Source organism: Vicinamibacterales bacterium, from assembly GCA_036496585.1.
In the GTDB taxonomy this organism is placed as follows: domain Bacteria; phylum Acidobacteriota; class Vicinamibacteria; order Vicinamibacterales; family 2-12-FULL-66-21; genus JAICSD01.
This window is the reverse complement of record DASXLB010000021.1, coordinates 1-57671: the sequence shown is the minus strand read 5'-3', so window position 1 is coordinate 57671 and position 57671 is coordinate 1. Positions and strand designations below refer to the sequence as shown.

The 57671-nt window shown below is 67.5% G+C and carries 49 protein-coding genes (1 of these 49 running past the window's edge); 38 read left to right on the top strand and 11 right to left on the bottom strand.

All coding sequences use genetic code 11. The features are described 5' to 3' along the window. A protein-coding gene (gene msrP, locus VGI12_06585) for a protein-methionine-sulfoxide reductase catalytic subunit MsrP (protein ID HEY2432324.1) crosses the window boundary here: on the bottom strand, positions 1-114 show its 5' portion. 870 nt of this gene lie to the left of the window's left edge; only the first 114 of its 984 coding nucleotides appear in the window; its start codon is at positions 112-114; its stop codon lies off the left edge, out of view. Between msrP and VGI12_06580 the strand changes: the two genes are divergently transcribed. After that, complete coding sequence (locus VGI12_06580) at positions 115-858, top strand: HAMP domain-containing sensor histidine kinase (GenBank protein ID HEY2432323.1); 744 nt, start codon at positions 115-117, stop codon at positions 856-858. It begins immediately after the preceding gene. 43 nt (positions 859-901) lie between these two features. Further along, a complete protein-coding gene (locus tag VGI12_06575) occupies positions 902-1705 on the top strand; it encodes a methyltransferase domain-containing protein (GenBank protein ID HEY2432322.1) in 804 nt (267 codons plus the stop codon). On the opposite strand, the gene VGI12_06570 is transcribed toward VGI12_06575, so the two are convergent. Beyond that, complete coding sequence (locus VGI12_06570) at positions 1686-3143, bottom strand: right-handed parallel beta-helix repeat-containing protein (GenBank protein HEY2432321.1); 1458 nt, start codon at positions 3141-3143, stop codon at positions 1686-1688. The genes VGI12_06575 and VGI12_06570 overlap by 20 nt on opposite strands. Before the next feature lie 589 nt (positions 3144-3732). Here VGI12_06570 and VGI12_06565 point away from each other — a divergent pair. The 15 genes from VGI12_06565 to VGI12_06495 all read left to right on the top strand — a co-directional run bounded on the left by VGI12_06565 (position 3733) and on the right by VGI12_06495 (position 20919). Further along, positions 3733-5292 carry a sigma-54 dependent transcriptional regulator gene (locus VGI12_06565; GenBank protein ID HEY2432320.1) on the top strand — a complete coding sequence of 520 codons (1560 nt, stop codon included), beginning with the start codon at positions 3733-3735 and terminating at the stop codon, positions 5290-5292. A 245-nt stretch (positions 5293-5537) separates the two neighbouring features. Continuing rightward, positions 5538-6686, top strand: coding sequence for a sigma-54 dependent transcriptional regulator (locus tag VGI12_06560; protein ID HEY2432319.1), 1149 nt, complete (start codon positions 5538-5540; stop codon positions 6684-6686). Between the two features lies 1 nt (position 6687). Continuing rightward, positions 6688-7110, top strand: coding sequence for a hypothetical protein (locus tag VGI12_06555; GenBank protein ID HEY2432318.1), 423 nt, complete (start codon positions 6688-6690; stop codon positions 7108-7110). A 17-nt stretch (positions 7111-7127) separates the two neighbouring features. Further along, positions 7128-7748 carry a polysaccharide biosynthesis/export family protein gene (locus tag VGI12_06550; protein HEY2432317.1) on the top strand — a complete coding sequence of 207 codons (621 nt, stop codon included), beginning with the start codon at positions 7128-7130 and terminating at the stop codon, positions 7746-7748. Positions 7749-7758: 10 nt separating this feature from the next. Beyond that, the gene (locus tag VGI12_06545; GenBank protein ID HEY2432316.1) at positions 7759-9000 is read left to right on the top strand and encodes a hypothetical protein; all 1242 of its coding nucleotides are present in this window, start codon (positions 7759-7761) and stop codon (positions 8998-9000) included. Then, a complete protein-coding gene (locus tag VGI12_06540) occupies positions 9000-10460 on the top strand; it encodes a GNVR domain-containing protein (GenBank protein HEY2432315.1) in 1461 nt (486 codons plus the stop codon). The genes VGI12_06545 and VGI12_06540 overlap by 1 nt, the downstream gene beginning before the upstream one ends. A gap of 10 nt (positions 10461-10470) precedes the next feature. Continuing rightward, complete coding sequence (locus tag VGI12_06535; GenBank protein HEY2432314.1) at positions 10471-11334, top strand: CpsD/CapB family tyrosine-protein kinase; 864 nt, start codon at positions 10471-10473, stop codon at positions 11332-11334. Between the two features lie 21 nt (positions 11335-11355). Then, positions 11356-12732 carry a TIGR03013 family XrtA/PEP-CTERM system glycosyltransferase gene (locus tag VGI12_06530; protein HEY2432313.1) on the top strand — a complete coding sequence of 459 codons (1377 nt, stop codon included), beginning with the start codon at positions 11356-11358 and terminating at the stop codon, positions 12730-12732. Further along, positions 12729-14285: an oligosaccharide flippase family protein gene (locus VGI12_06525; GenBank protein ID HEY2432312.1), complete on the top strand. Its 1557-nt coding sequence runs from the start codon at positions 12729-12731 to the stop codon at positions 14283-14285. The genes VGI12_06530 and VGI12_06525 overlap by 4 nt, the downstream gene beginning before the upstream one ends. Before the next feature lie 5 nt (positions 14286-14290). Further along, positions 14291-15040: a phosphocholine cytidylyltransferase family protein gene (locus tag VGI12_06520; protein ID HEY2432311.1), complete on the top strand. Its 750-nt coding sequence runs from the start codon at positions 14291-14293 to the stop codon at positions 15038-15040. 26 nt (positions 15041-15066) lie between these two features. Beyond that, a complete protein-coding gene (locus VGI12_06515) occupies positions 15067-16125 on the top strand; it encodes a gluconeogenesis factor YvcK family protein (protein ID HEY2432310.1) in 1059 nt (352 codons plus the stop codon). Positions 16126-16128: 3 nt separating this feature from the next. Further along, the gene (locus tag VGI12_06510; GenBank protein ID HEY2432309.1) at positions 16129-17451 is read left to right on the top strand and encodes an XrtA/PEP-CTERM system-associated ATPase; all 1323 of its coding nucleotides are present in this window, start codon (positions 16129-16131) and stop codon (positions 17449-17451) included. A 10-nt stretch (positions 17452-17461) separates the two neighbouring features. Then, positions 17462-18826, top strand: coding sequence for a nucleotide sugar dehydrogenase (locus tag VGI12_06505; protein HEY2432308.1), 1365 nt, complete (start codon positions 17462-17464; stop codon positions 18824-18826). A gap of 24 nt (positions 18827-18850) precedes the next feature. After that, a complete protein-coding gene (locus tag VGI12_06500; GenBank protein ID HEY2432307.1) occupies positions 18851-19975 on the top strand; it encodes a glycosyltransferase family 2 protein in 1125 nt (374 codons plus the stop codon). After that, on the top strand, positions 19972-20919 hold the full coding sequence (locus VGI12_06495; protein HEY2432306.1) for a glycosyltransferase family 2 protein: 948 nt from the start codon (positions 19972-19974) through the stop codon (positions 20917-20919). The genes VGI12_06500 and VGI12_06495 overlap by 4 nt, the downstream gene beginning before the upstream one ends. On the opposite strand, the gene VGI12_06490 is transcribed toward VGI12_06495, so the two are convergent. The 4 genes from VGI12_06490 to VGI12_06475 are packed head-to-tail and all read right to left on the bottom strand — an operon-like array spanning position 20916 to position 25405. After that, a complete protein-coding gene (locus VGI12_06490) occupies positions 20916-23147 on the bottom strand; it encodes an HAD-IIIC family phosphatase (GenBank protein HEY2432305.1) in 2232 nt (743 codons plus the stop codon). The genes VGI12_06495 and VGI12_06490 overlap by 4 nt on opposite strands. Further along, positions 23144-24118, bottom strand: a complete 975-nt coding sequence (locus VGI12_06485; GenBank protein HEY2432304.1) for a hypothetical protein — start codon at positions 24116-24118, stop codon at positions 23144-23146. Before VGI12_06485 ends, VGI12_06490 begins: the two co-directional genes overlap by 4 nt. Next, complete coding sequence (locus VGI12_06480; protein ID HEY2432303.1) at positions 24111-25160, bottom strand: polysaccharide deacetylase family protein; 1050 nt, start codon at positions 25158-25160, stop codon at positions 24111-24113. The genes VGI12_06485 and VGI12_06480 overlap by 8 nt, the downstream gene beginning before the upstream one ends. A 5-nt stretch (positions 25161-25165) precedes the next feature. Further along, complete coding sequence (locus tag VGI12_06475; GenBank protein HEY2432302.1) at positions 25166-25405, bottom strand: hypothetical protein; 240 nt, start codon at positions 25403-25405, stop codon at positions 25166-25168. A 237-nt stretch (positions 25406-25642) separates the two neighbouring features. Here VGI12_06475 and VGI12_06470 point away from each other — a divergent pair, with 237 nt between their 5' ends. From VGI12_06470 to VGI12_06445, 6 genes are read left to right on the top strand one after another with little or no spacing between them, the layout of a single operon-like run. After that, positions 25643-27073, top strand: a complete 1431-nt coding sequence (locus tag VGI12_06470; GenBank protein HEY2432301.1) for an O-antigen ligase family protein — start codon at positions 25643-25645, stop codon at positions 27071-27073. Next, on the top strand, positions 27070-28239 hold the full coding sequence (locus tag VGI12_06465; GenBank protein HEY2432300.1) for a CDP-glycerol glycerophosphotransferase family protein: 1170 nt from the start codon (positions 27070-27072) through the stop codon (positions 28237-28239). The genes VGI12_06470 and VGI12_06465 overlap by 4 nt, the downstream gene beginning before the upstream one ends. Further along, positions 28227-29189 (top strand): glycosyltransferase, encoded by a 963-nt coding sequence (locus tag VGI12_06460; GenBank protein ID HEY2432299.1) that lies wholly within the window; start codon positions 28227-28229, stop codon positions 29187-29189. Before VGI12_06465 ends, VGI12_06460 begins: the two co-directional genes overlap by 13 nt. Positions 29190-29194: 5 nt before the next feature. Then, a complete protein-coding gene (locus tag VGI12_06455) occupies positions 29195-30148 on the top strand; it encodes a glycosyltransferase (GenBank protein ID HEY2432298.1) in 954 nt (317 codons plus the stop codon). Continuing rightward, complete coding sequence (locus VGI12_06450; GenBank protein ID HEY2432297.1) at positions 30145-31353, top strand: CDP-glycerol glycerophosphotransferase family protein; 1209 nt, start codon at positions 30145-30147, stop codon at positions 31351-31353. The genes VGI12_06455 and VGI12_06450 overlap by 4 nt, the downstream gene beginning before the upstream one ends. Further along, positions 31350-32375 (top strand): glycosyltransferase, encoded by a 1026-nt coding sequence (locus VGI12_06445; GenBank protein HEY2432296.1) that lies wholly within the window; start codon positions 31350-31352, stop codon positions 32373-32375. Before VGI12_06450 ends, VGI12_06445 begins: the two co-directional genes overlap by 4 nt. Here VGI12_06445 and VGI12_06440 read toward each other — a convergent pair. Continuing rightward, positions 32326-34140: an endonuclease/exonuclease/phosphatase family protein gene (locus VGI12_06440; GenBank protein HEY2432295.1), complete on the bottom strand. Its 1815-nt coding sequence runs from the start codon at positions 34138-34140 to the stop codon at positions 32326-32328. The two genes, VGI12_06445 and VGI12_06440, sit on opposite strands and share 50 nt — an antisense overlap. A 506-nt stretch (positions 34141-34646) precedes the next feature. Between VGI12_06440 and VGI12_06435 the strand changes: the two genes are divergently transcribed. The 15 genes from VGI12_06435 to VGI12_06365 all read left to right on the top strand — a co-directional run bounded on the left by VGI12_06435 (position 34647) and on the right by VGI12_06365 (position 52573). Further along, a complete protein-coding gene (locus VGI12_06435; protein ID HEY2432294.1) occupies positions 34647-35753 on the top strand; it encodes a glycosyltransferase family 4 protein in 1107 nt (368 codons plus the stop codon). A gap of 134 nt (positions 35754-35887) precedes the next feature. After that, complete coding sequence (locus VGI12_06430; protein ID HEY2432293.1) at positions 35888-37972, top strand: alginate lyase family protein; 2085 nt, start codon at positions 35888-35890, stop codon at positions 37970-37972. Then, a complete protein-coding gene (asnB, locus tag VGI12_06425; GenBank protein HEY2432292.1) occupies positions 37960-39858 on the top strand; it encodes an asparagine synthase (glutamine-hydrolyzing) in 1899 nt (632 codons plus the stop codon). The genes VGI12_06430 and asnB (VGI12_06425) overlap by 13 nt, the downstream gene beginning before the upstream one ends. A 79-nt stretch (positions 39859-39937) precedes the next feature. Further along, positions 39938-41050: a glycosyltransferase gene (locus VGI12_06420; GenBank protein HEY2432291.1), complete on the top strand. Its 1113-nt coding sequence runs from the start codon at positions 39938-39940 to the stop codon at positions 41048-41050. After that, entirely contained in the window at positions 41038-42948 is a 1911-nt protein-coding gene (gene asnB, locus VGI12_06415; GenBank protein ID HEY2432290.1) for an asparagine synthase (glutamine-hydrolyzing), read from the top strand. The genes VGI12_06420 and asnB (VGI12_06415) overlap by 13 nt, the downstream gene beginning before the upstream one ends. Then, positions 42949-44925, top strand: coding sequence for an asparagine synthase (glutamine-hydrolyzing) (gene asnB, locus VGI12_06410; protein HEY2432289.1), 1977 nt, complete (start codon positions 42949-42951; stop codon positions 44923-44925). Beyond that, positions 44922-46160, top strand: coding sequence for a glycosyltransferase (locus VGI12_06405; protein ID HEY2432288.1), 1239 nt, complete (start codon positions 44922-44924; stop codon positions 46158-46160). Before asnB (VGI12_06410) ends, VGI12_06405 begins: the two co-directional genes overlap by 4 nt. Positions 46161-46228: 68 nt before the next feature. Further along, on the top strand, positions 46229-47539 hold the full coding sequence (locus VGI12_06400; GenBank protein HEY2432287.1) for a UDP-glucose/GDP-mannose dehydrogenase family protein: 1311 nt from the start codon (positions 46229-46231) through the stop codon (positions 47537-47539). Between the two features lie 23 nt (positions 47540-47562). Next, positions 47563-48063 carry an SET domain-containing protein-lysine N-methyltransferase gene (locus VGI12_06395; protein HEY2432286.1) on the top strand — a complete coding sequence of 167 codons (501 nt, stop codon included), beginning with the start codon at positions 47563-47565 and terminating at the stop codon, positions 48061-48063. Further along, positions 48033-48689, top strand: a complete 657-nt coding sequence (locus VGI12_06390) for a YqiA/YcfP family alpha/beta fold hydrolase (protein HEY2432285.1) — start codon at positions 48033-48035, stop codon at positions 48687-48689. Before VGI12_06395 ends, VGI12_06390 begins: the two co-directional genes overlap by 31 nt. Before the next feature lie 35 nt (positions 48690-48724). Next, entirely contained in the window at positions 48725-49504 is a 780-nt protein-coding gene (locus VGI12_06385; protein ID HEY2432284.1) for a DUF4097 family beta strand repeat-containing protein, read from the top strand. A gap of 24 nt (positions 49505-49528) precedes the next feature. Next, positions 49529-50515, top strand: a complete 987-nt coding sequence (locus tag VGI12_06380) for a radical SAM protein (GenBank protein HEY2432283.1) — start codon at positions 49529-49531, stop codon at positions 50513-50515. Continuing rightward, positions 50515-51018: a YajQ family cyclic di-GMP-binding protein gene (locus tag VGI12_06375; protein HEY2432282.1), complete on the top strand. Its 504-nt coding sequence runs from the start codon at positions 50515-50517 to the stop codon at positions 51016-51018. The genes VGI12_06380 and VGI12_06375 overlap by 1 nt, the downstream gene beginning before the upstream one ends. A 37-nt stretch (positions 51019-51055) precedes the next feature. Beyond that, entirely contained in the window at positions 51056-51667 is a 612-nt protein-coding gene (locus VGI12_06370) for a hypothetical protein (protein HEY2432281.1), read from the top strand. Positions 51668-51682: 15 nt separating this feature from the next. Continuing rightward, positions 51683-52573, top strand: coding sequence for a metallophosphoesterase (locus tag VGI12_06365; GenBank protein ID HEY2432280.1), 891 nt, complete (start codon positions 51683-51685; stop codon positions 52571-52573). 110 nt (positions 52574-52683) lie between these two features. On the opposite strand, the gene VGI12_06360 is transcribed toward VGI12_06365, so the two are convergent. The 4 genes from VGI12_06360 to VGI12_06345 all read right to left on the bottom strand — a co-directional run. Continuing rightward, positions 52684-53544 carry a phospholipase D-like domain-containing protein gene (locus VGI12_06360; GenBank protein HEY2432279.1) on the bottom strand — a complete coding sequence of 287 codons (861 nt, stop codon included), beginning with the start codon at positions 53542-53544 and terminating at the stop codon, positions 52684-52686. Next, the gene (locus VGI12_06355; protein HEY2432278.1) at positions 53541-54167 is read right to left on the bottom strand and encodes an MgtC/SapB family protein; all 627 of its coding nucleotides are present in this window, start codon (positions 54165-54167) and stop codon (positions 53541-53543) included. Before VGI12_06355 ends, VGI12_06360 begins: the two co-directional genes overlap by 4 nt. Positions 54168-54313: 146 nt before the next feature. Continuing rightward, positions 54314-55243: a hypothetical protein gene (locus VGI12_06350; protein HEY2432277.1), complete on the bottom strand. Its 930-nt coding sequence runs from the start codon at positions 55241-55243 to the stop codon at positions 54314-54316. A gap of 83 nt (positions 55244-55326) precedes the next feature. After that, positions 55327-57671, bottom strand: a 2345-nt coding sequence (locus tag VGI12_06345; protein HEY2432276.1) for an OB-fold nucleic acid binding domain-containing protein, incomplete at its 5' end; no start/stop codon positions are given.

The following is a 57671-nucleotide window of genomic DNA, read 5'->3' as shown; positions in this document are numbered from 1 at the left end:
GGCGATTGCGCCCAGCACGCCGGCGCCGAGCTGAATGAACTCGCGACGGCGGAGAAACCAGCGCTCGTCCGTGACCTCGGACGACGCAATCGGCGGATCGCTGCGGATCAGCATATGGCTATTAGAACACCGAACCACCCGTCCCCCATTCCCGCCTACAATCGGGCCATGTCCGAGACGACCGACCCGCGCTGGCCGAAAATGCTTTCCCTGGCGGTCCACGAATTTCGGACGCCGATGACCGTCGTCCTCGGATACGTGCGGATGCTCCAGCAGGAACGGGCGGGCCCCCTCACCGAGCAGCAGCGCCGGCTGCTCGAGGAAGTCGAAAAATCATGCGGCCGGCTGACGGCGCTGGTGGCGGAAACGAGCGATCTGGCGCAGCTGGAGGCCGGAACGGCAGTCTTCAACCGCAGCTCGACCGACCTGCGGGACCCGCTGCGGCACGCGGCCGATGACCTTGCTCCCCTCCCCGATCGCGAGCTGCGCATCGACCTCCGGCTGCCCGATGCGCCAGCGCTGGTCCACGCCGACCCGGGTCGGCTCAAACACGCGCTCCAGTCGATTCTCGGGTCGCTGCGGCGTGAACTCGTCACCTCCGACACGCTCGTCGTCCGCCTGCGTCCGGCGACCATGGGTGCGCGTCCGCATCAGGAGATCCTCATCGGCGACGACCCGACCATCACCGCCCTCGAGACGGCAGGGTCGGACGCATTGCCCCAGTTCGACGAATTGCGCGGCGGTTCCGGCCTGGGCCTGCCGATAGCGAAGCTGATTCTTACGGCCTTCGATGGCCGGATCTGGGGCGCCCCGGACAACGCCAAGGCGGGCGCCAGACTTCTCCTCCCCGCCGCCTGAGCTCGGGCGCACCGTTTGCATTCTCCCAGAGGGGAGAGACGAGATGCACACGACTGTCGGCGAGCGATCCGGCGCCATGCAGGTCTGGGAGCGCGCCGAGATCGTGCGCAGCTCGGTGGAAGCGACACTGACACCCGATGACGCGCTGCGCGTGAACACCGAGACGTTCGAGCGCTACGCGCGCCCTCCCGGCGACACGGCGTACCCGCTCGAGTATGCCTATCATCAGCTTGGCGACGTCGAGGGTCGCCGGATTGTCGATTTCGGGTGCGGATCGGGCGCGAACACGGCGCTGCTGGCTGGCCGGGGCGCCCACGTGTGGGCGATCGACATCTCCGAGGACCTGCTGCGGCTGGGTCAGCGACGGCTTGCCGTCAGCGGTCGCGAAGCCGGCGCCACCTTTATAGCGGCATCGGCGCACGACCTCCCGTTTGCGGACGACTCCGTCGACCTCGTCTTCGGGATGGCGATCCTGCATCACCTCGATCTCGATCTCGTTTCGCGCGAGGTGCGACGCGTCCTCAAACCGGGCGGACGCGCGATCTTCAAGGAGCCCGTCCGCAATTCCGCCGTGCTCCGCCTGGTGCGCCGCCTCATCCCCTACCGCGCGCCAGACATCTCCCCCTACGAACGCCCGCTCACCGACGGAGAGCTGGCTCGGTTCGCCCGCGGCTTTCGCTCGTGGTCGACGCGAGCGTTCGTCCTGCCGCACGTGCAGGTCGGCTGCGTGCTGCCCGTCGTGAAGAATTCCTGGCGCCGCTTGTACGCCGGCGATCGCGCCCTGCTCGATCGCTTTCCGCGCCTGGCGCACTACGCCTCGGTCCGGGTCATTTCGCTGACGAAGTAAAGCGGCCGTGCTCGATCGCGTCGGCGAGCGCCCGCATGGCGGCGACGTCGACGCCGGCGCCCTTGGCGTTCGCCGGATCGAACGGTGCGTCAAAGCGGTTTCCCGTCGGGTAACGGCCGCCGGGGCCGCCGCTCAGCCAGTTGCCCGCCACCACCGGCGCATTGAAGAACCGCTCGAACGTCAGTGTTCCGGTCGAGGCATCAGCGCCGTTGATGCCGTACTGCCCGTGCGGGGCGGCGTTGTTCACGAACCGGAAGCCGTCAATCCTCGGAGCGCCATACGCGTAGACGAGCGTCGTTCCGTCGAACTGCCACGTATTGCCGGCGACGGTCACGTCCCGCGGGCCGTCGCCGATTAACATGCCCCAGCCGTTCCCCCCCATCTTCGTCGTGACACCGTCGAATAGGTTGCCTTCGATGCGAATGCCGTTCGTCTGGCGGCTCTGGTTCGGCGAGTCGTGGCCGCTGAGGTTGATGCCAGCCGCCACGTTGCGCACCACGTTGTGGGTGAAGTTGACCGATTCAACGACGCACCAGGGGCAGGCGCCGTCCTGGTTGCGCGGCGTGAACAGCACGGCGTAGCCCGGCTGCGCGGCTTGCCAATTGTTTTCGAGGAGATTCGCCTCGACGACCACTCGACGCGCGTTCTTGAGCTCGAGGATGTTCTTCACCTGCCACCGCGACCCGCGCCACTCGAGTGGGCGGCTGAACTGGTTGTGGCGGATGGTGACGTCGCTCGGCACCAGGTCACGGATGCCAGGATCGGCGCCGCCGAGCAGGAACACCTCGCCGCCGGCCTCGAGATAGTTGTTCTCGATGACGTAGGGACCGGGACCGTTCCAGCCCGCGATCGCCTGCGCGTCCGCTCCCACCGCCTTGATGTCGCTCACGTGGCAGTCCCGGATCGTCACGGAGGCGCCGTTCAGCGCGATCCCGCGCTTCTGCCCCTTCTGCGGATCGCCATGGACATAGAGATGATCCAGCGTGATGTCGGACGGCACCTGCGACAACTGCGACTGCGCCGAAGAACCGTCGCCGATCTGGATGATGTCGCCGGAGCCGTTCCGGGTGGCCGGGAATTCGAGAAACGCGAGGCGCCAATGCCGCGCAGCCGGCGCGGTCTGCAGCGCCGCGCTGCCGTTCGGCGACACGATCCGGGCGAAACTGGCGGCCGCCGCGGGTGTCACCCGCTGATCAGGCGGGAGGAGCTCCGCCGCGGAGAGGTCCGTGCGGACCATCACGGGCGCGTCTCCGTCGAAGACGGGTAGCACAAAATTCCCGGTGAAGGTGGCGCCACGCTCCAGCCGGATCTCGTCGCCGGCGCGCGCCGCGTTCAGGGCTGTCTGCAGATCCTCGCCAGCGCGAACGACATGGATCGACGATCGGGACGGGGCGGACGCGGCGAGCAACACGGCCGCCACGCAAAAGATTCGACGCATGAGCTCGACCTTGTGCAAAGCCGTGGCCGGCGCAAAGCCGCGGCCGGCGCCAAGCCTGGCCGGTCCTCATGAGCGGCGACCCCGTCGCCCGCACTCGAATGCATGAATTTCGAAGCGCCCGGCTGCGTTGCGGACCATACGCCGCAGGCACACCGGGCACGGCTTCGAAAACCTGATGTTCAGCTACGCGGCCCGGCGGACGGCCGCCGCAAGACCAATGAGCGCGGTTCCAACCAGGACCATGGCGGCCTCATCGCGCAGACCGGCAACAGACGCTCGGGCTCTCTCCGCCGGGATGGACGCCCGCGCGTCCGAATCTGCGTTTGCCACCGTCGCGGCCGCCAACGAGGGGCTCGCCACGACCACCGTCAGACCGAGCGCAAGAGAAACCAAATGCCTACGTACGACGTTTTCCCACACGGTCAATCAGTATTTCAAGCGACGTACCAGTTGGAAACAAGCGAAGTCGGCAATTCCTTGCCCATTTCGGCCGGCTAGTTACGCAAACCGGTTCTGTCGAGGTACGACTCTTGAATGGAGTGGGAAATCGATTGGACACTTGGAAGAAATTGCAGTCAAAGCATACACAATGAAAAAGCCATACGTCGCCATTGTCGATGATGATGCAGGGTTCGCGCAGTACCTGCGGACGTTTCTGTCACTCCGAGGCTATGAAGCGCGCTGCTATACACGCGGCGACGAGCTCCTGGCGTCGATGAAACAGAACGAGGCGCCAGACGTGGTGCTCCTCGACGTGATGATGCCGGGCTTGGACGGGATGGCGACGCTGCGTGCGCTCAAGGCCTCGCGTCCCGAGGCGCAGGTCATCATGCTCTCGGGCCGCAACCAGGCATCGACGATCGTCGAGGCCGTCCGGCTCGGCGCCGCCGACTACGTCGTCAAACCCGACGACCCGGAAGGGCTCGGCGAGATCGCGCTCGACGTGGCCATCAAGAACGCGATCGAGAAGAACCGCCTCGTATCGGAGCTCAGCGAGCTGCGGCAGCAGCTCTCCGATGACGAAGACCGCGCGGTGTGGGGCAACAGCGAGAAGATGCGCGCGATCGCGACGGTCATCGAGCAGGTGGCCGACAGCGACGTCGGCGTCCTCATCCGCGGGGAGAGTGGCGTCGGCAAGGAGCTGGTGTCGCGGGCCATCCATCAGCGGTCGACGCGCCGCAACCGTCCCTTCGTGAAGGTCAACTGCGCCGCACTCCCCGCCGAACTGCTCGAGAGCGAGCTGTTCGGCCACGAGCGCGGCGCGTTCACCGGCGCGGCGAACACCCGCATCGGCAAATTCGAGCAGGCCGACACCGGCACGCTGATGCTCGACGAAATCGGCGAGATGAAGCCGGCGCTGCAGGCGAAATTGCTGCATGTGCTCCAGGACGGCGAGTTCACCAAACTCGGCAGCAACAAGCGCATCCAGGTGGACGTCCGGATAGTGGCCGCGACCAACCGCGATCTCGAAAAGATGATGCTCAGCGGAGATTTCCGCGAGGACCTCTACTACCGGCTCAAGGTCATCGAGCTGTTCGTGCCGCCGCTCCGCGAGCGCCGCGATGAAACGCTGACCCTGATCGACTTCTTTATCGCCCGCTACGCGCGCAAGTACAACCGGCCGGCGCGGCCCCTGTCGGACGAGCTGCGGCAGATGTTTCTGCAGTACGACTGGCCCGGCAACATCCGCGAGCTCGAGAACATGATCAAGCGGGTGGTGATTCTGCAGGACGAGCAGCTGGTCGTTCGCGAGATCGAGCGCAACATGCAGCGCGCCATGGCGGCCGCCGCGCAGGCCCCGTTGGCCGCCGCGGTTGCGGCGGGGATGGGCATTCCCGTCGGCGTCGCGGCCGTGGGCGCAGGCGGTTACAACCCGCCGATGCCGCCGCTTCCATACACGCCGCCGCCCGCTCCGGCCGACACGGCGGAACCCGAAGACGCGGTGACCGGCGGCGCCGACAGCGGGACCGCCCCGACAGGATCGCTCGCCGCCGTGGCGAAAGCCGCGTCGATGAAGGCCGAGCGCGCCGCCATCGAGCAGACGCTGCGGCAGGTGCACTGGAACCGGCGCAAGGCCGCACAGATCCTCGGCGTGAGCTACAAGACGCTGCTCAACAAGATCAAGGAGTGCGGAATCTCGAGAGCATAAGTCGTTGAGTCGTGGGCAGTGGGCAGTGAGAAACTGCCGGCTGTTCCCGGCTCCCTCCTCATCGGCCCCTGCCTGCGGCCGACTGTTCACTCACTGCCAACTATTCCACACAGTACGCATCGCACTTCCACTCCTTCGACGGTAGCGTCCTTCTCACCTCGGCCCTTCCGCCTCACCGTCCCGCGATTTCGCCAATATTTCCAAAGTTTTGCTGTCGTGGCATTTCGCTTGCTGAACTGGTCCGCGTGCAGTGGCCCACTCAGCCGGATGTACGCGGGATGACCGAGAACCTCACGCCGCCGGCGCCGTCTGACGGGCCTGCAGTGCCGCTGCGACGCGTCACCGCGGTGCTGCTCGGCACCAGCGACCAGATGCGGGAAGTCCGCGAACTCATCGGTCGTGTCGCTGACACTGACGTCACCGTTCTCATCCGCGGCGAGAGCGGGACGGGCAAGGAGCTCGTCGCGCGCAACGTACATTCCGCGTCGCCACGCCGTGACCGCATGTTCGTGAAGGTGAACTGCGCGGCCCTCCCGGCGGAACTGCTCGAGTCCGAGCTGTTCGGGTTCGAACGCGGCGCCTTTACCGGCGCGCTGCAGCACAAGCCGGGCAAGTTCGAGTTCGCCAACCACGGCACGATGTTCCTCGACGAAGTCAGCGAAATGGGCGCGCCGCTGCAGTCCAAGCTCCTGCAGGTGCTGCAGGACGGGGAGTTCGCGCGGCTGGGCGGGCGCCAGGACGTGCAGGTCGACGTGCGGGTGGTTGCCGCGACCAACCGCGATCTCGAGCTCGCGGTCGCCGACGGGCAGTTCCGGGAAGACCTGTTCTTCCGCCTGAACGTCGTCTGTATCACGCTGCCGCCGCTCCGCCAGCGACGGGGCGAGATCCCGGCGCTGACCCAGTGCTTTCTCGGCCAGTATTCCGCGCACTACAACAAGCGCGCGCCGGCGCTCGCCACCGACACGCTGCGACTGTTCGCCGAGTATGACTGGCCGGGCAACGTCCGCGAGCTCGAGAACCTGGTGAAGCGGATGGTGATCCTCGGCACGGACGCGCCGATTCGCCGTGAGGTCGCCGACGCGATCGCGGGCCGGACGGTGGTATCGGGGCCGATCCCCCTCCTGCAGGCATCTCTGGCGACGGCCCTTCCGGCGATTGCCGCGCCGCCCGTGCCGGGACCCGCCGCTGCGGTGCCCGCCGCTCGACCGGCGCCACTCACTGGCTCCCTGAAAGACATCGCGCGATCCGCCGCGCGCGAAGCCGAGCGGGGCCTCATCTACCGCACCCTGCAGCACACGCGATGGAACCGCCGTGAGGCGGCCGAGATCCTCGGCATCAGCTACAAGGCGCTGCTCTACAAGATCAAAGAAGCGGAGCTCGACACAGCGTCCTGACATGGCCGTGCTGACATCCGACACATTCGAATTCGTACTCGCCAACGAGTTGAAGCGGGCGCTGCGCTCGCAGAACTTCGTGACCTTGGTGCTGCTCGAGCCGCGCGGCGAGCGCTCCGCCGAGGACCGCCGCAATATCGCCAGTCTCATCAACCCGGAGCTGCGCGAGACCGACCTGCTGGCGGTCGGCGACACCGCGGTGTCGATGGTGCTGCTCGACGCCGACATGCAGAACTCGATGCGCGTGATCGATCGCGTGCTGGTGCGGCTCGAGCACTACCAATTCGGGCAGCCGCTCGAGATCGAAGTCGGTGCGGCCTGCTGTCCCACCCACGGCGCCGACGTCGAGACCCTGCGTCGAGCGGCGGCGCAGGCACGAACCGCCGTCGCGCGGCGCACCCCGCGCGGCACCGCCCAGGCATAAACGGAAGGATGCGTCTTATGATTACGAAGCCGACCGCCACGTTCACCGCGCTCTCGCTCGCCGCCCTGCTGGGCACCGCCGCGGCGCAGACCGCGCAGACGCCGACGCCGATTGGCACGTCAGGCGCGACGGGCGCGGCGCCGACGACCCGCACCTCCCCGACGACGGCCGACTACCACCTGGTGACCGGCGACAAGCTGCGTATCGACGTCTACAAAGACCAGCAGCTCTCGCAATCGCTGCAGATCCGCCCCGACGGCAAGATCACGCTGCCGCTGGTCGGCGACGTCGCGGCCGCAGGGCACACCTCGCTCGAGTTACGGGACGCGATCGCCGCCTCCCTCAAGGAATACATCGCCAACCCGGTGGTGACCGTCATCGTGCTCGAGACGACGCCCCAGGTCGTCTACGTGCAGGGCGAGGTGACCAGGCCCGGCGTCTTCGCCCTTAACGGCCGTCTCTCCATCATCCAGGCGATCGCGCTGGCCGGCGGCTTCACTGACTTTGCCAACCGCAAGGACATCACCATCCTGCGCGGCACGGAGAAGCTGAAGTTCAACTACAAGGACGCGATCGACGACGACACCCGGCGCGAGCCGCTGGCGCTGCAGCCGGGCGATACCGTCATCGTCAAGTAGGCAGGACGCGATGCCGACCAACTGCCCTCTTCAGACGTTCGCCGCCGCCGCGCTGCTGGCGCTGGCGGCAGCCGCCCCGGCCGCGGCGCAACAGGAGCCGCTCGCGGAGCTGCCGTCCTGGCGCGTACCCGGCTGGTCGTTCACGCCGGGAGTGACGATCGGCGGGCAGTTTGACAGCAACGTCGCGATCGCGCAGGCCGAGCTGCCAGGCGGCAGCCCCGCGTCGGACACGCTTGCGACGCTGCAGCCCTCAGGTCAGCTCGAGTTCTACGACTCGCGAACCAGCTTCTCGACCGGATACGACGGCACCTTCCGGCACTACTTCGAGCTCACCGATCTCGACGGCACCGACCAGCGCGCCTATCTCGACCTGCGGCGGATGCTCAACCGGCGCGTGACGTTCGTGGCCAAAGAAAACTACATGCGCGTGCCGACGACCGACCTGCTGCCGTTGAACGGCGTGCCCTTCCAGCGCACCGGCTCCCGCTACAACGACGCCGCGGCCGGCATCGAGGCGCGTCTGACCCGCACGCTCGATTTCAGCGCCGGGTATGAAGGCACCTGGGTCGATTTCGTGCGCAAGGACACGCCGCTCACCGGCGGCACCGTCAACGGCATGCACGCCAGCCTGGCGAACCGGTTCAGCGGCCGGTCGTCCATCGGAGTCGAGGGCGGAGTTCGCGTCGCGCATCTCAGCGAAGGGACCGTCGGCTTCGAGACCGTGCCGGTGACCCTGCTGTTCGAGGACGTCGGCGCGCTCTACAACTATCGCCCTGGGCCGCAGACCGAGATCGAAGCGGCGCTGGGATTTTCCCATCTCGACGACCGTACCCGCGGCATCACCCGCAACGGTCCCTACGTCCGCGCAGGGATCACGCATCACGCCGAACGGGCCACGCTCGGGAGCTCGTACGAACGCAGCTACGTCCCGTCGCTGACCTTCGGCGGCACCAACCAGAGCGAAGAGCTGCGTGGCTACGTGCAGATGCCGCTGACCCGCAACCGCTTCTACGTGCAGGAGTCGGCGGCGTGGCGCCGCACCAATCCGTTCGTCGCCGGTGAACTGCCCCTCGATTCGCTCTGGTTCGACACGCTCGGCGGCTACGCGATCGGCCGATCGCTCCGCGTCGAGGGCTACTGGATTTTCACGCGTCAGGAGACCCGGCTCGCCGAGCACCTGACCACCGGCCTCATCACCCGTCACGTCATCGGCGCGCAGATCGTCATCTCTGAACCTATGAGGATTCGCTAATGGAGCAGCAGTCGTTTCATCCCCTCGACTACATGGCGGCGGTGAAGCGCCGCAAGTGGTGGTTCGTCGTGCCGCTGGCCGCCTGTGTGGCGCTCGGCGGCGCGATCCTGCTGGTGTGGCCGAAGACATATCTGTCGCGGGTCGCGCTCGGCGTGCAATCGCCCAGCGTCTCCGGCGATTTGCTACGCGGCGTCAGCTCGATGGATCCGGTCGACCGGCAGCGCGCCATCCAGCAACAGCTGCTCAGTCCGGAGGTGCTCGATCGCGTCATCGGCGAGGAGCAGATCGACCCGAAGCACAACCGCGAGCAGGTCGCCGCCCGGCTGCGTGACGACCTGGCGAAGAACATCGAGGTTCCCCCCACCATCGGGCTGAACGGCCGGCCGGATCCGACGCGCGGCATCGAGATGTTCTACCTCGGGGTCACCGACGCCTCGGCCGAGCGGGCGCAGCGGATCGCCAACCGCGTCGCCCAGGTGTTCGTCGACGAGAACCTCAAGGCGCAGAGGGCGCGCGCGGAGAACTCGGCCGACGTCCTGGCGCAGCAGGCCGGCGAATCGCAGGCGCGCCTCACCGACCTCGACAATCGGATGCGAACGAAGAAGCAGGGATTCATCGGCCGGCTGCCGGAGCAGATCCCGGCCAACGTCCAGATGGTCAACGGCGCGCGCCAGCAGTTCGAGTCGGTTTCGATCCAGATCCGCGCGCAGCAGGACGGGCTGACCCTGATCGACGGGCAGATCCAGGCGATGCAGCAGGGCGCCGGAGTCGAGGGGATGACCGCCTCCGCGCTCGCCGCGAGCCAGGCGGCGCAGAAGCACGTCGACGATCTGCAGGCGCAGCTCGCTTCCGACCGCGCGCTCGGCTATACCGACAAGCATCCTGACGTCACCCGCCTGCAGGAGGAGATCAAGGTCGCCAAGGCGGATGTCGCGGCCTCGAAGGTCGACCAGCCCTCCAACCGCGACGAGCTGCTGAAGTCCGACCCGCTCTATCGCCAGAAAGTGCAGGAGCGCGACATGGCGCGGATCCACCTGAAAGAGCTGCAGGACGCGGCGCGGAACGCGAGCGCCCAGATCAGCTCCTATCAGAGCCGGGTCGAGTCCGCGCCGATGGTCGAGCAGGAGCTGACCTCGCTGCAGCGTGACTACGATCTCGAGAAGGCCCGCTACGCTGATCTGAACACGCGGCTGCAGGCCGCCCGGCTTGCCGAAGACCTCGCGAAGAAGCAGGGAGGGGAGCGCTTCAGCATCCTCTACCCCGCCGACTATCCCAAACAGCCGATCGATCCGCAGCCGCTCAAGGTGATGGGCCTGGCGCTCGCGCTCGGTTTCGTGCTGGGCGCCGGCGCAGCGCTCGGACGCGAGTTCCTCGACCGCTCCGTCTACGACTCGCGCGCGCTGCAGAACGAATTCGAAGTACCGGTACTTGGCGAGATTCCGCGGATCACCGCCGCCTGAGGAGACGACTATGAGCCGCATACAGGAGATTCTCAAGAAAGCCGAGCGGGACGGCGCCGTCCACCGCACGCGCGCCCTCGGGGCCGACCTTCCCACGGCCGGCACGTCAGGAGCTGGCGCCGCCGCGCTGGCGATGCCGATGCACGCGATGTCCACCTCGGCGCCGGCGGTCGAACCCGTCGAGGCAACGCCGGTTGCGGTGCGCCTCGATCACCGCCTCGTCTCGGCCCTGGCGCCGCAGTCGCCCGCGGCCGAGCAGTACCGGTCGCTGCGGACGCGCATCAAGAACGCCGAGCACGGACGGACGCTGCGTTCGATCGTCGTCACCAGCCCCAATAAGGGGGACGGCAAGAGCCTCACCGCCGCCAACCTCGCGCTGGCGATGGCGCAGGACTTCCAGCAGCGAGTGCTGCTCGTCGACGGCGACCTGCGGCGGCCGGCCATCCATCACCTCTTCGGTATATCCGACTCGCCGGGCCTGGCCGATGTGCTGACCGGCGCAGCTTCGCTCGACGACGCCCTGGTTGCGGTGGCGGACCACCACCTGTCGGTGCTGCCCTCTGGGCCGACCTCGTCGCATCCGGCAGAGCTGCTTGGCTCGATCGCGATGCGGCGGACGCTGGATGCGCTTCGTACGCGTTACGACCGGATCATCATCGACATGCCGCCGGTGGCGCCGCTGGCCGACGTGTCGATCGCGCTGGGGATGGTCGACGGCTTGCTGATGATCGTTCGTGCCGGCGTGACGCCCAAGCCGGCCATCGAACGCGCCCTCGCCGGCCTCGATACCAACAAGGTGGTCGGCCTCGTGCTCAACGATGCCGGCGACGGCGCCTCGTCCTACCTCGGCGGCTATCACTACGTCGCCGGGTAGACGATCGCGGGGAGCGTAGATATGCAGCTGTTCAACCGATACGTCTCGACTCGCAGTTTGACGGTGTTCGCGGGCGAGCTGCTGCTCATCTTCGGATCGGTCGCGCTGGCGGCGCTCTTTCAGAACACGCCCGATCTGACGGCGAACCTCTGGAAGGTTGCGCTGGTGACGCTGATCTGCCAGCTCTGTCTTTACTACAACGATTTCTACGACCTGACGATCGTCCATTCCAACCGCGAGCTGATCGTGCGGCTCCTGCAGGCGGCCGGCGCCGCCTCGATCGTGCTCGCGGCCCTCTACTTCTTCCTGCCCGGTCTGATGATCGGCGACGGCATCTTCGTCTCGGCGCTGTTCGTCTTCCTGATCGCCATTCTGGGCTGGCGTCTGGCCTTCAACGGGGTGACCGGATCGCTGCGGCTCGACGAAGAGCGTGTGCTGTTCGTGGGCACCGGCGAGACCGCCCGCAAGGTGGCGCGGCAGATTCTCGATCAGCACGCTTTTGCTTACCGCGTAGTCGGCTTCATCGACGACGACGCCTCGCGGATCGGCGAACGCATCGTCAATCCGGCGATTATCGGGACGCCGGGCGACATCGATCGGCTCGTCGCCGAGCAGCACATCGATCGCATCGTGGTCGGTCTGTCGGATCGCCGCGGCAAGCTTCCGCTCGAGGAACTGCTGCGCGCCAAGATGGCCGGGGTGCGGGTCGAGGACGCGACCACCACCTACGAACGTGTCACCGGCAAGATCCTGCTCGACGACCTGCGCCCGTCGTGGCTGATTTTCTCGGACGGCTTCCGCGTCTCTCGCCTGACCCGTTTGATGAAGCGCAGCATCGACCTGACGCTCTCGCTCGGCATGGCCGTCCTGGCCCTGCCGCTGATGGCCGGCACCGCCCTGCTGGTGTGGCTCGACGATGGCCGACCGGTGTTCTACCGGCAGGAGCGCGTCGGCGAGAACGGCCGCCTCTTCGTGCTCTCGAAGTTCCGCTCGATGCGCAAGGACGCCGAACAGGGCGGCCAGCCGATCTGGGCTCGCGACGGCGACGACCGCGTCACGCGCGTCGGCGGCTTTCTCCGCAAGACCCGTCTCGACGAGCTGCCGCAGCTGTGGAACGTGATCCGCGGCGACATGAGCTTTGTCGGGCCCCGTCCTGAGCGGCCGTTCTTCGTCGCCCAGCTCTCGCAGGCCATTCCCTTCTACCAGCAGCGCCATGCGGTGAAGCCGGGCCTCACCGGCTGGGCCCAAGTGAAGTATCGCTACGGCGCATCGCTCGAAGATGCGATGGAAAAGCTGCGCTACGACCTCTACTACATCAAGCACCTGTCGATCATCTTCGACCTGACCATCGTCTTCGACACCGTCAAGGTGGTGCTCTTCCGGAAGGGTGCGGCGTGACCGGATCGGGCTGGAGCGAAGATCGCCCGCTGCAGACAATCGCCCGCAACGTGGCGACGCGCTATCTCTCGGTCGCGGCCGAGATGGCGACCGGGCTCGTGACGCTGCCCTTCAACCTCCATCATCTCGGCGCCGAGGCCTACGGGCTGTGGATGCTGACCGCCGGCGTCACCATCCACTTCTCGATCCTCGACCTCGGATACGGCGGCGCGATGGTCAAGTTCATCGCGCAATATCGCGCGTTCAAGGACGCGCGCGCCCTCAACGAAATCGCCAGCACGCTGTTCTTCCTGTTCGCCGCCTTTGGCGTGCTCGCCTATCTGGTCACGATCGGCCTCGCGTTCAACCTCGAGCACGTCTTCCGGATCAGCCACGCGCAAGCCGAAGTCGGCAAGTGGATTCTGTTGATCATCGGCGTCAACGTCGCGATCAACTTCCCGTTCTCGGTCTACGGCGGGGTGACGAGCGGATTCCAGCGCTACGACGTCAACAACATGGTCGCGATCCTCAGCAACGTGCTGGTGGCCGCCGTCAACGTCGCGGTCGTGCTGCTCGGCTACGGGCTGATCCCGCTCGTGGCGGCGACCTCGCTCGTGCGCTTCGTGACCTACTTCGCCTACCGGCGCAACGCCTACCGGGTCTACCCCGCGCTCGACATCCGACCGCGCCTGTTCCGCCGCAACCGGCTGCGCGAGGTGACCGGATTCAGCGTCTACTCGTCGGTCATCGACTGGGCCAACAAGCTCAACTACGAGCTCGACGAGCTGGTAATCGGCGTGTTCATGGGCGCGGCGCCGGTGGCGGCGTGGGCCGTTGCCGACCGTATCATTTCCGGCACGCAACGCCTGACCAACCAGGGAAACGCGGTGCTCTTCCCCGTCGTGGTCGATGCCGATGCGACACGGCAGGTCGGCCGTCTCCAGCAGGTGATGATCGAGGGCACGCGCCTGTCGCTGGCCACGGTGCTGCCGATCGCGGTCGTGTTGATCGTGCTCGCCCATCCGCTGGTCAACGCGTGGGTGGGCGTCAGGATGCTCGTGGCGGCGCCGGTGATCCAGATTCTCGCGGTGGCCGTGGCGCTGCGCGTCGGCAACGCGACGAGCACGACGGTGCTCAAGGGGGCGGGCGCGGTCCGCCGCGTCGCAGTCGTGAATATCATCACCGGCCTGGTCAACCTCGCGATGAGCGCCGCGCTCGTCCGGAGACTCGGCCTGGTCGGCGTCGCGTTCGGGACCGTGATCCCGGTGGCGGCGGCCTCGATCTTCGTGCTGTTTCCCGACGCGTGCCGCCGCGTCGATCTGCCGGTCCTGGAAGCCGTGCGGCGGTCGGTCTGGCCCGCCGCGTGGCCGGCCGTCGTCACCGGCCTGGCGCTGGAAGCGCTGCAGCCCTACCTGACGGGCGGACTGCTCGGGATCGCGGTCGGCAGCGCCTTCAGCGCCGTGCTCTACGTCGCCTTGTTCGTGATCGCAGTCGGCCGGCGCGATCGCGAGCAGTACACCGCCCGGCTACGGGAGCTCGTCGGCCGGAAGCGCACGCTCGTGCCGGCTGCCTGATCTATATGCGTGGAATCATTCTCGCCGCCGGCCGAGGTTCGCGACTGAATGGAACAGCAGGCGACAAGCCCAAGTGCCTGGTACGCGCCGGCGGCCTGACACTCGTCGAGCGTCAGGTCCGCGCGCTCCGGCGCGCCGGTATCGACGACATCGTGGTCGTGGTCGGCTGCCAGGCCGATCGTGTACGGCAGAGCTTGGGGCCAGGCGTCCGGTATGTCGAAAATTTCCGGTTCTTGGAAACCAACAGTCTCTATTCATTGTGGACGGCACGAGCTCTGCTCTACGAGGGATTCGTGGTGCTGAATTGTGACGTGCTCTTCCATCCTTCGCTGCTGGATGCGTTGCTGGCTACCCACAATGACGCCGCGTTGCTCATTGAGTATCGCGATCGGCTCTCCGAAACGCCGTACGGCGACGAAGAGATGAAGGTCACGGTTCGCGACGGGCTCGTCGTCGACATGTCCAAGACGATGGATCCGGCCGACGCCGACGGCGAGAACCTGGGCATCGTGAAGTTCGGTCCGGCGACCGCGCCGGCGCTGGTCGGCGTGCTCGACCAGATCGTCGCCGACGGCGGCCTCCGCGACTGGGCGCCGAAGGCGTTCCGTGAGTTCGCCCAGCACTGGCCCCTGCAGGCCGTCGCCGCCAACGGCTATCCCTGGATCGAGATCGACTTCCCGGAAGACTTCCAGCGGGCGGTTCGAGAGGTGCTGCCGGCGATCGAGTCAGCGCGCGCGCAGGAGGACGTGGCGTAGTGTTGTCGCGCCTCTCCGCTCCATCCGTGCCGCGTCTCGAGCCACGCCCCAGCCGGACACCGCGAATCGTCGCGGTCGGTGGGGGCACCGGGCTGCCCAACGTCCTGCGCGGCCTCCGGCCGCTGCTCTATCCCAACGGCGTCACGGAGGCGAACCGCGACCGTCTCGTCGCCGTTGTCGCGACGTCTGACGATGGCGGCAGCTCCGGACGGCTGCGCGAGCAGTTCAACATCCTGCCGCCGGGCGATATCCGCAACTGTCTCGCGGCGCTGGCCGACGACGAATCGCAGATGGCGGAAATGTTCCAGTACCGCTTCGCCAGCGGCGACGGCCTCACGGGGCATGCCGTCGGCAACCTGATGCTGGCCGCGCTGGCCGACGTGACGCACGATTTTGCGCTCGCCGTCGAGACGGCGTCGCGGATGTTGGGGGCGTGTGGCGTCGTGCTGCCCGCGACCTCGGAGCTCGTGACGCTGGTCGCCGAGTTCAGCGACGGGCGGGTGTTGAGCGGCGAGACCTCGATCGCACGGGCCGGCGGCACGATCGCGCGCCTCGGTCTCCTGCCGCAGCAGCCGCTCCCGTCGGCGAGGGTCGTCGACGCCATCGCGCGGGCCGACGCCGTCGTCGTCGGGCCCGGCAGCCTGTATACGAGCATCCTGCCGCCGCTGCTGGTGCCGCAGGTGGCCGACGCGATCTGCGCCTCGCGGGGCGTGCGGATTCTGGTCGCCAATCTGATGACCGAGGCGGGCGAAACGGACAACTTCAGCGTGCTCGATCACCTGTTGACGCTCGAGCGGCACCTCGGACGACAGCTGTTCGACTGCGTGATCTACAACACCTCGCCGGTCCCCGAGCCGCTGGCGACGCGTTACCAGGACCGCCGCGCGGCGCCGATCGTGACTGGCGCCTTCGAGTTGAGCGCGCTGGATCGGTTCGGCGTGCGAGCGATCGGCGTGCCGCTGGCGTCGGAGCACCCGCAGGGGAAGATTCGCCACAACCCGGACAGGGTCGCGGCGACGGTGACGGCGCTTGCGGCCGGCAAGCTCGGCGCGTGGCGCCCGCGCGCCGAGGTCGGAGGACTCTAAGCAATGTACGAACGGTTCTATCAGCTGCGCGAACGGCCGTTCGCGCTCAGTCCCGACCCGGAGTACCTCTACCCGAGCCGCGTCCACCAGGAGGCGCTCGACTACCTGCGCTACGGACTCGAGAGCCAGGCCGGGTTCATGGTGATTACCGGCGAGATCGGCTCCGGCAAGACCACGCTGCTGCAGACACTGCTGCGCAACGTGGATCCCGGCACCACGGTGGCCCGCATCGTCAACACGATGCTCGAGCCGCGCGAGCTGCTCGAGACGATCATGATCGACTTCGGCCTCGACCCGGCCGGGCGGAGCAAACCGCTGCTGCTGCGCGATCTGTCGCAGTATCTCGTCGACCAGCGGCTCGCCGGCCGCAACGTGCTGGTGGTGATCGACGAAGCGCAGAATCTCAGCCTCGCGGCGCTCGAGGAGCTGCGGATGCTCTCCAACCTCGAGACCGAGAAGTCGAAGCTGCTGCAGATCGTGCTCGTCGGCCAGCCGAACCTGCGCGACAAACTGGCCGCGCCGGAGCTGGAACAGCTGCGGCAGCGGATTACGGTCAGCTATCACCTGCCGCCGCTCGATCCGGAAGAGACGTGGCGCTACGTGAACCACCGGCTCCACCGCGCCGCGCTGGGGCCGCCGCTGCAGTTCCCGCGCGACGCCACCGACCTGGTGCACGCGCGGAGCCGCGGCGTGCCGAGGATCATCAACGTGATCTGCGACGCGGCGCTGGTGTTCGGCTACGCGGAGGAGCGGCGGACCTTCGACGTCCCCACCATCCGTGACGTGCTCGTCGAACTGGAAGCGACTGGCGTCCTGCCCTCGCCCGCGGCCGCACCGACGCCGCTGGCGCCGGCGACAGCGGCGCTGGCGCCGGTGGCTGCGACAGCCGCGCCGACGCCGATGACTGCGACAGCCGCGCTGACGCCGGCGACTGCGACAGCGGCGCTGGCGCCGGCGAATGCGACCCAGGCGCTGGCGCCGGTGACTGCGACAGCTGCCCTGGCGCCGGTGGCTGCCAGCGCGCCGATGGTGGCTGGTCCCGTGGCGCGCGCCGCGGCGGCCGAGTCTCGAGCGGTCGGTGAAGCGGTGGCGGCGCGTGCCGTCGCGCTCGACGAGCGCGAGCGGCTGCTGCGCCAGCGCGAACACGAACTCGCCGAACAGCGGCGTGTGCTTGCCGAAGAATATCGTCTGATGCGTGCCCGCACCTCCTTCCCCTCACCGGAGCATCCGTCCACGGCGGCCGCGCCAGCGCGCTTTGACCTGGCGCCGCGCCAGGGCGTCTGGCGGCGGCTGAAACGGATTATGCTGGGGGTTTCACCTTCCTAGGAGTTTGTTGATGGCTGCGTCAGTGGAAATGCTTCGTGACAGGATCCGTTCGCGCCGTGCGCGCACCGGTGTCGTTGGACTCGGCTACGTCGGACTGCCGCTGGCGGTCGAGCTCGCCAAGGCGGGGTTCCATGCCACGGGCATCGATCTCGACGATCGCAAGGTGCAGGCGGTCAACGACGGCCGGTCGTACATTCCCGACGTCTCCACAGCCGACGTGCAGGCGCTGCACGCCAAGGGGCTGCTCGACGCGACCACCGACTTCTCGGTCGTCAGGGACCTCGACACGATCAACATCTGCGTGCCGACGCCACTGCGCAAGACGAAGGACCCGGACATGTCCTACATCGTCTCGGCGGTCGAAGGCATCGCCAAGCACCTCCATCCGGGCATGCTCATCGTGCTCGAATCGACCACCTATCCCGGCACCACCGACGAAGTCGTGCAGCCGATGCTCGAGGCGACCGGTCTGAAGGCGGGGGTCGACTTCTTCCTGGCGTTCTCCCCCGAGCGCGTCGATCCCGGCAACCCGACGTTCCAGACGCACAACGTGCCGAAGGTGGTTGGCGGCTTCACGCCCAACTGCTCGATGTTGGCCGCGGAGCTCTACGGAACAGCGATTCAGACGATCGTGCCGGTCAGCTCCACTCGCGTCGCCGAGATGGTCAAGTTGCTCGAGAACACGTTCCGGGCGGTCAACATCGGCCTGGTCAACGAGCTGGCGCTGATGTGCGATCGCATGAACATCGACGTCTGGGAAGTCGTCGACGCGGCGAGGACCAAGCCGTTCGGGTTCATGGCGTTCTATCCCGGGCCGGGCCTCGGGGGCCACTGCATTCCGATCGACCCGTTCTATCTGTCGTGGAAGGCCAAGCAAACCGGCTTCGATCCGCGATTCATCGAACTCGCCGGCCACATCAACGGCGGCATGCCTCACTACGTCGTCGACAAGGTGGCAGAGGCCTTGAATACACGACGCAAAGCAGTGAACGGCTCGAACGTACTCGTGGCGGGTGTCGCCTACAAGCGCGACATCGACGACATGCGCGAATCGCCCGCGATGGACGTCCTCGGGCTGCTGTTCGCTCGCGGCGCAAAGGTGTCCTACGCCGACCCGTATGTTCCGGTGGTGCACGGCCGCGAGTGGCCGGGCGGCCACGATATCACCGCCGTCGACCTGGTCCGGGGACAAATCCGGCAGTACGACTGCGTCGTGATCGTCACTGATCACAAGGTGTTCGACTATCAGGCGCTCGTCGACGAAGCCGATCTGATCGTCGACACGCGCAACGCCATCAAGACGCGGCATTCACATGTCTTCCGGCTTGGCTCGCCCCAGGCCGCACACGCTCCGGAGGGGAAGGTCGTCGCCTGACGTACGGCGCGCCGCCGATGTTCCATGCTCGTGGTGTTCTGGATTTCGGCGGCCCTCGTGGCCTACGTCTATGCCGGCTACCCGGTCCTGCTCGCGCTCTGGGCGCGTGTCGCGGAACGGCGCCCACGCCGGGCGCCGTTCGCCGACGGCAACTGGCCGGCGATTTCGGTCGTCATCGCAGCTCGTAACGAAGCGCCACGGCTTGCCGCGCGCGTCGAGAATCTGATCGCGCAGCGCTATCCCGGCCCGATCCAGATCATCGTCGTCTCGGACGGATCCACGGACGATCCGGCCGCGGCGCTGCGCCGATTCGGTCCGGCGGTAACCCTGATCGAGCTGCCCTCCGGGGGAAAGCCTGCCGCGCTCAACGCCGGCGTGGGGAAGGCAGCCGGCGAGGTCCTGGTCTTTGCCGACGCGCGGCAGCGGTTTGCGCCGGGCGCCCTGACGGCGCTCGTCGAGAACTTCTCGGATCCGGGCGTCGGCGGCGCGACCGGCGAGCTGGTCCTCGACTGCGAGCTGGAGACGCCCGACACCGAGGCGGGCGAGGGCGTCGGCCTCTACTGGAGATACGAGAAGTGGCTGCGCCGGAATGAGAGCCGGGTGTGGTCCACCCTCGGTGCGACCGGTGCGATCTACGCCCTGCGCCGCGCCTGCTGGAGTCCCCTGCCGGAGACGACGCTGCTCGACGACGTGCTGGCGCCGATGCGCGCGGTTCTCAACGGCTGCCGCATCGTCTTCGACGATCGGGCGGTGGCGTACGATCGCGCCTCGACCGACACCGCCGACGAAGCGCGCCGCAAGAAGCGCACCCTGGCAGGCAACTACCAGATTCTCGCCCAGGAGCCGCGGCTGCTTCTGCCCTTCGCCAATCCGGTGTGGCTGCAGTACGTGTCGCACAAGGTCGGCCGGCTGATCGTTCCATGGGCGCTGCTCGCCCTGCTTGGCGCCAGCCTGGGCCTGGCGCACGGGAACCTGCCGTTCACGGCAGCGCTCGGCGTGCAGATGCTGGTGTACGGACTGGCGATCTCGGGCGGAATGCTCCATGCGCGCGAGCGGTTCAGCCGGGTGGCGCTCACCTTCGTGATGCTGAACCTGTCGGCGATCGCCGGGCTGGCCGCGCTCAGGCGCGGCCGCGAGGTCTGGCGGTGACCACCGTCAGCGTCATCATGCCGGCCTTCAACGTCGAGCCGTTCGTCGGCGCGGCGCTCGGCTCGGCGCTGTCGCAGACGTTCGACGACTTCGAAGTGATCGTCGTGGACGATGGCTCCGATGACGGCACCGCGGCGGCCGTGACGTCTGTCGCCGGCTCCGACCGACGGGTAAGGCTGGTCCGCCAGGCGAACCGCGGACTCGCGGGGGCGCGCAACACCGCCATGCGTGCGGCGCGAGGCGAGTACTTCGCGCTGCTGGACAGCGACGACCTCTGGGAGCCGGACTTCCTGGCCGCGCAGATGGACGTGCTGCGATCGGATCCCGGTGTGGCGATCGTCACCGGCAATGCCTGGTATCTCGGCGGCGTCAGTGACGGTCAGCCGGCGCGCCCGTGCCCCGACAGCCGTCCGGAACCGAACCTGGCGTCGATCATCGCCGACGAATGGTCGATCTTCATCATGTCGGTGATGCGCCGGGACGTCTACGCGGCGATCGGCGCGTTCGACGAGTCGATGCGCAGCAACGAGGACTACGACTTCTGGCTGCGCGCCGCGCTCGCCGGCTTCCGCTTCGTCCGCAACGATCGGCCGCTCGGCCGCTACCGAGTGCGGCCCGAGAGCTTGTCGGCCGACCACGCGCGCATGCTGCGCGGCATCCTCACCGTGTATAGGAAGCTGCGCGCCGCGCTGGCGGGACGCCCCTACGAGCTGGCGGTCCTCGAGGCGCAGACCACGCGCTTCGAAGCCGAGCTGCTGGCCGCCGAGGCCGGCATGGCGCTCGATGCGTCAGACTTCGAGGCGGCGCGGGCACATCTGTCCGCCCTGCACGCGCGGCGCGGAGGCGCCGCTCTCGCGATCGCACGTGTCCTCGCGCGATGGTCGCCCCGCGTGCTGAAGCAGATGCGAAAGCTGAAGGGCGTCAGCAGGAAACCGGTGAGCTAGCGCGCGCCTCGCAAGGGCGCGGCGGTGCTCTTCGGGTCAGCCGCGCTGTCGGCCGCAAGTTCGGCTCCGACGTGCGCGATGGCGCCTCCGAGCGGTGCCGTCACACCAGCCAGCAGGAGCTCATAGGTCGCACCGTCACCGCTGACATCTACGCTTTCGAATCCCAGTCGGGGATAGAGATCCGCAACCAGCCCGTTCTTCTCGGTTCGGATATACCGGCCGCGGAGGCGTGACACGCCCGCGGCTTTGGCGGCGTCGATGACACGATCCAGCATGAACCGTTCGACGTCGCGGCGCAGCACCCGACAGCTCATCAGCCACGTGTCGATCTCCCAGCAGCCCGACTCGCCCGGCGTCGCGAAAATCGCGCCGATAGTGCCGTAGTCGCCGAACCGGTCCGCCAGAGTGACCACACCCGTCCACCCTGCCGCGGCGATCTGCCGCACCTCGGCGTGCGTGCGGCGTCGGGTTGTCAGATTGAACTGGTTCGTCTTGTTGGTGAGCTGGGTGACCCTGTCGATGTTGGCGTCGTGGACCGGTTCGCACGAGGCGCGCATGTGCAGACCCGCCAGGAACTCCTCCATGCTGCCGGCGGCGCCACGCTCTTCCTGCCGCGCCTGTTCGGCGCGGTACGATTCACTACGCCGGCGATCCTCGGCAGACCACGCCAGCACGGGAAAGTAGCGGCCGGCGTCGAGCGCCGTCACGTATCCGAACACCGACGCGCCCAGCTCGGGGACCGCGACCTCCGGAAGCTGCTCGCGCACCCAGGCGCGCTCGAACGGGTTGTCGTCGAGGAATACCAGACTGTCGAGGCCGACGCCGATCTCGGAGGCGATACGACGCAGGTTGGTGGCCTTGTCCTCCCAGTTCGCCAGGAATACGGTGAAGTCGTCGATGCCGAGGATCATGCCGCGCTTCTCGAGGAACGGCGCCCGGGCATCCGCGGCGTCGTTCTTCGAGCACACCGCGAGGACGATGCCGCGGTCTTTCAGCTCACGCAGGTATCTCTGCAGGTCCGCGTAAGCATCCCCTTCGGCCGAGCCCGGTCCAATCCGGATGCCCGCCAGACCATCCTCGCCGACGATCCCCTTCCAGAGCGTGTTGTCGAGATCGCAGACCACGACCTTCCGCGAGAGTCCGAGGGCACCCCGGACATGGGCCATCTGCTCCTCGGCAAGCTCCGGCAGCGCTTCCGCTGACGGATGCTGGCGCGCCAGGTACCACAACCGCGGATTGGACCAGCGTTCAGCACCCACTCGCCGCGCGACCAGACCCGTGTCGAGCATCGACACGCCGGCCGGCGCGGCCTCGGCGAGCGCGAGATTGACGCGCTGGATAAGGCGCGCCCGTCCTCCCGCCAGGTGCGTCGAGAGCAGGCCGGCACTGTCGGCCGACGGCAGGTCGAAGAGATGCTGCACGACATGGCAGTCGAACGCGCCGTGGAGACGGGACCAGAGAGCCCGGTATTCGTCCACGACCGCCGGCACGGCTGCGGCGGCAGAATCGTCTGCCGCGATCGCCGCGAGGTTGAGGTCGCGCCAGTGGGGTGCGATCACCACGATGGTCGGCCTGAAAGCCGCCAGTCCTTCAGCGGGTTCAAGAATCTCCTGCCGGAACGCGCCGAACGCCCCCTCGTGGAATTCGGCCGAGATCCGGTCGCGCACGCAGAGCGCGCGCAGGATCGGGATCAGCAGGCCCGTGGTCGTGCTGCCGAGCACGGCGATACGCGCCTGCCGCACAGCACGCGGTTGGTGGGCCGTCACCTCGCGGACGATGGCCTGGGTTCGCGCGAAAAAGGTGTACGACGGGTGGGTGTCGAGGGCCCGCCGCAGCTGACAGGCCGCGCCGCCCCAATCCCCCACCGCTGCCTGCGATCGGGCGTATTCGGCCGCCAGGAACGGATCCGCGTCTGTGGCGCGCTGGAAGAATTCGCTCCAGTGGCGAACCGCTCGATCGTGCTGTCCGGTGAGCGCGGCGCACGTGGCGCGCAGATAGCTGACCGTTGCTGACGCCGGCAGGCCGGTCAGCCACGCGTCGACCGCCGCCTGCGGCGGGCCGTCAGCGGCGGTGACCTGTTCGAGCACCGCGTCGGCGAGCCGCCGCGCGAACGGCGGATCGATCGCCGCGCAGATGTCGCGCGCCGCCTCGAGACGCTCGGCGTGAGCGAGCGGCGCGAGCCGCGCCGCGATTTCGGCGGCATCCGGCCTGCGGGCCGCCGCGCTCATGCGCGCGCCTCCGCCAACGGGGCTTCACGGTCCTCGCCCGCCTCTGCGTCGATCAGATCGGGTCGCTGCTCCGCCCACCCCAGCATCGCGCTACGCGGCCAGATCACCAGCGCCTCGGTCGGAATGAACGTGCCGTTGTCATACGCCCGCTGTCGCTCAGGGCTCCGGTGGAGCACGCCGCACGTCGGATCGGCCGGACCCAGCGGAAACACATGACCGCCGTTCTGCAGAAACACCTCATTCACCCATCGCAGGTGCGGGCTGACGGCGAACGTATCGGGGGAGTGGAACCACGAGGCAGTCATGAACCCTCGGATCGACGGCTGCCGCGTCATCGACCGCGCCATCCGGTGATACGAACGCAGCGATTCGCGTTCGAGCAGCATGCCTTGATTCGGGCGGTGCGGATCGAGATGGCTGACGAACATGGGCGCGAAGCCACCGAGCTCGAGCCCGATGACCTTCAGCAGCTTCGGCAACCTCGCGCGGGCCACGCTGAGAAGCCGCGATCGCGGCACGCCCGACATCACCCAGTCGAGTTGGCCCGCCGGGAAGCGCGTCAGCGAGGCAATGCGGCACATCGCCACGAACGACGCGTCGCCGACCTGCACCGATTGCGGCGATCCCGCCGCGTACGAGCTGAACTTCTTGTAGAAGAGCTGTCGGACTCGCGCGTCGACCGGAAGCTGCGCGACCCGGTCGACCGATCTGAGCGCGGTCGCCACGACCAGGAAGCGCTCGAACATTCCGTCGCCCACCGGCAATCCCTGCCGCGCCAGCTGCTCGCGCAGCTCGCACAGCTGCGGAAGCGCCCGCGCGAATTCCTCGACGCGGGGGACGAGCGCGAGCGCGCGGCCGATTGGCAGCGATCCGCTCTGCGCCGCGTCGAGCAGCGGCCGCAGCTCACGGTCCTCCTTCAGCGCGAGGCGGCAGGCGTTGCGGGCGCTCTCAGGCGTCGGTACTTCAGACATACGTGTAACCGCGGGGACGCGCCATCAACGAGGAGGCCCCCGAGATCCAACCCTCGAACTCGAGCGCCGTCTGGCTCGCTGAGTCGACGAACCGCGGCAGCAGCAGCGGGTTCGAGCGAGGGGTTGCCAGCCCAGGGTCGCAGGTGGTGGCCGAACAGACGCGCGATTCCGCCAGCCAGCCGACGTAGGGCGGTCGGTAGATGCCCATCGGATAGCAGAAATGCACCGGCACCGCCGCAGCCGACGAGGTCAAACGGCTGATGACGTCCCGGTTCACCGCGATTTCCTCGACGAACGCGTCCTTGATGACCGGAGATGCGTGGGTGTGCGTGTGCAGCTGGAAATCGACGCCGAGCTGCGCCATGTGCCGCACTTCGTCGGGGTTCATCAGGTGCAGCAGCCGGCGCTCGCGGAGGCCCTGCCAGTCGACGCCGACGAGGCCGGCAAGGCGCTCCAGCAGCCTGTTCATCTGTTCGGGTGTCAGCTGGCGGCGCTCGGCGAAGCCGACAATCGCATCGACGCCGGTGGCCCGCCCCTCGGCCGTCCGCAGATCCAGCGACAGCGGCCGATCGATCAGATCCGTCGTGTCGATCGTGCGGCCGCGCCCTTTCCACAGGAAGTAGGACACCGTCGGCGGAAACACCGGGCCATCGTGCTCGCAGCGCAGCGTGGTCAGGTAAACGGTCGCCGGCATGTTGAAGCGCCGGAGCACCGGGTAGGCGCCAGCCATGAAGTCGTAGAAGCCGTCGTCGAACGTGATCGCGACGCTGCGCTCGGGCAGGGTGCTGGAGTACAACCGCTCGACTGCCTGCCCGAGCGGCAGCACGTTGCAGCGCGCCCGCTGCAGCGCGGCGAGCCGTTCCTCGAGCACGTCGACCGGCATGTAGAGGTCCGGGTTCCATTCGTGCTCGTCGTAGCGGGCGATCCCGTGGTAGCCGACGATCAGCAGGCGCTGATGGCGCCAATGGCTGTTCAGCAGCCGCTGCTCGAGACCCGACCAGCGCAGCGCTCGCAGTGCCTGTCGCTTGACGCGTCGCAGCATGCCCGTTACGAGCCCGCCAGGACGCCGTGACGATCCAGGATGGCGACCAGCTCGCCGATCGAGCGGTACTCGAGGAGCTCGTCTTCCGCCTCGAGGCCGAACTCGCTGAACAGAATCGTCAAGATGGTCACGTCCATCAGCGACGACCACCCGGGAACGCTTTCGCGTGTGTCGGTGAGTTGGAGTTGTCCCGGCGGGACGCCCAGTGTGTCTTCGAGCGTCCGCATCAACTGCGTGCGCGTCATGGAAGTTGCGAAACCCTGCCCGTGTGTTGGTTCGATGCCCATATAGATGCTGCTCAGCCGCCGCCGCAGTCACCGCAAAGGGCGTTCCAACTTCGACAGCAAGACGTTTGGATAATGGTCGAAGTTGGAACGAGGTTTGCGCTTGAGGCGGTACGTCGTGAAATGGTTTTCAGCATTCTGCGAAGGTGCCGGTCGTGATGAGTAGGAAACTGCTCACATCAGGCGAATGGATGCCCAATGAGTGAAGAGCGGCTCGCATTCGGAGCCGGCTTGCGAGTCGGCTCGAGTGTCACGCGCGGCGAATGGTCGGAGCCGGCGGCGGCCGTGCCAACGGTCCAGGCGGCCCCGGGCGACGAACGGGCGTTCACCCTTCTCCTCTTGTTCACCGCGGTCCTGTTCCTGAGGCCGCAGGACATCCTGCCTCCGCTCGAGCTCCTCCATTTGGCCGAGCTCACCGCCGTCTGCGGACTTGTCGCGCTCGTCGTCGGTCGGCTGGCGCGCCGCCAGCCGATCACCCGGATGACCCCTGAGTTCGCGGCAGTCTTGGCGTTCGGCGCCGTGATCCTCGCCACCGCGCCATTCTCGCTCTGGACTGGCGGGTCGATCGCCGTCTTCACCGATCTCTACGCCAAAGTCATCCTCATTTATCTGCTCGCCGTCAACGCGATTGCGTCACCGAAGCGGCTCGAGCGCCTCACCTGGGTGCTCATCCTCGTAGTCGGCTACGTCGGGTTCCGCGCGATGCTCGACTACGTCCGGGGAGTCAATCTCGTCGGCAACGGGACGCGCGTGCAGGGATCGGTGGGCGGGATCATGCAGAACCCGAACGACCTGGCGCTCAACATGGTCGCGTTCGTGCCGCTGGCGGTGCTGTTCGCGTCGGAAGGCCGGACGCTGGCGCGCCGCCTGATCGGCGGCGTCTGCGCGCTGGGGATGGTCGGCGCGATTGTCGCGTCCGGCTCCCGCGGCGGCTCCCTCGGACTGGCGGCGATGCTGGTGGTCCTCGGCATCTTTCAGCTGCGGCGACGTCCCGGCGTGGTGATCGCCGCGGTGCTGGCGCTGATGTGCGCGCTGCCGGTGCTGCCGGCCGGCTACTGGCGCCGGATCGCGAGCATCACCGATCACAGCAAAGACGACTTCGGCTCGGCCGAGGCCCGCGAAACGCTGATGCACGAATCGCTGCAGGCGTATCTCGAGAATCCGGTGGTCGGCGTCGGCGCCGGCGAGTTCAAGGACTGGAACAACGACAAGCGCGAACAGGCCTGGCACGAGAGCCACAACGTCTGGCTGCAGGTCGGCGCCGAGCTCGGATCCGTGGGGCTGGCGGTGTTCCTCTTCATGGTGGCACGCGCCTTCGTCGCGGTGTACCAGACGCGGCGTCTGCTGCGAGGCCGCGGGCAGCGGGGAGCCGCCCCACCGCAGATGAGGCCGGAAGACGTTGCCTGGATCGACGAGCACTCCGCCGCCATGGCGGCGTCACTCACCGGATGGCTGGTCTGCGCATTTTTTGCGTCGGTCGCCTACAACTGGACGTTCTACTACCTGCTGGCGCTCGCGGCGACGCCGCGCGACATGCTGCGGGCCGCGATGCCGGTGCCGGCGCGTGCCCGTCGCGCCACGCGGCCGGCCCGGCTGACGCTCGCCCGCGGCCGGGAGGCACAGGCGTGAGCCGATCGATGGTCGGCGGGCTGCGCCGGCTGGATCGCGCGATCGGACGCCGCTCGGGACGACGCCGCATCCTGATCGACGCGCGGACGCCCGTCAACTTCACGATGGTGGCGCCGATCTATCGCGCGATGAGCGCCGATCCGCGCCTCGCGTTCTCGTTCACGGCCAGCGAGGACCCGCATCTGCTCGCGGACATCTATCACGAGGCGCCAGGGGTGACGCTCGTCCCGACCGGCCGCGCCCGGTTCATGCGCTTCGACGCCTACGTCGCGTCGGATTTCATGTGGCAGTCGCTGCCGCGCGGCACCTGCCGCATCATGACCTTCCACGGCGTCGGCGGCAAGTACGGATTCGACGCCCTGACCGAGTCGATGCGCATGTGGGATCGGATCTTCTTCGCCAACCACCGCCGCCTGCGCAATTTCATCGCGTCCGGCGCGATCGACGCCGACAGCCCGGCCGTCCGCATGGTCGGCCTGCCGAAGACCGACGCACTTGTCGACGGGACGTGGACACGCGAAGGAGTGCTGGCGACGCTCGGCCTCGAGCCGGCGCTGCCGACGATCCTCTACGCCCCCACCTGGTCGCCGGCCTCGTCGCTCAACGCGATGGGGCTCGACCTGATCCAGCGGATCGTGACGGCCTGGTCCGGCTCGGTCAACCTGATCGTCAAACTGCACGACCGGTCGCGCGATCTGCGGACCCGCTATTCGGGAGGCGTCGACTGGGCGGCGGCCATCGCGCCGCTCCTGCGCGGCCGCACCGGCGTCGTCGCGCCCGGGCACGACATCACGCCCTATCTGGTCGCCGCCGACGTGATGGTCACCGACCACAGCTCGGCGGGATTCGAGTTCCTGCTGCGCGACCGGCCGATCGTCCGCATCGATCGCCCGGAGCTCATCGCATCAGCCAACATTCATCCCGACTACGTGGCGCTCCTCGCGTCGGTGTCGGAATCGGTCTCCTCGTCGAGCGCCGTTGTCGCGGCGCTCGAACGGGCGCTTTCGACGCCTGACGATCTCCGAGAGGTGCGCCGTACGGTGGCGGAGGACCTTTTCTACCGGCCCGGCGGCGCGACCGCCCGCGCCGTGCGCCAGCTCTACGAAGCGATCGAGCTCGACCCGATGCTCGCCGCGGTCGCCCAGGAGGCCGCGTGCCGGTCGTAACGGTGATCATGCCGGCTTATAACGTCGAGCCGTACGTCGGCGAGGCGATCCGTTCGGCGCTCTCGCAGAGCGCCGGCGACCTCGAAGTCGTCGTCGTCGACGATGGCTCGACCGACGGGACGGCGGCCGTCGTCGGACGGCTCGCGGCAGAGGATCCGCGCGTGCGCCTCCTGCGTCAGGGCAACCGCGGGCTCGCCGGCGCACGCAACACCGCGCTGCGCACCGGACGCGGTGAGTACTTTGCGCTGCTCGACAGCGACGACCTCTGGCAGCCCGGCTTTCTCGCCGCGCAGCTGGCGATCCTCCAGGCACGGCCCGACGTCGACATCGTCACCGGCAACGGCTGGATGATGGGCGGCGTCCGAGATGGCGAACTGGCGCGGCCATTCCCGGATTCACGGCCGGATCCCGACCTGATGTCGATTCTCGGCGACGAGCGCGCCGTCTTCATCATGACCGTGTTCCGGCGGCGGGTCTACGAGACCGTCGGCTGTTTCGACGAGTCGCTGCGCACCAACGAGGATTACGATTTCTGGCTGCGCGCCGCGGTCTCGGGCTGCCGCTTCGCCCGTAACGACGTTCCCCTCGGCCGCTACCGCATTCGCGAAGACAGCCTCTCGGCCAGCGAAATGCGCATGTTACGCGGCATCCGGCTGGTCTTCATGAAGACCCGTCCGACGATCGCCGACCGGCCGCGCGAGCTGGCCGTCCTCGATGCACAGATGGAGCGCTTCCACACCGAATGGCTCGCCGCCGAGGCGCGGGTCGCGCTCGAAAGCCGCGACTTCCGCGCCGCGCGCGAACACCTGGACCGGCTGCACGCCCGGCGCGGCGGCACCGCGATCGTCTTCGCCCGCATTCTGGCACGGGTCGCGCCGCGGACACTGGCTCGCGTCTACGGTATGCGCCGCGCCCGTGTCGCCTCGGTCTCCAGTCCGCAGCTGCCGTGAGCGCCATGACCTTCTCAGTGGTCATCGCGACCTACAACCGTGCCGCCGAACTGCGGGCCACGCTCGAGAGCCTGGCCGCGCTTCGCCCTCAGCGGACCTGGGAGGTGATCGTCGTCGACAACAATTCGACCGACGAGACGCGCGCGATCGTCGAGCATGCCGCTTCGACGTTTCCGGCTCCCCTGCGTTACGTGTTCGAACGCGAGCAGGGCCGCAGTCCGGCGCTCAACGCCGGAATCCGTCTCTCGCGGGGCGACATTGTCGTGACCACCGACGACGATGTCAGAGTCGAACGTGACTGGCTGGATCAGGCGGCCGCCGGGCTCGAGCGGCTTCGCTGTGATTTCGTCGGCGGTCGCGTGCTGCCGATCTGGGGGGCCGCGCCGCCGCCCTGGCTGTCCAGCCGCGGCGGCAAGCAGTGGGCGGTGATTGCGCTGCTCGACTACGGGCCGCGGCCGATCGAGTTCGGCGCGCGGGCGCCGCTCGGCGTCAACATGGCGTTCCGTCGGGATGCCTTCGATCGCGCCGGCTTCCTCGATCCGCACACCGGGCGCAAGGCCGGCACGCTGCTCGGCCAGGAAGTGCGCGAGTGGTGCATCCGAGCGCGCGCCGCCGGCCTGCGCGGCTTCTACGCGCCCGACCTGGTCGTCCGGCACGTCATTCCGGCCTCGCGACTGAAGAAGGCCTACTTTCGCCGCTGGTTCTACTGGCGAGGCATCAGCCGGGCGATGCTCTACGAGAAGGCGGGACTGGACATGGAAGCCCCCGAGCAGACCGTGCTCGACTTCAAATCAGTTCCTCACGTGCTGGGCGTGCCGCGCTACCTCTACCGAAAGGCGCTGGCCAGCGCCGGCGCCTGCCTGACAGCGACGGTACGCCGCGACGCGGTCTCGGCATTCGATCACGAACTGTGGGTGTGGTTCTTCGCTGGAATCCTGCGGCAGCTGGGAATGCGATGACCCGTAGCACGGCCAACCGGCCGCCGGCCCGCAGGACGCTGTTGCGCCGCCTCACGCCGGTCGTGCACCAGCTCGATCACGCCATCAGCCGGCTGTCGGCGAACCGGGAAGTGCTCGTCGAGCTGCGTACGCCCGTCTACCACGCGGTGCTCGCGCCGATCGCCGAAGCGCTCGCCGCGCAATCAGGCGTCCGCGTCTGGTACACCAGCGAACAGCCGGACCGCGTGCGCGAGCTGGTCCCCGCCGACCGGTTGCTGGCGCATCGGGACGTCGCCTGGCGACGGTTCGATCTCTATATCAACGGCGATCCGTGGGCGGCCGCGCGGCTGCGCCGCTGTGCCCGGCGGGTCAACTTCTTTCACGGCGTCGCTGGCAAATACGATCTCGACAATCCGGCAGGCCTGCCGCTCGGCTTCGAGTACTACGATCGCGTGGCGTTCATCAACCGCGATCGCATGGCGCGCTATCTGGCCGCCGGAATCGTGACGCCGCGTCAGGGGGCGCTCGTCGGCTATCCGAAGATCGATCGTCTGGCGGCGGGCGCCTACGACGCCGCCGCAGTCCGCGCGCAACTCGGTCTGGAGTCGACGCGGCCGGCCGTGCTCTACGCGCCTACCTACTCCGAAGCGTCGTCGCTGCACCTGGCGGGCGAAGAGATCGTCCGCTCGCTCGCCGCGGCGGGCTTTGCCGTGATCGTGAAGCTGCACGACCGCTCGCTCGACGCCGATCGCCGCTACACCGCCGGTGTCGACTGGCGCGCCAGGTTTGCCGCGATCATCGACGAGCTGGGACCCTCCCGGGTGGCGTTCGCCGAGGCCCCGGACGCGTCGCCCCTGCTCGCCGCGGCTGACGTGATGGTCACGGACCACAGTTCGATCGGGTTCGAGTTCCTGGTCCGCGATCGTCCGCTCGTCGTCTTCGACGCGCCCGATCTCGCGGCCGTCGCACGCATCAACGTCGAAAAAGTGGCGATGCTGCGCAGTGCCGCCACCGTCATCGCGAGCGCCGGGGAGGCTGCAGCGGCGGCGACGCGCGGCCTCGCGGAGCCGGCCGCATTGTCGCCGGTCCGCCGGCGGATCGCGTCGGCGCTGTTTCACGATGCCGGACGGGCGACCGAACGCGCAGTCGCGCTCCTGATGCCCCTGCTCCATCCTGGCGCCGCCATCCCCGTCGAATCGCCGCTGCCGCGGCAGAGCCTCACGTGACCCCGCGCCTCGACGCCACCGTGCTCATCGCCACCTACAACCGCGCGGCGTTTCTCGATCGCACGCTCGATTCGCTGCGGAACATGACCGTCGCCGCGGGCCGATCCTGGGAAGTCATCGTCGTCGACAACAATTCGACCGACGGCACACCTGCCGTGGTCGAGCGGCAGGCGCGCGATTTCCCTGTGCCTCTTCGCTATCGCCTCGAAACGCAGCAGGGACGTTCGAGCGCGCTCAACGCCGGCATCCGCGACGCCGGCGGCGCCGTCATCGCGATGACCGACGACGACGTGCGCGTCGCGCCGGGGTGGCTCGACGCCGCCTGCGAGGCGCTCCGGTCCGGCGCGGACGCCGCGTACGCCGGCGGCCCGGTCCGTCCGATGTGGGAGGCGCCGCCGCCGCGCTGGCTGGATCGCACACGCGGCGATCTCTGGGGGACGATAGCCATCCAGGATCATGGAGCCGAGACGTTCGTCTACGAGGAGCGCCGGAAGGTGCCGCTCGGCGCGAACCTGGCGGCTCGACGCGAGCTGTTCGAGGTCGCTGGGCCGTTTCGCGCCGATCTCGGCCGCACCCGCGGACGTCTGCTCCTCGGACAGGAGGTCCCCGAGCTCCTGATGCGGGCGCGAGCGGCCGGATTCCATGGCCACTACCTGCCCCGGATGGAAGTGCACCATCACATCCCCGCCGCGCGCCTGACCCGGCGCTACTTCCGGCGCTGGTGGTTCGGCAAAGGGGTATCGCGCGCCGCGCTCGAGCGTGTCCAGCCGGTCACCGAGCTCGGGCTCGATCTGCGGCGGACGCCGCATGTTCTGGGGCTGCCGCGTTACATGTATGGGAGCGCCCTGCGGGACGTCCGAGGACTCGTGCTGAACGCGCTCCGCGGCCGGGCCGCAGAGGCGTTCAGGCACGAGATGATGCTGGCGTTCTTCGCCGGCTATGCGCGGGCGCGCTGGTCGCCGGCCGATCGGCCTACTTCACCTGGAACACGGTCAGCACCGGCCGGTGGTCGCTTGGCGTGACGCCGTTGGCGTCCCGAGTGTCGTAGACCTGGGACGACACGACCGACAGGTTGCTCGAGCTCTTCGAATAGAAGATGTAGTCGATGCGGCCGTTCTTGGTCTCGCCGCTGTTCCCCGAGAATGCCACCGCGGTCCCGTTGTTCGAGGCCACCGTCCACGAGTCGTTGTACAGGGTGTTGTACTGGGCAATCGACGTCTGGTCGGGCCACGCGTTCATGTCACCCGTGAGGATCCGGTTCTCGGGCTGTGCCGCCGCAAAGCCGGTCACCTCGGTGGCCTGCACGAGCCGCAGGCTGGCGTCGTCGGGATCGAGGTGCGTCGAGATCAACGTGATCTCGCGATTGTTGACCGTGATCTCGGCGAGCGCGATGCTGCGATCGGCGTTGTGCACCAGCTCGTAGCGGTCCGACACCTGGATCGGATACGTCGACAGGATCAGGTTCCCTTTCCCAGCTGACGACCAGGCCCCGAATTCCTGCGCGAACACGTAATACCAGGTCTTCCCGGTCTTCTGCTGCAGCAGCGACCGGTAGACCTCGGGCTGATCCTGACTGCCCCACGAATCGTTCTTCTCGATTTCGTTGAACATCACCACATCGGGCTGGAACGACGCAGCCCACGTAGAGAGCCGATCCGGGCTGTAGACGTTGTCGGTGCCGTAGCCGCCGTGGTGCGTGTTCCACTGCAGAAGGCGCAGCGTGGTGCCGCCGGAACTCGGTGGATTCGACGGGGGTGGAGGCTGGCTGGGCGGGGGCGGCGTGGTCGTCGAGGTCGACGAGCTCAGGCTGGCGTTCGACACGGTCGCGCCGACGCTCCCCATGCTCGTATCGAGCACGAAGGTGCCCGACGCGGCAGCATGACTGGTGTAGACCACCGCGCTGTTGCGGTAGTAGGTCACCGTCGAGCCGCTGAGGCCAATCGAGAACACGTCGCTCGCGCTGAACGACCCCTCGGTCTTGTAGACGTTCGCCTCACGAATCTCCCAGCCGCTGCCACCAGTGAACTTGAACGCGTAGTCGATGTTGTAGCTGGTGCTGCTGCTCGTATCGTGTCCCAGGCCGACGAAGAGCGCCTGCCCCGTGCCGACGCCGAACGACACCGTGCCGCTCGTGAACGACTGCTGGCTGATACCGCCCGCGTCGAAGCACCCGCTGCAGCCGGCGTTCTTCTTCAGCGTCGAGCCCGAGACCGTGGCGTTGACCGCGTTCGTCCAGCCAATCGATCCGCCAGACGGTGTCGTCGGCGAGGTGCCGGTGGTCGTCGAGCCGCCGGTGTTTTCCGACAGGATCGTGCTGTCGTTCTTCGCCAGGCCTGGCGCGCTGCTCAGATAGTTGACCGGCGACAGCACGATCTGATCGATCGAGAGCCCGTCTTCCCGCACCTGGATGCGAATGGTCTGCGAGGTGCCGCTGAAATAGATCGGATCCGCCAGACCGCCGTATTCGTCGTCCTCCCAGCCCCAGCCGCTTTCGCCGGCGCCGCTGCTCGCTTCGAGGCTGTAGACCGCCGCCGACGAGGTGCCGATGCGATCGATCGCCGACCCGGACGCATTGACGCTACCGTTGAACTGCACGAAAACGGAGTCGTTCAGCCACGAGTCGTTCAATGCCTTGCCGCGAATCCAAAGATGGTAGGGGATGCCGGCTTGCGCCGTGAACTGCACTTCGAAATAGCTGGCTGGCGATGCCGCCGCGGTGTTCAGCTTTGCAGCGCCCGAGTCGGGGTTGGCCATGCGCATGCCGCCGGCCGCGGTAGAGTCCGTCACCCGTGACCACGCGCCCACGACAGCGGTGGCATTGCGTGCATACAAGACGATGTCAGTGCCCGCCGCTGCGGTCCGGACGCCTGCGGCGACGAGGAGGGTGGCCAGCGTGGCGGAGGCCACATTCCGAACGAGTCGTGTGTACACTTCTTTTCCTCCGGAGGCACACGGGCAACTGCGAACGACGAACTGTCTGAAGAAGCCGTGGTTGCGTTTGCCGTGTCAAGGCAAAGACGCGACCATGGGGGTACGGTGCTGAATCGTTCGAAAAACATGGATCCGCACAGAAAGCGGACTCAGCAGGCATGGGGATGACAACTCATCCGTTTCCATGAATTACACAGCTCAACAGCAATTTGCTCGGAATTTGACTATTACCTCGAATACGGCTGAGTAATAGATCCGATCACTGTTGAAGCTCTACAGCAACCGAGGCGAGCTGGACAAGGAGCGGTGTAGCGTAGACGGACAGATGCGAGCCGCGGCTCAGCCCTTGCAGAGCTCGGGGCGTGTCTCCGTCGCGCCTGAGAATCGCCATCGTCGCGCCGTCGATGGGCATTCTCGGCGGTCAAGCGGTGCAGGCGTCTCGGCTCCTGCGCGCCTGGCGCGACGATCCTGACGTCGTCGCGTGGCTGGTCCCCATCAACCCGCGACCCCGCGGCCGGCTGGCGAAGCTCACCAGCATCAAATACGTCCGGACGATTGTGACCGAACTCTGGTACTGGCCGCTGCTCCTGCGCGAGCTTCGCAAGGCCGACGTGGTTCATGTGTTCTCCGCGTCGTACACGTCGTTTCTGCTGGCGCCGCTCCCCGCCGTCCTGATCGCCAGGCTCCTCGGCAAGCCCGTCGTGATGAACTATCGAAGCGGAGAGGCACCGGACCATCTGCGCCGCTCGGCGATTGCGCGGGCGACGCTGCGGCGCGTCGACCGCAACGCCGTCCCCTCACGCTTCCTGCAGGGCGTGTTCGAAGGGTTCGGCATCCCCGCCCAGGTGATTCCCAACATCGTCGATCTCGAGCGGTTCCGGTTCCGCCGTCGCGATGGGCTGCGTCCCTGGGTGGTCTCGACGCGAAACTTCGAAGGGCTCTACAACCTGCCCTGTACGCTTCGTGCCTTCCAGCTCCTGCAGGCGCGGTATCCCGATGCGCGGTTGACGCTGGTCGGGGGCGGATCCCAGGAAAATGCGCTTCGTGCGCTCGCCACCGAGTTGAACCTGCGGCACGTGACCTTCACCGGGCGGGTCCCGCCCGATGACATCTGGCGCTTCTACGCAGACGCCGACATCTATCTGCAGACGCCGGATATCGACAACATGCCGACTTCGGTGCTCGAGGCGTACGCAAGCGGGTGCCCCGTGGTGTCGACGAACGCCGGCGGTGTGCCGGCGATCCTCAGTAACGGCGAGAACGGCCTGCTCGTCCCTTGCGACGATCATCGAGCCGCGGCCGACGCCATGGCGCGACTGCTCGAAGAGCCCGGGCTCGCGCAGCGATTGACCGAGGCGGCTTTCGAGGGATGCGCGCGTTATCAGTGGCCGCCGGTGCGCGGACAGTGGCTCGATCTCTATCACGGCGTCGCCGGCCACCGGCTCGCCCCCGCTGTCACCACGGCATGAACCCGGCGTCGGCGCTGGCGCGGGCACGCCGGATGAGCGGCGAGGAACTGCGTTTTCGGGCCTTCTGCGAAACCAGGAAGGCGATGGGCCGAATCAGGTTCGCCGCTGCCCGTCCGGCATGGCGCCGCTCCGACTTGACGCGAATCCTTCAGCCGGCCGCCGGATCGCTCGCCGGCGAGGCGCATCGAGCGGCGCGCGCCGGCGACTACCTCGCCGCGCACCAAGCGCTCGGCCGCCATTTCGCGACGCGCGGTCGGCGCTGGCCGGTCGCCGCGGCCAGCCGCGCGGAACTCGTCGACGCCATCCGGCTGCGCTTCCCCGACGCCGCCGGCGACGCGTGTCGGCGTGCGGACGCTGTCCTCAACGGCCGCTACGACCTGCTCGGCTATCGCGAACTTCTCGTCGGGCGCACGCCCGCGTGGCACACCGATGTCGTCCACGGCCGTACGGCGCCGCGCGGCTACTGGGCCGACGTCCCATACCTCGATCCGCAGTCGGGCGATCACAAGGTGATCTGGGAAGTGAACCGGCACCAGCACTTCCTGCTGCTGGGCGCGGCCTCCTGGCTGTCGGATCGGACGGAATATCGGAGAGCCTTCGTGCGTCAGCTCCAGGACTGGCTGCGCGCCAATCCCCCGCTCGACGGCGTCAACTGGGCGAGCATGCTGGAGCTCGCGTTTCGGATGTTGTCGTGGACATGGGCTGTCGAGTTCTTCTGCAGAGACACCGAGTCGGATGAGACGCCATGGCTGGTCGACCTGCTGGTCGCGCTCGATCGTCAGCTCGTCCATGTCGAGCAGAATCTCTCGATCTACTTCAGCCCGAACACGCACATCAGCGGCGAAGCGCTGGCGCTCTACGCCGTCTCGCGCGCCTTCCCGGAGCTTGGCGCGAGCGCCCGGCGCGAGGCGCTCGGCCGACGCTTGCTCGGCCGCGAGGCAGGCGCACAGATTCGCGCCGACGGCGGACATGCCGAGCTGTCCAGCCATTACCACCGTTACTCGACCGACTTCTATCTGCTGGCCAATCTGGTGTCGCGCGCGATCGACGACGGAGACGGATCGTTCGAGGCCCCTCTGCGCGCGCAGGCCGCATACCTTCGCACCATCGCCGACGAGCGTGGCCTCCTGCCCCACACGGGCGACGAGGATGGCGGTCAACTGTTCCGGTTCGGCGGCGCCGCGGCGGACGACGCCTCGCCGACGCTCGCCGCCGCTGCCGCGGTCCTCGCCGATCCCGCGCTCGCGGTCGGCCAGGCCACGCCTGACGTGTACTGGATTCTTGGCGCCGCGCCGCCCGCCACCCCCGCGCACGCGGCGGCCTGGCCCTCGCGGACGCTGGCTGACACGGGCTACGTCGTTTTCCGTCGGCCGGAAGGCCGCGGTCATCTGGTGTTCGACGCCGGTCCGCACGGATTTCTCAACGGCGGACACGCACACGCCGACGCGCTGTCGATGGTGCTGACCGTCGCGGGTCATCCGCTCCTCGTCGATGCGGGCATGCCGACCTACACGATGGATCCCGATACGCGCGATCGATTCCGGGCGCCCGAGATACACAACACGGTAACGATCGACGGCCACTCGTACGCGCGGCCGCGTGGCGCGTTCCACTGGGCGCAATCCGCGGACGCCCGCCTGCTCACCGCCACTCTCGATCCGGGGCGCGAGTTCGCCGTCGGCCTGCATGTCGGTTACGGATTCCCGATCGTCCGCATGGTGATCGCGGTCGCCGATGCCGGCTGGCTCGTCGTGGACTACGCGGCCCTGCCGCGTCCGGCGCGAATCGAGACGCATTGGCATCTCCACCCGGAGTGGTCGGCGCTTCCCTGTCCAGCCGGGTTCCGGCTGACCCATGTGTCTGGCCTCGGCCTGACCCTCGCGACCACCGCCTCGCTGCGGATGATTTCCACCACAGACTCGTGGTCGCCGGCCTACGGTTGCATCGAGGCCGCGATCGAGCTGCGCGCCTGCGAGGACGCCGCCACCGAGACGGCGCTCGGCACGTTCGTGCCGGTGCGGGTCGCCGACGGCGAGCGGACCGTCAGCCTGGCATCCCGGACGTGCAAGGAAGGACGAACCGTGTTCGTCTTCGAAATCGACGGCAACGACGCGTGGCAGGTCGCCGTGACGGTTCCCCCGATGCCGGAAGCTCTGCGGCCCGGCAGTGGCTGGCCTCAGCCGTGCATTGAGCCGCGCCGTACCATATGTGTGGAATAGCCGGATTCGTCGACACCGACGCCAGCCGCAAGCCCGATCTGAACCTCGTCCACCGCATGTGCGAGGCTATCCGGCACCGCGGGCCCGACGACGAGGGCATTCACGTCGAGGCCGGGGCTGCCCTCGGCATGCGCCGGCTCAGCATCATCGATCTCGCTGGGGGCCATCAGCCCATCCACAACGAGACGCAGACCGTGCGCGTCGTCTTCAATGGCGAGATCTACAACTACCGCGAGCTGCGCGCCCAGCTGGAGTCGTACGGGCATCGGTTCTACACATCGAGCGATACCGAGACCATCGTCCACGCCTACGAGCAATGGGGTGACGACGTGTTCCGCCGGCTGCGCGGGATGTTCGGCATCGCCATCTGGGATCAGTCCACGCGCACCCTGCTGCTCGGGCGCGACCGCGCCGGACAGAAGCCGCTGCACTTCGCCGAACGAAACGGCCGCCTGTACTTCGCGAGCGAGATCAAGTCGCTGCTGGCCGCGCGCGCTGTCGAGCCGCGGCTGAACGTCGAGGCGCTCGATCACTACCTCGCCTTTCTCTACGCCCCGCGCGACGGCTCGATGTTCGAGGGCATCCGCAAGCTGCCCCCGGGGCACCTGCTGAAGTGGCGCGACGGCCGCATCGAGGTGCGTCGGTACTGGCAGATATCGGCCGACGAGAGCTTCGCTGGCACCGAAGCCGACGCCGTCGCGGCGCTCGGCGACGTCCTCCAGGACGCCGTCCGTTCGCACCTGATCAGCGACGTGCCGCTCGGCGCGTTCCTGTCGGGGGGCGTCGACTCGTCGGCGGTCGTCGGCATGATGGCGCGCGCAACCGCCTCCAGCGGACGCCCGGTCAAGACCTTCTCGATCGGTTTCGATGATCCGGCTTTCGACGAGCTCGAGTACGCGCGGCTTGTGGCCACGCACTTCGGCACCGAGCACCACGAATTCGTCGTGCGTCCAGACGGGCTGACCATTCTCGACGATCTGATCTCGCATTTCGACGAGCCCTTCGCCGACTCGTCTGCCATCCCGACGTGGTACGTCTCGGAGATGGCGCGTCGTCACGTCACGGTCGTGCTCTCGGGTGACGGTGGTGACGAGCTGTTCGGCGGCTACGATCGCTATCTGCCCCATCCGCGCGTGGCGCAGTTCGATCGGCTGGCATTCCCAGGCGTCCGCGCCGCGGCCGGGCTCGCCTGGCCCTGGCTGCCGCATGGCGCCACCGGCAAGAACTTCCTGCGTCACGTCGCCAAGGACGCCGCCGGACGCTATCTCGACTCGATAGGGTTCTTCCATCAGGACGAGCGCGCGTCACTCTATTCGGCAGATCTGCGGCAGGCCGCCGTACTGCAGGCGGAAAACCGCCTCGCGCGGCACTTCGATCGATTCGCGGCGCTGCCGCACGACAGCCGGATAATGCGCTTCGACTTCGAGACCTATCTGCCCGAGGACGTCCTGACCAAGGTCGATCGCATGAGCATGGCGCACTCGATCGAATCGCGGGTGCCCCTGCTCGACAACGAGGTGATCGACTTCGCGGCAACGCTGCCCGCCCGCTTCAAGATCAGCCACGGGCGTCGCAAGCACGTCCTCAAGGAAACGCTCAAGACGATGCTGCCCGAGCCCATCCTGTCGCGACGCAAGCAGGGATTCGGCATTCCGCTCGGCACCTGGTTCCGAGGCGGCCTCACCGGGCTGTTTGCCGACGTGCTCGACGCCCCGCGCACGCGGCAGCGCGGCTATTTCGACCCCGCGTTCGTCGCACGCCTGCTGCGCGAACACCTGGCGGGACGCGACCACACTTTGCGGCTCTGGCAGCTGCTGGTGTTCGAACTCTGGCATCGCCAGTATCTCGACGTGCCGGTCAGCAGTCCCGCTGCCAGCGTCGGGTAACACTTTTCCCACTCTGCTCGCCATCTGGCGGCCGGCGGCGTGGCACCTCGCTTGCTCAGTTGGCAAACGGTTGAGAAAAGTGGAGCACAGACACCCAATACGGGTAGCCGTCTTCCTTACGAGTTTCCATCCCGGGGGCACCGAACGGCAGATGACCGAGCTCATCCGACGGTTCGATTCCGAACGCGTCGACGTCAAGGTCGGCTGCTTTCATCCGGAGGGGGCATGGCTGCCGCGCGTCGAAGAGAAGGCGGCCGTCACCGCCTTCCCGATCCGCGGCTTTGCGCGCCCGGCCACCCTCGCGCAGGCCGCGCTGTTCGTGCGCTGGTGCCGGCGGCACCGCATCCAGGTCGTGCAGGCCTGTGACTTGTACGCGAACGTCTTCGCATTGCCGGCCGCGGCGCTTGCCGGCGTGCCGGTGCGCGTCGGCAGCCGGCGCGAGCTGAACCCCGATAAGACGGGAGGACAGATCGCGCTGCAGCGTCACGCCTACCGCTGCGCGCAGGCAATCGTCGCGAATTCGAGCGCCGCGAAAAGCGAGCTCGAGCGCGAGGGGGTGCCGGCCGGTCGCATCCACGTCATCCCCAACGGAGTACTGCCGGCCGGCAACGTCAGGGAGACGCGGCCCGTCCGGACCATTCTGACCGTCGCCAATCTGCGGCGCGAGAAGGCGCACGAGATCCTGCTGCAATCGGCCGCTCTCCTGGCCGCGTCGCATCCGGACCTGCGATATCTCGTCGCCGGCGACGGTCCGCGCGCCGCCGAGCTCGGCGCGCTGGCCCGCGCGCTGCGCATCGAGGACCGCGTCGAGTTCCTCGGACATGTCGACGACGTGCCGGCGCTGCTCGCGCGGGCGGACGTGTTCGCCCTCCCCTCGCGATCCGAGGCGTTTCCGAACGCCGCCATGGAAGCCATGGCTGCCGGGCTGCCGGTCGTCGCCAGCGCCGTCGGCGGGCTTCTCGATCTCATCGATCACGGCCGCACCGGGCTGCTGGTCCCCGTGGACGACGCCGGCGCGCTCGCCGCGGCGATCGAACGGCTGGCGCTGGCGCCCGATCGCGCGCGGCACATCGGCGCGGCGGCACAGGAAGACATGGTCACCCGGTATTCGTTCGACCGCATGGTCCACTCGTTCGAGGAGCTCTATCTGACCCAGCTCGCGCTGCCGGCGGCGGAACCATGTGCGGCATAGCCGGACGATTCAACTACGACCCGATGCGTCCGGTCGACCGCCTGACGCTCGAGGCGATGACCGACGCCGTCGCGCACCGCGGGCCTGATGCCGCGGGCTATCACGTCGCCCCCGGCATCGGGCTGGGACACCGTCGCCTGAGCATCATCGATCTCACGACCGGCGACCAGCCGCTGTCGAACGAGACGGGAACGGTGTGGACGGTCTTCAACGGCGAAATCTACAACTTCGCCGAGGTGCGCGCGGAGCTGATCGCGCGCGGCCATCGCTTCAAGACCGGCTCCGACACGGAAGTCATCGTCCACGGCTACGAAGAATGGGGCGAGCGGTCGGTCGAGCGGTTTCGCGGCATGTTCGCGTACGCCGTATGGGACGCTGCGAAGCGGCGGCTGGTCCTGGCGCGCGACCGCGTCGGCGTGAAGCCGCTGTACTACGCAGAGCTGCCGGGCCGCGGCGTTGTCTTCGGCTCGGAGCTGAAGTCGCTGCTCGAAGACCCTGAAGTGCCACGGGAGTGGCGCGCCGACGCAATCGACGCGTTCCTGACGCTGCTCTACATCCCTGCGCCGGCGACGATCTACCGCGGCATCCACAAGCTCGAACCGGGACACGTGCTGGTGGCCGAGAACGGCGCCGTGCGAACCTTCCGCTACTGGGATCTCACCTTCACCGGCGACGGCGATGCCGCTCGCGAGGACGAGTATCTCGAACGGCTCGACGCGCTGCTGGCGGAGTCGGTGGCGCTGCGCCAGATCGCCGACGTGCCGCTCGGCGCGTTCCTGTCGGGCGGGATCGACTCCAGCGCGGTCGCCGCCTATATGGTCGAGAGCGGCGGACGGCGGCCGGTGACGATTTCGGTCGGCTTCGACGAAGGCCGCTATGACGAGCTCGCGCACGCGCGGCGCGTCGCCGAACACCTCGGCTGCGAGTTCCACCCGCGCACTGTCACCCCCGACATCGTCTCTCTGCTGCCGAAGCTGGCGTGGCACTTCGACGAGCCCTTCGCCGACTCGTCGGCGGTGCCGACCTACTACGTATCGAAGGCGGCCCGTGAACTGGTGACGGTCGCCTTGTCGGGCGATGGCGGCGACGAACTGTGGGCCGGCTACAAGCGCCACCGCGTCGAGCACTGGGAGCAGCGCGCTCGTACCGCGTTCGGTTCGGCCGGCGCGGCGGCTGCCGCGCTCGGGCGGGCGCTGCCGCTCTCGATCAAGGGGGCCCGCGCGCTCCGCCACCTCGGCGCGGCACCCGGGCAGGCCTACGCGCTCAAGCACGCCTACGGGATGTTCGAACCCGACGCCAAGCGCCGGCTCTATTCCGGCGACTTCGCCGCCGCGGTGCGCGGCGCCGACCCGTTCGCGGCCTTCCGCGACATCTATGACCGCTGCGGCTCGCTCGACCCGATCGATCGCGGGCTCTACGTCGACGTCCACACCTACATGGTCGACGACATCCTGACCAAGGTCGATCGCATGAGCATGGCGGTCTCGCTCGAAGCGCGCGATCCGCTCCTCGATCACCGGCTGCTCGAATTCGCCGCCACGGTCCCCTCGTCGCTCAAGATCCGCCATGGACGCGGCAAGTATCTGCTGCGCAAAGTGCTCGAGCGGCGTCTGCCGCCCGAGATCCTCGCGCGCGGCAAACAGGGGTTCGAGGCGCCGATCGGCGAATGGCTGCGCGGCCCGCTCGCCCCGATGACCGAGGCGCTGCTGACCGACGGCCGGCTGCGCGGCCGCGGCGTCTTCGACGACCGCGAGGTGACACGCCTCTGGCGCGAACACCGCAGCGGCCATGCCGATCACCGTCACCGACTGTGGCAGCTCATCATGCTCGAGCTCTGGTTCCGGCAGTTCATCGATCAGGCGCCGGCGGCGCGCGCCCCCTACGCGGAGGCCATCTAGATGTGCGGGATCGCCGGCATCGTCGCCTCCGACAGTCGGGATCGGCTCACGGCCGACGAGCAAGCCCGTCTCGGTGCGATGCGCGACATCATCACCCATCGCGGCCCTGACGATGCCGGGACGTATTGCGACGGCGTGGCCGGACTCGCCCACCGCCGCCTGAGCATCGTCGACCTCGCCGCCGGCCATCAGCCGCTCGCCAACGAGGACGGCTCGATCTGGGTGGTCTTCAACGGCGAGATCTACAACCACGCCGAGATACGATCCGAGCTCGAAGCGCGCGGCCACGTCTACCGGACGCGAAGCGACACCGAGACGATCGTCCATGCCTACGAGCAGTGGGGCGACGGCTGCGTCGAGCGGTTCCGCGGCATGTTCGCGTTGGCGCTGTGGGATGCGCCACGAAGGCGTCTACTGCTCGTGCGCGATCGCCTCGGCATCAAGCCGCTCTACTGGGCGATGCGGCAGGGGCGGCTGCTGTTTGGATCCGAGATCAAGGCGCTGCTCGCGAGCGGTCTCGTCCGCGCCGAGGCGAACGAGCAGGCGGTGCCAGAACTGCTCGGAAGCCGCTACGTGTCGGGCACCGAGACGCTGTTCCGAGGCGTGAACCGTCTCCTGCCCGGTCACCTGCTGGTGCTCGAGAACGGCCACGCCACGACCCGGCAGTGGTGGGACGTGCCGACCGGCCGGCGAACGGCGGAGATCGCCGCGCTGTCGGATGGCGCGGCCGTCGCCGAATTCCGGCGCCGGCTCGAGGAGGCGGTACGGACCCGCCTGATGGCGGACGTGCCGCTCGGCATGTTCCTGTCGGGAGGCATCGACTCGAGCGCGATCGCGGCGCTGATGGCCGGGATGATCGATCGGCCGCTCGAGACGTTCTCCGTCGCGTTCAAACAGCACGCCTACAGCGAACTGCATTTCGCGCGCACGGTGGCGACGGCGATCAAGGCCACGTCACACGAAATCGTCATCGACGAGCGCGATTTCTTCGGGGCGCTGCCGCGGCTGGTGTGGCACGAGGACGAGCCGATCGCGCACCCGTCGAGCGTCCCCCTCTACTTCGTCTCGAAGCTTGCGAGCGAGCACGTCAAGGTCGTGTTGACCGGCGAGGGCAGCGACGAGCTGCTCGCCGGCTATGGCAAGTATCCGCGCGCGCTCGCCAACTGGCGGGCCGGCGCGATCTGGCAGCTCGCGCCGGCAGTGCTGAGGGATTTCGTCGCGCAGCGCGTCGTCCCGCGCCTCGGAGGACGGGCCGGGCGCTACGCGGCCCGATCGTTCCTGGCGATGCCGCGGACGCCAGAAGCGATGTTCTTCGACAACTTCGCGTCGATCGGCCTGCGCCGCCAGGCGGCGCTGCTCGCGCCTCGGCTGGCGCCGCTCGCGACCGCCAGTGTCTACACGGCGTCGCGCGCCTATTTCGATCGCCCCAACGGCCACAGCAGCACGCTGGATCGTCTGCTCTACGCCGACCTCAAGACCTACCTCGTCGAGTTGCTGATGAAGCAGGACCAGATGAGCATGGCGGCGTCGATCGAGAGCCGCGTCCCGTTTCTCGATCACCACCTCGTCGAGTTCGCGGCGCAACTGCCGGCGCGGCTGAAGCTGCGCGGCCTGACGACGAAATGGATTCTGCGCGAAGCGGTGAAGCCGCTGCTGCCCGCCGCAATCCTGACGCGCCGCAAGATGGGGTTCCCGGTGCCATTCGGGATCTGGCTGCGCGGCCGAGGTGCCGGGCTGGCGCGCGACGTTCTGCTCGACACGCGTGCGCGGCAGCGCGGACTCACCGACCCCGCTGCGGTTGCGGCGCTCATCGACGGCCATGCCGACGGCACCCTCGACGGCGGCGACGCGCTGTGGGCCCTGATGAATCTCGAACTCTGGTATCGGACATTCGTCGACGGCGACGGCGTGCAGACGCTGCCGGTTCCGTCGGTCGTGCCGGAGGACGCCGCCGCCGATCTGAGGGCGACCGCATGAAGCTGCTCTGGTTGAATGCCGGCCTGCTGCTCCCGCTCGACAAGGGGGGAAAGCTGCGGACGTGGCACGTCATGCGTCATCTGGCCGCCCGCCACGACATCCACTACCTCTCGTTTGCGGACGAGTCCCAGACGGAGGCCGACCGCGAGGGCATGCGCGAGGTCTGCAGCCGGCTCGAGACCGTACCGCGCAGCGATGCGGCCAAGGGCACCTGGCGCTTCTACGCCGACGCAGCACGCTATCTCGTGAATCCCGCGCCGTATGCGGTCGCGAAGTATCGATCCGGCGCGTATCGCGATCGGCTCGACCGGCTGCTCGCGACGGAGCGCTACGACGCCGTCGTCTGCGATTTCCTGGTGCCGGTCGTCAACCTGCCGCAGCGGCTGCCGTGTCCGTCAATCCTGTTCACGCACAACGTCGAGGCGGAGATCTGGCGCCGTCACGTCGAGAACGCGCGCAACCCGGTGGCGAAGGCGGCGCTCACCCGGCAGTGGCGGCGTATGGAGCGGTTCGAACGCGATGCGCTGTCGCGCTTCGACCTCGTCCTCGCGGTGTCGGAGGCCGACGGCCGCACGTTCGAGCGGCTCTATCCGGGCGCGCTCGGCGCGCCGGCGCATGTCGTGCAGACCGGCGTCGACACCAGCTACTTCACCCCGCCGACCGACCCGGCCCTGCCAGCGCACATGGTGTTCACCGGTTCGATGGACTGGCTGCCCAACGAAGACGGGATGACTTATTTCTGTCGCGAGATCCTTCCGCGCATCCGCCAGGCCGAGCCTGCCGCCACGCTGAGCATCGTCGGCCGCGCGCCGACCCCCGCGGTGCAGCGGCTGGCGGAATTGCCCGGCGTCGAGGTCACCGGGCGAGTCGAGGACGTGCGTCCCCATGTCGCGCGGGCGGCGGTGTACGTCGTGCCGCTCCGGATCGGCGGCGGCACGCGGCTGAAGATCTTCGAGGCCATGGCGATGGCCAGGGCCGTCGTGTCGACGACCGTGGGCGCCGAGGGGCTGCCGGTGACCGGCGGACGCGACATCGAGATCGCCGACGAACCCGCACGCTTCGCGCAAGCGGTCGTCCGGCTGATGCGGGACGCCGAGATCCGGCGCGGCGTGGAAGCCGCCGGCCGCCGCCTGGTCGTCGAGCGCTATGACTGGTCGGCGGTGGCGCACGATTTCGAGCGGGCTCTGTTCGAGACCGCACACAAGCATCCGGTGGCCGAGCGAGCCATCGCGTAAAGCGGAGCCTAGGTTCCGCCTGCATTGGTGGCCGGGTCTTTCGACCCGGCGTGGAGGGTACCGTGAACGTGTCAGTGTTTGGACTCGGATACGTCGGCAGCGTCTCGGCCGCGTGCTTCGCCGAAGACGGCCATTCGGTGGTCGGCGTCGACGTCGCCGCCGCCAAGGTCGCGGCGATCAACGAGGGCCGCAGCCCGATCGTCGAGAAAGGGCTCGACGAGCTGATTCAGCAGAATGCGGCGAACGGACGGCTGCGCGCGACTACCGACACGGCCGATGCGATCCGGGAGACCGACCTCTCGCTCATCTGTGTCGGCACTCCGAGCCGCCGGAACGGCAGCCTCGACCTGACCTATCTCGAACGGGTGGCCGAGCAGATCGGCAGCGCGCTCGCCGACAAGGACCGTTATCACGTCGTGGTCGTCCGCAGCACGGTTCTGCCGGGAACGACGCACGAGGTGGTGATCCCGGCGCTCGAGCGAACGTCGGGCAAGAAGTACGGCACCGGCTTCGGCGTCTCGGTCAATCCCGAGTTCCTCCGCGAAGGCACCGCGATCCACGATTTCCGCCATCCGCCGCTGACGCTGATCGGACACAACTACCAGTCGGACGCGAACCCGACCAAGGCGCTCTACGCGAAGGTCGAGTCGCCGATCGAGACGACGACCATCCGCACAGCCGAGATGATGAAGTACGCGAGCAATACCTGGCACGCGCTCAAGGTGACGTTCGCCAACGAGATCGGCAACGTCTGCAAGCGCGTCGGCATCGACAGCCATGAAGTGATGACGATCTTCTGCAAGGACGACAAATTGAATCTGTCGTCCTACTACATGAAGCCCGGATTCGCGTTCGGGGGTTCCTGCCTGCCGAAGGACGTCCGCGCGCTGCAGTACCGCGCCAAGGAAGTCGACCTCGAGATGCCGGTCATCCAGTCGATCCTGGCGAGCAACCAGCTGCAGATCCAGCACGCAATCGATCAGGTCGTCGACACCGGCCGCAAGCGCATCGGCCTGCTCGGCTTCTCGTTCAAGGCCGGCACCGACGACCTGCGCGAGAGTCCGATCGTCATCCTCGCCGAGGCGCTGCTCGGCAAGGGCTACTCGCTTTGCATCTACGACCGCAACGTGTCGATCGCCCGTCTGGTCGGAGCCAACAAGGACTACATCAACACCCAGATCCCGCACCTGTCGTCGCTGCTGACTGAAAGCCTCGACGAACTGCTCGACGTCTCCGAGGTGATCGTCGTCGGCAACCAGGCCCCGGAATTCGCCGACGCTCTGGCCCGCACACGTCCCGATCACATCGTGCTCGACCTGGTACGCGTCCGCACGCCGCGCGAAGCCATCGCCGCCGACTATCGGGGAATCTGCTGGTGAATTGGAAATGTGGAGATGTGGAAATGTGGAAATGTGGAGATGTCAGGGATCTGGTACGCTCGTTCCACATTCCCACATTCCCACATTCCCACATCTCCACATTTTCACATCTCCACATTTCCACATTCTTTGTGATTGAAAAACGGCGCTCCACGATCTCCGGCTGGGGGGTCTTCGCCACCAGGTCGATTTCCAAGAACACGCGCATCGTCGACTACGCCGGCGAGAAGATCGACAATCGCGAAAGCCTGAAGCGCGAGGGACGCTACCTCAAACAGGGGCACATCTGGTGCTTCAAGCTGAACCGGCTGTACGTACGTGACGCGGCGGTCGGGGGCAACATCGCCCGCTACATCAACCATGCGTGCCGCCCCAACTGCTATACGCAGGTGGTCGGCGACACGATCTGGATCCGCGCGGCCCGCAACATCCGAAGAGGCGAGGAACTGAGCTACGATTATTCGACCGACGGCGACGGCAATATTCAGTGCCGGTGCCGCCCGGGTTGTCAGACGCGCTTTTGATCGTCTATCTGCACGGCTTCGCTTCTTCGAGTCACTCCGGCAAGGCGACCTATCTCGGGGCGCGGTTGCGCGCGCGCGGGTTCGACGTCGCCATTCCGGATCTCAACCTGCCAGACTTCTCCACCCTGACGGTCACGCGGATGCTCGACCAGACGCGCGCGATCGTCGAACAGGCAGCCGGACCGGTGACCATCGTCGGCTCGAGTCTCGGGGGCTTTGTCGCGGTGCAGGCGGCGGCGGCGTGGCCGGAGCGGGTCGAACGCCTCGTCCTGCTGGCGCCGGCGCTCGATTTCTCGGAGGAGGGCGTGAGCGGACCGCAAGGCGCCGATCTGGTGCAATGGCAGCGCGACGGGGCGATCGCTGTGTTTCACTACGGCTACGGCCGCATGCTGCCGATTCACTACGGGCTCTACGAAGACGCCCGACGCTATGACGCAATGCACGCCGAGGTGCGCATGCCAATTCTCGCGTTCCAGGGCCGCCGCGACACTGCCGTCAATCCAGCGATGGTCGAGCGGTGGGCCGCGGCGCGGCCGAACGTGGAGCTGCACATGCTCGACGACGACCATCAGCTCGGCGGTTCGATGCCGTTCATCTCTGAGACGATCGACCGTTTCCTGCCATAGGCAACCCGGTCGGCCCGGCCGCCGTCTAAGGCCGCATGCAGCGAATTGTTCGTCTCGCCTCCACGGCCGCTCTGACACTGATCGCGCTGCCACTGGCCGTCTCGGCCCAGGACTTCAATTGGCATGGCGCGGTGGCGCAGGGACAGACCATTGAGATCAAAGGGGTCAACGGTGATGTCAGCGCCGAGCCCTCTGGCGGCAACGACGTCGAGGTCACCGCCGTGAAACGCGCGCGGCACGACGATCCAGCCGGCGTGCGCATCGACGTCGTCCCGCACGCAGGCGGCGTGACGATTTGCGCCGTCTACCCGACCCCTGCTGGCCGGCAGCCCAACGAGTGCCGGCCCGGCAGCGAGGGGCGGATGAACGTCCAGAACAACGACGTCACCGTGCACTTCGTGGTGCACGTGCCCGCGGGTGTTGCGCTCACCGGCCGGACGGTCAACGGCGCCATCGAGGCGACGCGGCTCAACGGCGACGTCGACCTGACGAGCGTGAACGGCTCGATCGTTTTCTCGACGACCGGCGTCGGGCGCGCCCAGACCGTCAACGGATCGATCACCGGCGAGATGGGACGCGCCGACTGGAGCGATCGCCTGGCGATGGCGACGGTCAACGGCGGCATCACGCTGACGCTGCCGGCGTCGCTCAGCACGGAGTTGCACGCCTCGACGGTGAACGGCGGCATCGAGACCGATTTTCCGATCACCACTTCCAAGGTGGATCGACGGCGGCTGGACGGGACGATCGGCGGTGGTGGACGCACGCTGTCGCTCGAGAGCGTGAACGGCGGTATCGCGATCAAGCGAGAGTAGGGCAATTCATGTAAGATCACGATGATGGAAGGCATCATCACCGCGTGGGGAAAGATCCTCCGGGGCTATCATCCGTCGCTCTCGATCGAAATCACGCGGGAGTGTCCGCTGCGCTGCCCGGGCTGCTATGCCTACGGCAGTGAACACCTGGGCGGCGACATCAACCTGCGTCAGGTCACCGACTACAAGGGACAGGAACTGATCGATCGGGTGCTGGCGCTGGTCGAAGCCGAACAGCCGATTCATGTGTCGATCGTCGGCGGCGAACCGCTCGTCCGCTTCCGCGAACTGGACACGATCCTGCCCGCGCTCGCCGCGAAGGGCATCTACACACAGCTCGTGACGAGCGCGGTGCGGCCGATTCCCGAGCAGTGGGCCGCCATCCGCCGCCTCCAGCTCGTCGTGTCGATCGACGGCCTGCAGCCGGAGCACGACGCGCGCCGGACGCCTGCCACCTACGATCGCATTCTCAAGCACATCGCCGGACACAAGGTCACGGTGCACTGCACGGTGACGCGGCAGCAGGTGCAGCGCGACGGCTACCTCGACGACTTCGTGAAGTTCTGGTCCGCCAATCCGAACGTCGCTCAGCTCTGGTTCAGCCTCTACACGCCGCAGGTCGGTGAGGTCGCGCCGGAAATCCTCACCCCGGACGATCGCCAGCGGGTGATCGCCGCGCTGATGTCGCTCCGGGTGCGGTACCCGAAGATCGGGATGCCGGAGGGGCTGGTCAAGCAGTACGCCACCCCGCCGACGACCCCTGAGGAGTGCGTCTTCGCGTTGACGACGAGCTGCGTGTCGGCCGACTTCGAGCGGCGCATCACGCCGTGCCAGTTCGGCGGCAACCCCGATTGCTCGCAGTGCGGCTGCATCGCCTCGGCGGGGTTGAAAGCCGTCGGCGCGCACCGGCTGGCCGGCGGCATCCGGGTCGGCGCGATCTTCGAGACCTCCGTCAAGATCGGCAAGCGCCTTCGCGATCGTCGGGAACGAGACCGCGAGCAGGTCGCCTGATGGCGCAGGCGGCGTCGTTCGACGTCACGTCGACGGTCGACCTGCAGGAAGTCGACAACGCGGTCAACCAGGCGAAGAAAGAACTGGCGCAGCGCTACGATTTCAAGGGCTCTCGCGCCGCGATCGACCTCAACAAGGCCGAGAACACCATCCTCCTCACCGCCGACGACGACTTCAAGATGACCGCGGTGTGGGAGATCCTGCAGACGCGCATGGTTCGCCGCGGCGTGCCGACCAAGAACCTGACACTCGAGGAGGCCGAACGCGGGACCAACGACACGGTGCGGCGCGTCGTCAAGCTGCAGCAAGGCATTCCCACCGAGGCGGCCAAGGAGATGATCCGGGTCCTCAAGGAGCGGAAGCTGAAGAAGGTGACCGCGGCGATCATGAGCGATCAGGTGCGCGTCACCTCCCCCTCCAAGGACGAGCTGCAGGAAGCGATGCGCGTGCTGCGCGAGCACGACTTCGGCTGCGCGCTGCAGTTCGGGAATTATCGAGGCTGACAGCTCAACCGGCCCTGCACTTGCATAGACTCAGGTCATGCGAATGCTGCTCGCGCTGACGCTGGGCCTGGCGCCGTTCCAACAGACGCCGCCGCCGACGCCCCAGACCCCGCCGAGTAAACACGTGCCGACCGTCTCGCCCCAGAAGCGCGAGAACCCCAGCGACGTCAACGCCGACATCATCAAGGCCTTCGTCCGCCGCGTCGATACCTACGTCGCGCTGCACAAGAAGCTCGAAGCGACGCTACCGCCGCTTCCGAAGCAGACCGACCCCACCGTCATCGACCACCACGAGCGCGCGCTCGCCACGCTGATCCAGAACGCGCGTCGGGGGGCGAAGCAGGGGGACCTCTTCGACGCGCAGATGCAGGACCTCGTCCGCCGACTTCTGCAGCCGATCTTCGCCGGCACCGACGGCGCGCACGTCCGCACCGAGATCCTGGACAACGAGTACAAGGGAGACGTCAAGCTGTCGCCCAACGGCCGTTACCCCGACGAGATCCCGGTATCGACGGTACCGCCGCAGGTGCTGCAGCACTTGCCGAAGCTGCCAGAGGAAATGGAATACCGGTTCGTCCGCCAGAACCTCATCCTGTTCGACCCGCACGCCCACGTCATCCCGGACTGGGTCCCGATGGCGTTCAAGTAGAGGAGTGCGGATCGCATGACACTACGCCGCCACCCTCGCTGGTCGTCCCTTGCGTGCTCGCTTGCGCTGCTGTTGCTCCTCCGGGCGGGCGGCCACGCCCAGGCGCAGGCGCAGGCGCAGGTCCAGCTGCCCAACAAACCCAACACGCTGCACTTCGCCGTCATCGGCGACAACGGTACCGGCGATCGCGAGCAATACGAGATCGGCCAGCGGATGCTCGAGTGGTATCAGCGCTTCACGTTCCCGCTCGTGGTGATGATGGGCGACAACATCTACGGCGCCGACCGGCCGCAGGACTACACCAAGAAGTTCGAAGCGCCGTACAAGGGTCTGCTCGACGCCGGCGTCAAGTTCTATGCGTCGCTCGGCAACCACGACTCGCGCGAGCAACGCTACTACAAGAACTTCAACATGGAAGGGAAGGTCTACTACTCCTTCAAGGCGCCGAAGGAGGACGTCCGGTTCTTCGCGCTCGAGAGCGCCTATATGGATCCCGATCAGGTGAAATGGATCGACGATCAGCTGCAGCACTCGACCGAAGGCTGGAAGATCGTCTACTTTCACCATCCGCTCTATTCGTCGGGCAAGACCCACGGCTCGCAGGTCAAGCTTCGCCAGGTGCTCGAACCGCTGTTCATCCGCGGCAAGGTGAGCCTCGTCCTCAACGGGCACGATCACATCTACGAGCGAATCAAGCCGCAGAACGGCATCCCCTACTTCGTCGAAGGCTCTTCGGGACAACTGCGCGAAGGGGACATCCGCAGAGGTACCGGCCTGACTGCGTTCGGCGACGATCGTCAGCAGACGTTCATGCTCATGGAGGTGGATGGCGACACGCTCACCTTCAACACCATCGGGCTGAATGGGAACGTCATCGACTCGGGAACCATCCAGCGCCGGAAGTAGCGCCGCGGCGGCAGGATCTTGGCGAGCGAGCCGCCCGAGCAGAGCGAGCCGGCGCCGCGGCGAGCGAGCGACGGCGATGGGGAGTCCGAGGGGCAACGCCCCTCGGATGATCACGACGCTTTCGCGACTTTCTTGCCGCTTGCCTTCCAGTCGCTCTCGAACGTCGCGATCATCTTGCGGACGATGGCCGTGTTCTTGACGATGATTCCGACCTCACGCCGGCCTTCGAGTTCGAGCTTGCGCAGGCTCTGGCTGCCGATGAACGCTTCGCAGCCGTCGCGCATGATCGCGCGGACGTGCAGGCGCAGCGGCGACAGCCGCCGCACCTTGACCGACCTGATGTCTTTCTCGAGGGCGCCGATGATCCGGATCTCGACGCCGTCGGCGGCGCGATCGGCGAGCACCTTCTGGATGGCGTTGTCGCTGACCTGCGCGTCGTAGATCAGCAACTGCTTGCGTGCGCCCTTGACGAAGGCGGTGAGCAGCGGACGCGACGTCTCAGGACTGACGACCAGGCGTGCATGGTTCGCCTCGTAGTTCTTTCGCAGCGCGTCGGACTCGAACAGGTGCATTGCCTCGGCCACCAGTCGCGTGTCGCGGGTGACGATGCCGAAGCTGCGGCTCTTGTCGATGTCGAGCTTGGTGTAGTTGAACCCGTAGACGTGCAGGCTGCGGTTGTCGATCACCATCATCTTGCCGTGGTACCGGGTCAGGTCATCGGCGGTGCGGGCGACGGTCGCGCCGCACTCGAGCAGCCGCATCTCGAGCTTGCGCAGCGTCTTGTCCCCCCCCTTGTTGGTATGGGCGATGAGCGCCCGCACCTTCACCCCGCGGGTGACCGCGGCCTTCAGCGCCTTTTCCACTTCGACCCGGTCGAAGCGGAAAATCATGATGTCGATGAACTTCTTGGCGCGGTCGATGGCCCTGACGACGGGCGCAACGCCATCTGCCGGCTCGATGATCAGCTTCACTTGGCCTTGGCCTTCTTGTCTGTCCACTCGATCGAGGCGTGCCCGTCAGGATCGAGCTTCAGCAGGGCCGTGGTGATGCGATCGCGATCGACTTCGAGCGGCACGTTCGCCTCGTAGCTGACTTCCCCGTCGGAGGAGGTCAGCAGCGCGAAGTCTACATTATGTCGGTGCAGGATCGCCTCGATTGGCTTGCACCGGCCGTCAGTGTCGTCCCCCATCTTGATCGACAGCGTGTAGAGCCGGCGCCCCTCTGGCTCGAACGATTCGATCGCCCACAGGGTGGCGAGAATGAAGGCCGCCGAGAGCACCGCCATCACATACTGGCCGACTCCCGATGCGAGCCCGACCGCCAGCGTCGTCAGCATGACGCCGGCATCCTTCGGATCGTCGACCTTGGCGCGATACCGCACGAGACCCGCCGCGCCGACCACGCCGAAGGCGCGCGCCAGATTGGTGCCGACCACCAGCATCACCACCGCCCCGACGATCGCCAAGATGATCTGGGTCTGGATCACCGCCGGCTGCCGCGGCGGAGTGCCGCGCCGCCGCGGGCGAATCGCGAGGAGCGTGCCGAGCAGCGCCGCCAGCGGCAGGCGTATGCCCGCGTGGCGGACCTCGTCCATCATGGTCGGAGCCTCGCCGCGATCTCCCTGATCCGACAGAGACAGGTCTTGCGGGTCATCCTTGTGTTTTTGGGCGGCGGCGCCCGACGGTGCGGCGACCAAGACCGCCAGTGCCAGGAACCACGGAACCACACGCATACGGGTGCTCATCGTCCGACTGCCAGTCCTTCCTCGATTTTCTGTTTGAAGCGACGGATGAAACGCGCGGCAACCGGGGCCGCGTAGCCGCCGGCGCGAAACGCGTCCTGCCACTGCCGATCCGTCAGGCGCTGTAGACGCGCGGAGATCCAGTGCACGTCCTCGGGCGTGATCCGCTCGAGGAGCACGCCGTGGCGGCCGTGCCAGTCGAAGCGGACGTAGTGGCCGTCGAGGCCAGTGATGAACGGCGTCTCGTCGAAGACGGCGGCATCGCCGCGCGGCGCGTCGATGACGCCGGTGCGGCCAAACGACTGTCCGAGATCGCGGGCCACGTACCAGCGGGACGCGCCCTCGAACGGACTCGACAGCCGGTAGACGACGTTCTGCTCGTCTTTGAGGTCGGAATTATCGAGCATCGCCATCAGCACGAGCAGCGCGTTCATCGGACGCGTGCCGACGAACGGGCCGTGATAGTACGACCACGATTTGCCGGCGTCGAGACCATGGAGCGCGGGTTTGTTCTCACGAAAGCGCCCCGGCAGCTGCGGGTTCGGATCGTCCGACCCTTCGGCGTTCCATCGACCCACATAGTAGATCGGGGGTTGATGATAGCCGACCCCCCAGAGGATGCGCGAGGCCACGACCTCGGTCGGCGCCTCGGGCGGCAGCTTGACGCTCCACTGGCGGCCGCCTGGATCCTGCGCGGTGAATCCCATGCTGAATCCGGCGCGCTTGGTGTCGAGGATCTTATAGGTGGCCGACGGCTCCGGCTGGAGACGGCGGCCGCCGACGCCCCACAAGAGATCTCGCCCGGGTTCGGGTTCGACCCACAGCTCAGTCAGCTGCGCCGGCGTGGGGGGCGCCTTCGGCGGCCGGGGTGTCGGATGACGCGCCGTCGACGTCACCACCGCAAGCAGCAGAAGCGGGTACGTCCTCATGCCTGCCTGCGAGTCTGCAAGGGGGGGGCCAGCTCAACGGGGTGAGGCCGTCGGAGTTACCGGCCGGCGGATGTCTCGCCTCCTCACCGGAAATCGTGTGAATCCATCTGCGGATCGCGCCCGCCGAGCCGGTGCAGGCGCTCGGCCTTGACCGACGTCACCCCTTCCTGAATCTGCAGCGTGCCCTCGACAATCAGATACGGCTCGCCGATCGTCGCGCGCTGCTCGGAATAGAGATCGGGGCGCACGATGATGTTGGCGATGCCGGTCTCGTCTTCGAGCGTGAGGAACACGAATCCCTTCGCCGTGCCGGGACGCTGGCGCGTGATCACCGCGCCGGCGACGCGGACGCGGCGGCCATGGCGTCCTGCCGGCAGGTCGCGCGCGCGCAGCACGCCGCGCTGCGCCAGCTCGCCGCGCCGCAGCGACATCGGGTGCGGCCCGATCGTCAGGCCGGTACCCGCGTAGTCGGCGAGCAGGCGCTCCGGGATCGTCATTGGCGTGAGTGGCGAGGAAGCTGGTGGCCGGGCGTCGGAGACCGGAGGTTGGGGGAAGGGTGAGGGGTGGGAAATGACATCGCCGGCGTCCGCGAAGAGCTCGCCGGCGGGCCGCACGGCCTGTTCCACCTGCCACAACGCCGTGCGGCGATCGAAGCCGAACGCGTTGAGCGCGCCGATTTCCGCGAGCGTCGCCACTTCGTCACGCCGCAGCCCGCATCGGCGGATCAGCTGATCGAGCGTCTCGAAACGCGGCTGCGTGGGGGTCTGATGATCGATGGGCGATGGACGATGACCGATGGACGTCGTTACCGGCAGCGTCCACAAATGCGAGCAGACGTTACAGAATCCTTCGTAGGTGTGCAGCGTTTCAAGCATTGAGCGATCGTCATTGCCGCACTTGGGACACCGCAGGTCATCCAACCTGCATCGGCTATCGGCTATCGGACCTCGAGTGTCGGAGGCCGCAGCAGCGACGGCCCCGGCGGCCGCCATCGCCTCCGCCGATTCCCGCCGCAACCCGTTCACGTACATCAGCCCCAGGCGCACGCGGCCGTCGACCTCGACGCGGCACGCCCAGTCCGACACCTGTACGTCGATCGGCGCGAAGCGGACGCCATGCCGCTGCGCATCCTTCACCAGCGTCGACGCATGGTAGAAGCCCATCGGCTGGTTGTTGAGCAGCGCCGTGTAGAACGCGGCCGGAAAGTGCGCTTTCAGATACGCGCTCGCATAGACCAGCAACGCGAAGCTGGCGGCGTGCGACTCGGGGAACCCGTACAGCGCGAACGAGGTAATCGAGCGCAGGATCTCTTCCTGCGCCCCGCCGGTAATCCCCTTCCGCTCCATGCCGGCGCGCAGCTTCCCTTCGATCTGCTGCATGCGCTTTTCCGATCGCTTGAACCCGAACGCGCGGCGCAGTTCCTCGGCCTCGCCGCCGCTGAACCCCGCCGCCACCATCGCCATCCGCAGCAGCTGCTCCTGGAAGAGCGGGACGCCGAGCGTCCGCGCGAGAATCGGCTCGAGCGACGGGTGCGGATAGGCGACCGGCTCGTCGCCGCGCCGCCGCTTCAGGTAGGGATGCACCATGTTGCCGACGATCGGGCCCGGACGGATGATCGCCACCTCGACGACGATGTCGTAGAACGTCTTCGGCTGCAGCCGCGGCAGCGTCGCCATCTGCGCCCGCGACTCGACCTGGAAGATGCCGATCGTGTCGGCTTCCTGCAGCATGCGGTAGACGGCCGGATCGTCCGGGGGCAGGTGCGCGAGATCGAGCGCCGACGGCCGATGGTCGATGGTCGAGGTCCGAGAATCCTGCTCGGTCATCGGGACTCGGGACTCGGCCGCGTTCACCACTTCCAGCGCGTCCTGCAGCACCGCCATCATGCCGAGGCCGAGCAGATCCACCTTGACGATCCCCATGTCGGCGCAGTCGTCCTTGTCCCACTGGATGACGACGCGGTCGGGCATCGAGGCATTTTCGAGCGGCACGACTTCGTCGAGCCGCCCCTGGCAGATCACCATGCCGCCGGAATGCTGGCCGAGATGGCGCGGCAGATCCTGGATCTGCCGCCACAGCGCGCCGAACTGGTGGATCGCCGGATCGGCGGCGTCGACGCCGATCGACGCCAGGTTCCGGCCCAGCGTCTCGCTCGGATCGACGAACTCGAAGTGCCCCATCACCTTCGCCAGCCGGTCGATCGTGTCCAGGTCGATCGACAGCGCCTTCCCCACTTCGCGCGCGGCGCTGCGGCCGCGGTAGGTGATGACGTTGGCGGTCATCGCGGCGCCGAGACGGCCGTACTTTTCGTACACGTACTGAATCACCCGCTCGCGCCGGTCGCCGCTCGGCAGATCGAGATCGATGTCGGGCCACTCGCCGCGCTCCTCGGAGAGGAAACGCTCGAACAACAGGTCCATCGCCACCG

What these genes read in the sequence shown, in the direction of transcription:
- asnB (HEY2432289.1), top strand. Translation starts at nt 42,949, where the DNA reads ATGTGCGGGATCGCCGGCATCGTCGCCTCCGACAGTCGGGATCGGCTC.
- VGI12_06540 (HEY2432315.1), top strand. Translation starts at nt 9,000, where the DNA reads ATGGAGCAGCAGTCGTTTCATCCCCTCGACTACATGGCGGCGGTGAAG.
- VGI12_06355 (HEY2432278.1), bottom strand. Translation starts at nt 54,167, where the DNA reads ATGGACGAGGTCCGCCACGCGGGCATACGCCTGCCGCTGGCGGCGCTG.
- VGI12_06500 (HEY2432307.1), top strand. Translation starts at nt 18,851, where the DNA reads ATGCTCGTGGTGTTCTGGATTTCGGCGGCCCTCGTGGCCTACGTCTAT.
- VGI12_06490 (HEY2432305.1), bottom strand. Translation starts at nt 23,147, where the DNA reads ATGAGCGCGGCGGCCCGCAGGCCGGATGCCGCCGAAATCGCGGCGCGG.
- VGI12_06545 (HEY2432316.1), top strand. Translation starts at nt 7,759, where the DNA reads ATGCCGACCAACTGCCCTCTTCAGACGTTCGCCGCCGCCGCGCTGCTG.
- VGI12_06510 (HEY2432309.1), top strand. Translation starts at nt 16,129, where the DNA reads ATGTACGAACGGTTCTATCAGCTGCGCGAACGGCCGTTCGCGCTCAGT.
- VGI12_06450 (HEY2432297.1), top strand. Translation starts at nt 30,145, where the DNA reads ATGACCCGTAGCACGGCCAACCGGCCGCCGGCCCGCAGGACGCTGTTG.
- VGI12_06380 (HEY2432283.1), top strand. Translation starts at nt 49,529, where the DNA reads ATGGAAGGCATCATCACCGCGTGGGGAAAGATCCTCCGGGGCTATCAT.
- VGI12_06550 (HEY2432317.1), top strand. Translation starts at nt 7,128, where the DNA reads ATGATTACGAAGCCGACCGCCACGTTCACCGCGCTCTCGCTCGCCGCC.
- VGI12_06475 (HEY2432302.1), bottom strand. Translation starts at nt 25,405, where the DNA reads ATGACGCGCACGCAGTTGATGCGGACGCTCGAAGACACACTGGGCGTC.
- VGI12_06570 (HEY2432321.1), bottom strand. Translation starts at nt 3,143, where the DNA reads ATGCGTCGAATCTTTTGCGTGGCGGCCGTGTTGCTCGCCGCGTCCGCC.
- VGI12_06375 (HEY2432282.1), top strand. Translation starts at nt 50,515, where the DNA reads ATGGCGCAGGCGGCGTCGTTCGACGTCACGTCGACGGTCGACCTGCAG.
- VGI12_06555 (HEY2432318.1), top strand. Translation starts at nt 6,688, where the DNA reads ATGGCCGTGCTGACATCCGACACATTCGAATTCGTACTCGCCAACGAG.
- VGI12_06385 (HEY2432284.1), top strand. Translation starts at nt 48,725, where the DNA reads ATGCAGCGAATTGTTCGTCTCGCCTCCACGGCCGCTCTGACACTGATC.
- VGI12_06455 (HEY2432298.1), top strand. Translation starts at nt 29,195, where the DNA reads ATGACCTTCTCAGTGGTCATCGCGACCTACAACCGTGCCGCCGAACTG.
- VGI12_06470 (HEY2432301.1), top strand. Translation starts at nt 25,643, where the DNA reads ATGAGTGAAGAGCGGCTCGCATTCGGAGCCGGCTTGCGAGTCGGCTCG.
- VGI12_06520 (HEY2432311.1), top strand. Translation starts at nt 14,291, where the DNA reads ATGCGTGGAATCATTCTCGCCGCCGGCCGAGGTTCGCGACTGAATGGA.
- VGI12_06535 (HEY2432314.1), top strand. Translation starts at nt 10,471, where the DNA reads ATGAGCCGCATACAGGAGATTCTCAAGAAAGCCGAGCGGGACGGCGCC.
- VGI12_06575 (HEY2432322.1), top strand. Translation starts at nt 902, where the DNA reads ATGCACACGACTGTCGGCGAGCGATCCGGCGCCATGCAGGTCTGGGAG.
- VGI12_06370 (HEY2432281.1), top strand. Translation starts at nt 51,056, where the DNA reads ATGCGAATGCTGCTCGCGCTGACGCTGGGCCTGGCGCCGTTCCAACAG.
- VGI12_06580 (HEY2432323.1), top strand. Translation starts at nt 115, where the DNA reads ATGGCTATTAGAACACCGAACCACCCGTCCCCCATTCCCGCCTACAAT.
- VGI12_06480 (HEY2432303.1), bottom strand. Translation starts at nt 25,160, where the DNA reads ATGCTGCGACGCGTCAAGCGACAGGCACTGCGAGCGCTGCGCTGGTCG.
- VGI12_06395 (HEY2432286.1), top strand. Translation starts at nt 47,563, where the DNA reads ATGTGGAAATGTGGAGATGTCAGGGATCTGGTACGCTCGTTCCACATT.
- VGI12_06485 (HEY2432304.1), bottom strand. Translation starts at nt 24,118, where the DNA reads ATGTCTGAAGTACCGACGCCTGAGAGCGCCCGCAACGCCTGCCGCCTC.
- VGI12_06405 (HEY2432288.1), top strand. Translation starts at nt 44,922, where the DNA reads ATGAAGCTGCTCTGGTTGAATGCCGGCCTGCTGCTCCCGCTCGACAAG.
- VGI12_06530 (HEY2432313.1), top strand. Translation starts at nt 11,356, where the DNA reads ATGCAGCTGTTCAACCGATACGTCTCGACTCGCAGTTTGACGGTGTTC.
- asnB (HEY2432290.1), top strand. Translation starts at nt 41,038, where the DNA reads ATGTGCGGCATAGCCGGACGATTCAACTACGACCCGATGCGTCCGGTC.
- VGI12_06565 (HEY2432320.1), top strand. Translation starts at nt 3,733, where the DNA reads ATGAAAAAGCCATACGTCGCCATTGTCGATGATGATGCAGGGTTCGCG.
- asnB (HEY2432292.1), top strand. Translation starts at nt 37,960, where the DNA reads ATGTGTGGAATAGCCGGATTCGTCGACACCGACGCCAGCCGCAAGCCC.
- VGI12_06350 (HEY2432277.1), bottom strand. Translation starts at nt 55,243, where the DNA reads ATGAGGACGTACCCGCTTCTGCTGCTTGCGGTGGTGACGTCGACGGCG.
- VGI12_06505 (HEY2432308.1), top strand. Translation starts at nt 17,462, where the DNA reads ATGGCTGCGTCAGTGGAAATGCTTCGTGACAGGATCCGTTCGCGCCGT.
- VGI12_06365 (HEY2432280.1), top strand. Translation starts at nt 51,683, where the DNA reads ATGACACTACGCCGCCACCCTCGCTGGTCGTCCCTTGCGTGCTCGCTT.